41 protein-coding genes and 2 pseudogenes (1 of these 43 running past the window's edge) are annotated in these 57,671 nt (G+C 71.6%); 15 read left to right on the forward strand and 28 right to left on the reverse strand.

Annotation, left to right across the window (positions count from 1 at the left end; all coding sequences use genetic code 11):
- The 4 genes from HHX33_RS29395 to HHX33_RS29410 form a co-directional block, all read right to left on the reverse strand.
- A partial coding sequence (locus HHX33_RS29395) for a hypothetical protein (RefSeq protein ID WP_220502346.1) occupies positions 1 to 191 on the reverse strand: 191 nt, incomplete at its 3' end.
- Positions 192 to 234: 43 nt separating this feature from the next.
- Positions 235 to 2,625 carry a family 43 glycosylhydrolase gene (locus HHX33_RS29400; RefSeq protein ID WP_182877441.1) on the reverse strand — a complete coding sequence of 797 codons (2,391 nt, stop codon included), beginning with the start codon at positions 2,623 to 2,625 and terminating at the stop codon, positions 235 to 237.
- A 42-nt stretch (positions 2,626 to 2,667) separates the two neighbouring features.
- Complete coding sequence (locus tag HHX33_RS29405) at positions 2,668 to 5,589, reverse strand: family 43 glycosylhydrolase (protein ID WP_182877442.1); 2,922 nt, start codon at positions 5,587 to 5,589, stop codon at positions 2,668 to 2,670.
- 113 nt (positions 5,590 to 5,702) lie between these two features.
- Positions 5,703 to 6,629, reverse strand: a complete 927-nt coding sequence (locus HHX33_RS29410; protein ID WP_182877443.1) for a MerR family transcriptional regulator — start codon at positions 6,627 to 6,629, stop codon at positions 5,703 to 5,705.
- 96 nt (positions 6,630 to 6,725) lie between these two features.
- On the opposite strand from HHX33_RS29410, the gene HHX33_RS29415 reads away from it, so the two are divergent.
- The 4 genes from HHX33_RS29415 to HHX33_RS29430 all read left to right on the forward strand — a co-directional run bounded on the left by HHX33_RS29415 (position 6,726) and on the right by HHX33_RS29430 (position 9,335).
- The gene (locus HHX33_RS29415; RefSeq protein WP_182877444.1) at positions 6,726 to 7,547 is read left to right on the forward strand and encodes an SAM-dependent methyltransferase; all 822 of its coding nucleotides are present in this window, start codon (positions 6,726 to 6,728) and stop codon (positions 7,545 to 7,547) included.
- Between the two features lie 3 nt (positions 7,548 to 7,550).
- Positions 7,551 to 8,447 (forward strand): LysR family transcriptional regulator, encoded by an 897-nt coding sequence (locus tag HHX33_RS29420; protein WP_182877445.1) that lies wholly within the window; start codon positions 7,551 to 7,553, stop codon positions 8,445 to 8,447.
- A 232-nt stretch (positions 8,448 to 8,679) separates the two neighbouring features.
- The gene (locus HHX33_RS29425) at positions 8,680 to 8,844 is read left to right on the forward strand and encodes a hypothetical protein (RefSeq protein WP_182877446.1); all 165 of its coding nucleotides are present in this window, start codon (positions 8,680 to 8,682) and stop codon (positions 8,842 to 8,844) included.
- A gap of 47 nt (positions 8,845 to 8,891) precedes the next feature.
- Positions 8,892 to 9,335, forward strand: coding sequence for a DoxX family protein (locus HHX33_RS29430; RefSeq protein WP_182877447.1), 444 nt, complete (start codon positions 8,892 to 8,894; stop codon positions 9,333 to 9,335).
- A 46-nt stretch (positions 9,336 to 9,381) separates the two neighbouring features.
- Here the strand turns inward: HHX33_RS29430 and atzF are convergent, their stop codons facing one another.
- From atzF to HHX33_RS29470, 8 genes are read right to left on the reverse strand one after another with little or no spacing between them, the layout of a single operon-like run.
- Positions 9,382 to 11,079: an allophanate hydrolase gene (gene atzF / locus HHX33_RS29435; RefSeq protein ID WP_182877448.1), complete on the reverse strand. Its 1,698-nt coding sequence runs from the start codon at positions 11,077 to 11,079 to the stop codon at positions 9,382 to 9,384.
- Positions 11,076 to 11,780, reverse strand: a complete 705-nt coding sequence (locus HHX33_RS36685; protein WP_259402995.1) for a cysteine hydrolase family protein — start codon at positions 11,778 to 11,780, stop codon at positions 11,076 to 11,078. The genes atzF and HHX33_RS36685 overlap by 4 nt, the downstream gene beginning before the upstream one ends.
- Positions 11,777 to 12,310 carry a cysteine hydrolase family protein gene (locus tag HHX33_RS29445; RefSeq protein WP_182877449.1) on the reverse strand — a complete coding sequence of 178 codons (534 nt, stop codon included), beginning with the start codon at positions 12,308 to 12,310 and terminating at the stop codon, positions 11,777 to 11,779. The genes HHX33_RS36685 and HHX33_RS29445 overlap by 4 nt, the downstream gene beginning before the upstream one ends.
- A gap of 11 nt (positions 12,311 to 12,321) precedes the next feature.
- Positions 12,322 to 13,476, reverse strand: coding sequence for a BMP family ABC transporter substrate-binding protein (locus HHX33_RS29450; RefSeq protein WP_182877450.1), 1,155 nt, complete (start codon positions 13,474 to 13,476; stop codon positions 12,322 to 12,324).
- A 12-nt stretch (positions 13,477 to 13,488) separates the two neighbouring features.
- Positions 13,489 to 14,391 (reverse strand): ABC transporter permease, encoded by a 903-nt coding sequence (locus tag HHX33_RS29455; protein ID WP_111699843.1) that lies wholly within the window; start codon positions 14,389 to 14,391, stop codon positions 13,489 to 13,491.
- Positions 14,378 to 15,427: an ABC transporter permease gene (locus tag HHX33_RS29460; protein WP_182877451.1), complete on the reverse strand. Its 1,050-nt coding sequence runs from the start codon at positions 15,425 to 15,427 to the stop codon at positions 14,378 to 14,380. The genes HHX33_RS29455 and HHX33_RS29460 overlap by 14 nt, the downstream gene beginning before the upstream one ends.
- Positions 15,424 to 16,944: an ABC transporter ATP-binding protein gene (locus HHX33_RS29465; protein ID WP_182877452.1), complete on the reverse strand. Its 1,521-nt coding sequence runs from the start codon at positions 16,942 to 16,944 to the stop codon at positions 15,424 to 15,426. Before HHX33_RS29465 ends, HHX33_RS29460 begins: the two co-directional genes overlap by 4 nt.
- Complete coding sequence (locus HHX33_RS29470) at positions 16,919 to 17,671, reverse strand: GntR family transcriptional regulator (protein ID WP_244302247.1); 753 nt, start codon at positions 17,669 to 17,671, stop codon at positions 16,919 to 16,921. The genes HHX33_RS29465 and HHX33_RS29470 overlap by 26 nt, the downstream gene beginning before the upstream one ends.
- A gap of 248 nt (positions 17,672 to 17,919) precedes the next feature.
- Between HHX33_RS29470 and HHX33_RS29475 the strand changes: the two are divergent.
- Positions 17,920 to 19,710 (forward strand): annotated as a pseudogene (locus HHX33_RS29475) (glycoside hydrolase family 9 protein); the annotation flags it as partial.
- 2 nt (positions 19,711 to 19,712) lie between these two features.
- On the opposite strand, the gene HHX33_RS37775 reads toward HHX33_RS29475, so the two are convergent.
- Positions 19,713 to 20,120, reverse strand: coding sequence for a hypothetical protein (locus HHX33_RS37775; RefSeq protein ID WP_396785979.1), 408 nt, complete (start codon positions 20,118 to 20,120; stop codon positions 19,713 to 19,715).
- Between HHX33_RS37775 and HHX33_RS37780 the strand changes: the two are divergent.
- The 4 genes and pseudogenes from HHX33_RS37780 to HHX33_RS29490 form a co-directional block, all read left to right on the forward strand.
- Positions 20,071 to 20,367: pseudogene (locus HHX33_RS37780) on the forward strand (cellulose binding domain-containing protein); the annotation flags it as partial. The gene HHX33_RS37775 and the pseudogene HHX33_RS37780 sit on opposite strands and share 50 nt — an antisense overlap.
- Before the next feature lie 12 nt (positions 20,368 to 20,379).
- The gene (locus HHX33_RS29480) at positions 20,380 to 23,121 is read left to right on the forward strand and encodes a glycoside hydrolase family 9 protein (protein WP_182877454.1); all 2,742 of its coding nucleotides are present in this window, start codon (positions 20,380 to 20,382) and stop codon (positions 23,119 to 23,121) included.
- A 64-nt stretch (positions 23,122 to 23,185) separates the two neighbouring features.
- The gene (locus HHX33_RS29485; RefSeq protein WP_182877455.1) at positions 23,186 to 24,646 is read left to right on the forward strand and encodes a cellulose binding domain-containing protein; all 1,461 of its coding nucleotides are present in this window, start codon (positions 23,186 to 23,188) and stop codon (positions 24,644 to 24,646) included.
- A gap of 232 nt (positions 24,647 to 24,878) precedes the next feature.
- Positions 24,879 to 25,646 carry a ribonuclease HII gene (locus HHX33_RS29490; protein WP_182877456.1) on the forward strand — a complete coding sequence of 256 codons (768 nt, stop codon included), beginning with the start codon at positions 24,879 to 24,881 and terminating at the stop codon, positions 25,644 to 25,646.
- 5 nt (positions 25,647 to 25,651) lie between these two features.
- Here HHX33_RS29490 and HHX33_RS29495 read toward each other — a convergent pair whose 3' ends face one another.
- The 11 genes from HHX33_RS29495 to betA all read right to left on the reverse strand — a co-directional run bounded on the left by HHX33_RS29495 (position 25,652) and on the right by betA (position 41,596).
- On the reverse strand, positions 25,652 to 27,550 hold the full coding sequence (locus HHX33_RS29495) for an HNH endonuclease signature motif containing protein (RefSeq protein WP_182877457.1): 1,899 nt from the start codon (positions 27,548 to 27,550) through the stop codon (positions 25,652 to 25,654).
- 926 nt (positions 27,551 to 28,476) lie between these two features.
- Complete coding sequence (locus HHX33_RS29500; RefSeq protein ID WP_182877458.1) at positions 28,477 to 29,718, reverse strand: hypothetical protein; 1,242 nt, start codon at positions 29,716 to 29,718, stop codon at positions 28,477 to 28,479.
- A gap of 41 nt (positions 29,719 to 29,759) precedes the next feature.
- Positions 29,760 to 30,341, reverse strand: a complete 582-nt coding sequence (locus tag HHX33_RS29505; RefSeq protein WP_310741577.1) for an RNA polymerase sigma factor — start codon at positions 30,339 to 30,341, stop codon at positions 29,760 to 29,762.
- A gap of 82 nt (positions 30,342 to 30,423) precedes the next feature.
- Positions 30,424 to 30,855 carry an aspartate 1-decarboxylase gene (panD, locus tag HHX33_RS29510; protein ID WP_111699833.1) on the reverse strand — a complete coding sequence of 144 codons (432 nt, stop codon included), beginning with the start codon at positions 30,853 to 30,855 and terminating at the stop codon, positions 30,424 to 30,426.
- 74 nt (positions 30,856 to 30,929) lie between these two features.
- Positions 30,930 to 31,529, reverse strand: coding sequence for a sarcosine oxidase subunit gamma (locus HHX33_RS29515; protein WP_182877459.1), 600 nt, complete (start codon positions 31,527 to 31,529; stop codon positions 30,930 to 30,932).
- A 16-nt stretch (positions 31,530 to 31,545) separates the two neighbouring features.
- Positions 31,546 to 34,383, reverse strand: a complete 2,838-nt coding sequence (locus HHX33_RS29520) for a 2Fe-2S iron-sulfur cluster-binding protein (RefSeq protein WP_220502347.1) — start codon at positions 34,381 to 34,383, stop codon at positions 31,546 to 31,548.
- Positions 34,380 to 34,658, reverse strand: a complete 279-nt coding sequence (locus HHX33_RS35290; protein WP_208759153.1) for a sarcosine oxidase subunit delta — start codon at positions 34,656 to 34,658, stop codon at positions 34,380 to 34,382. The genes HHX33_RS29520 and HHX33_RS35290 overlap by 4 nt, the downstream gene beginning before the upstream one ends.
- Before the next feature lie 14 nt (positions 34,659 to 34,672).
- Positions 34,673 to 35,899, reverse strand: coding sequence for a sarcosine oxidase subunit beta family protein (locus HHX33_RS29525; protein ID WP_111699831.1), 1,227 nt, complete (start codon positions 35,897 to 35,899; stop codon positions 34,673 to 34,675).
- Complete coding sequence (locus HHX33_RS29530; protein WP_182877460.1) at positions 35,896 to 38,364, reverse strand: GcvT family protein; 2,469 nt, start codon at positions 38,362 to 38,364, stop codon at positions 35,896 to 35,898. The genes HHX33_RS29525 and HHX33_RS29530 overlap by 4 nt, the downstream gene beginning before the upstream one ends.
- 2 nt (positions 38,365 to 38,366) lie before the next feature.
- Complete coding sequence (locus HHX33_RS29535) at positions 38,367 to 39,857, reverse strand: aldehyde dehydrogenase family protein (RefSeq protein WP_182877461.1); 1,491 nt, start codon at positions 39,855 to 39,857, stop codon at positions 38,367 to 38,369.
- Positions 39,858 to 39,943: 86 nt separating this feature from the next.
- Positions 39,944 to 41,596 carry a choline dehydrogenase gene (gene betA / locus HHX33_RS29540; protein ID WP_182877462.1) on the reverse strand — a complete coding sequence of 551 codons (1,653 nt, stop codon included), beginning with the start codon at positions 41,594 to 41,596 and terminating at the stop codon, positions 39,944 to 39,946.
- A 113-nt stretch (positions 41,597 to 41,709) separates the two neighbouring features.
- Between betA and HHX33_RS29545 the strand changes: the two genes are divergently transcribed.
- Entirely contained in the window at positions 41,710 to 42,498 is a 789-nt protein-coding gene (locus tag HHX33_RS29545) for an IclR family transcriptional regulator (RefSeq protein WP_310741578.1), read from the forward strand.
- Here the strand turns inward: HHX33_RS29545 and HHX33_RS29550 are convergent.
- Genes HHX33_RS29550 through HHX33_RS29560 form a run of 3 tightly spaced genes read right to left on the reverse strand, consistent with a single transcriptional unit; the run spans position 42,476 to position 46,301 of the window.
- The gene (locus HHX33_RS29550; protein WP_182877463.1) at positions 42,476 to 44,836 is read right to left on the reverse strand and encodes an FdhF/YdeP family oxidoreductase; all 2,361 of its coding nucleotides are present in this window, start codon (positions 44,834 to 44,836) and stop codon (positions 42,476 to 42,478) included. The genes HHX33_RS29545 and HHX33_RS29550 overlap by 23 nt on opposite strands.
- Positions 44,833 to 45,987, reverse strand: a complete 1,155-nt coding sequence (locus HHX33_RS29555) for an aromatic ring-hydroxylating dioxygenase subunit alpha (protein ID WP_310741579.1) — start codon at positions 45,985 to 45,987, stop codon at positions 44,833 to 44,835. Before HHX33_RS29555 ends, HHX33_RS29550 begins: the two co-directional genes overlap by 4 nt.
- Positions 45,984 to 46,301 carry a bifunctional 3-phenylpropionate/cinnamic acid dioxygenase ferredoxin subunit gene (locus HHX33_RS29560; RefSeq protein ID WP_111699825.1) on the reverse strand — a complete coding sequence of 106 codons (318 nt, stop codon included), beginning with the start codon at positions 46,299 to 46,301 and terminating at the stop codon, positions 45,984 to 45,986. The genes HHX33_RS29555 and HHX33_RS29560 overlap by 4 nt, the downstream gene beginning before the upstream one ends.
- A gap of 160 nt (positions 46,302 to 46,461) precedes the next feature.
- Between HHX33_RS29560 and pdhA the strand changes: the two genes are divergently transcribed.
- Both pdhA and HHX33_RS29570 read left to right on the forward strand, forming a co-directional pair.
- Entirely contained in the window at positions 46,462 to 47,592 is a 1,131-nt protein-coding gene (gene pdhA, locus HHX33_RS29565) for a pyruvate dehydrogenase (acetyl-transferring) E1 component subunit alpha (RefSeq protein ID WP_182877464.1), read from the forward strand.
- Between the two features lie 122 nt (positions 47,593 to 47,714).
- Positions 47,715 to 48,629 carry an SGNH/GDSL hydrolase family protein gene (locus HHX33_RS29570; protein WP_182877465.1) on the forward strand — a complete coding sequence of 305 codons (915 nt, stop codon included), beginning with the start codon at positions 47,715 to 47,717 and terminating at the stop codon, positions 48,627 to 48,629.
- Positions 48,630 to 48,642: 13 nt separating this feature from the next.
- Here the strand turns inward: HHX33_RS29570 and HHX33_RS29575 are convergent, their stop codons facing one another.
- Positions 48,643 to 49,371 carry a YqjF family protein gene (locus HHX33_RS29575; RefSeq protein ID WP_182877466.1) on the reverse strand — a complete coding sequence of 243 codons (729 nt, stop codon included), beginning with the start codon at positions 49,369 to 49,371 and terminating at the stop codon, positions 48,643 to 48,645.
- A 237-nt stretch (positions 49,372 to 49,608) separates the two neighbouring features.
- Here HHX33_RS29575 and HHX33_RS37495 point away from each other — a divergent pair, with 237 nt between their 5' ends.
- The 3 genes from HHX33_RS37495 to HHX33_RS29590 all read left to right on the forward strand — a co-directional run.
- A complete protein-coding gene (locus HHX33_RS37495; protein ID WP_182877467.1) occupies positions 49,609 to 54,348 on the forward strand; it encodes a ThuA domain-containing protein in 4,740 nt (1,579 codons plus the stop codon).
- A gap of 195 nt (positions 54,349 to 54,543) precedes the next feature.
- A complete protein-coding gene (locus HHX33_RS37500) occupies positions 54,544 to 56,307 on the forward strand; it encodes a discoidin domain-containing protein (protein WP_182877468.1) in 1,764 nt (587 codons plus the stop codon).
- A 17-nt stretch (positions 56,308 to 56,324) separates the two neighbouring features.
- Positions 56,325 to 57,671: the beginning of a discoidin domain-containing protein gene (locus HHX33_RS29590; protein ID WP_182877469.1), read on the forward strand. Its footprint extends 2,130 nt past the window's final position; the window shows 1,347 of its 3,477 coding nt (coding positions 1-1,347); the start codon lies at positions 56,325 to 56,327; its stop codon lies off the right edge, out of view.

Raw genomic sequence — 57,671 nt, forward strand, 5'->3', positions numbered from 1 at the left:
TGGAGGGAGACGCCGTTGTTGTCGGCGACGGTCATGGAGATCTGGCCGGGGGTGGTGGTGGGGGTGATGGTGACCGAGACGTCGATGCCGGCGCCGGGGTCGTCGGCGAGGGCGGGGGAGACGCCGATGCCGGTGAGGGTGAGGCCGAGCACGGAGGCGGCGAGTATCTGGGTGGTGCGGGTCATTCGCATGGGGTGATCACTCCGAATTTATGAGGGGGCGGGGCCGGTGCGGTCAGCGGCAGTCGGCCGCGGTGTAGGCGGCATCGTAGGACGTGGTGACCTGCTTGCCGCCAATCGTCGCGGTCCCGGCCACGGTCACCTTGCCCGCGCCGATCTGCCCGGCCCGGGTGTTGAAGGACTGGTAGGCCTGCTTGCCCGGGGCCACGCCGGTCACGGTCTTGGAACCGTACGGGGTGGTCAGCGTCACCGTCGCCGGCGCGTCGCCGTCGTTGACGGCTGTGACCGCGAGGTACACCGAGGAGCCGATGCAACGGGAGGAGGCGGTGACGGTCAGCTTGACCTCCGGCGAGGACTGCTCCGCGGCGAAGGCCCAGGAGTCGATCTCGAAGAGGTCCGCGCCCTCGGGCCCGGCGTAGGTGAAGTACACGTCGTGCACGCCCTTGACACCGTCGAGCTTGGCGGAGAGCCTCGTCCACTCGCCGAGCGGAGCGTCGACGGGGATGGTCGCCACCACGGGCGAGTTGCGGCCGTCGAGACGGACCTCGATCCTGCCGCCCGCGGCGAGCGGCCGCACCTTCGCGGTGACGCCGGTGGCGCCGGCCGTGCCGAAGTCGACCTTGGCGAGCGACGTCCAGTCGCCGTTGTCGACGTCGTACACCGCGAGGTTCGGCGCCTGCGCGCCGAACTCCTCCGACCCGCCGTCGATCTTCTTGGTCGCGATGCCCTGCTGCCACGCGATCGTCTCGGCCTCGACGACCCGGTACGGATCGAGGTTGCGGATCTGCTCGACGCCCTTGTAGTCGCCCCTCACCTCCTTGATCGTGCCGTCGGCGTTGAAGTCGAGCTTGGCGAGGTGCGGGCTGCGGAAGCCCTGGGTGGCGCCGCCCGTGATGCGGCTGTTGAGCGTCTGGGCGTGGTAGGTGAAGTAGTACTGGCCGTTGAGCTGGAACACCGACTGGTGGTTGTTGCCACCGGCGCCGAAGTAGGTGCCGGGGTTCTTGAAGATGATCCCCTTGTACGTCTCGGGGGTCCAGGGGCCCATCGGGCTGTCGGCCATGAGATAGGCGATGGCCCCGGTCGGCGGGCCGTTGGGGTCGACCGTGCCGCCGAACCCGAAGTTCGACGAGTACGAGTAGTAGTACTTGCCGTCGCGCTTGAACAGGTGGCCGGCCTCGAACACGAGCGGCGCGTCGATGACCTCCGCGGAGCCCTTCGTGCTGATCATGTCGTCGCCGAGCTTGATCACACGCGTGGACTTCGGGTGGTTGGTGTTCTCGGCGCTGCGCGTCCCGTCGTCGCCGCCACCGCCGAAGACGAGGTAGCCCTGGCCGTCGTCGTCGATGAAGACGCCGGGGTCGAACAGCCAGTTGATGCCGTTGGACGCGCCCGGCGTCGCGCTCGTGATGAGCAGGTTGCCACGCTCGTCGTGCCAGGGACCCACCGGCGAGTCGCCGACGATGACGCCGGAGCCGCCGCCGTTGTTGGCGAAGTAGAGGAAGAACTTCTCCTTGCCGCCGACGACCTTGCTCTCCATGGCCGGGGCCCACGAGTTGTTCGCGTAGCGGGCGACCCCGTTCGGGCCGGCGACGGGGATCTCGCCGTGGTCGACCCAGTTCATGAGGTCGTCGGACGAGATGACCGTGATCGTGTTGATGCTGGCGTAGGTGTTCGTCGAAGAGACCCCGGTGGGGCCGGGCTTGTACTCCTGCGTGTCGTTGGTCATGTAGATGTACACGCGGCCGTCGTGGACGAAGGCGTTGCCGTCCGCCCCGAACTTGTGCGAGATGAGCGGGTTGCCCTCGCCCGGGTTCTTGCCGAGCGCCTCGATGGTCGTCGAGGGGGTGAACTCCGAGACCGACACGTCGTCGACCTTGAAGTCCATGAGGTGCGTGTCCGGAGCGGACGAGGGATTCGACGTCCAGGGCGTCTCGAGGAAGAGCCGCGCGGTCGTGACGCTCTGCCCCGCCGGGATCGTGAACGTACCCTGGATGAGCCCCCACTGCCCGCGGGCCACGGTCACCGTGCCGACGTTCGTGTACGTCGAGCCGCCGTAGTGCATGGTGGCGAAGAACTGCTTGGTCGCCGGGCTGTTGGGGTTCTCGTACTTCACCCGGGCCGTGATCGCGTACGTCTTCCCGGCCTGCACCTTGCCGGACAGGTCCTGCATCGGGCCGGACCCGGTCGTCTTCCGGTTCGTGACGAGCACGGCGCTCGAACCGGCGTAGGCGTCCGTCGTGGGCGACAGCGTGGCGCCGTCCGTCGAGTTCCCGTTGTTGACGAACCAGCTGCTGAGGCCGTCCTCGAACCCGCCGTTCACGATGATGTTCTGGCCTGCGGCCTGCACCGGCCCTGTCGTCGCGGCGACCGCCGTCGCCAGCAGGGCGCCGGTCACGGCCGCGGCGGCGACCCGTCGCAGGGCCGACTTTCTGACGCGCTTCAACACGAATATTCTCCTTGACCTCGGACTTTGCGGGGAGATGTGGGGTCAGCGGCAGTCGGCCGCGGGGTAGGCGGCGTCGTAGGACGTGGTGACCTGCCTGCCGCCGATCGTCGCGGTCCCGGCCACGGTCGCCTTGCCGGCGCCGATCTGCCCGGCCCGGGTGTTGAAGGACTGGTAGGCCTGCTTGCCCGGGGCCACGCCGGTCACGGTCTTGGAGCCGTACGGGGTGGTCAGCGTCACCGTCGCCGGCACATCGGAGTCGTTGACGGCCGTGACCGCCAGGTACACCGAGGAGCCGATGCAGCGGGAGGCGGCGGTGACGGTCAGCTTGACCTCCGGCGAGGCGGCCTTGAGCGTGCCGAGCCGGGCGAGCTGGTAGCTGAGCGCCCGCTCGGGCGCGTCGATCTGGTTCTGGGTGCCGAACTGCCCGGCCCGCGCCGCCTTGGCGTCGGCGAGCGCGGCCTGCGTCGCGGACCAGGCGTCCGCGGGGTAGTCGCGCTTGTCGAGCGTCTCCGCGTACGCGACGGCCGCGTCGAGGGCGCTCGTGTCGAGCGGCTTGTTCTGCGCGGTCAGCGTGTCGCTGAGCTTGTAGTAGTCGAAGTCGACGTGGCCGCCGGTCTCCTTCGTCGCGTAGTCGAACAGGCCGACCCGGTGCCCCATGAAGTGCGAGAGGCTGCCGTCCAGCGCCTGCGGGCCGACGCGGCCGCCCAGCTGGGTCCACTTCAGCCCGTCCAGGCTGTAGTAGAACGTCGTCCACAGCTGTCCGGCCGGTGAGGCGAAGTCGAGGTCCGCCTTCACGTACACCTGGCTCGCGTCTCCGAGCGGAACCGTCGTGCCCGGCACGAAGTTCTCGATCGCCGCCTGGTCGATGTCGACCGCGAACGGCTGCCCCCGGTTGACGACGCCGAGCGTGTTCTGGCCGTCGGCGCGCTTGACCGCGATGTAGGAGAACCCGCGGTTGTAGGCGGCCAGGCCCGCGACGTCGCCGTTCTTCATGGCGGAGACGTCCATCCTGGTCTCGACGGACTGCCGGGGCCCGAACGTCCGCTGCGAGAGCGTGTTCCGCGCCTCCTCGAACCAGGTCAGCTCGTCCCGGTTGGAGAGCTTGGTGTAGACGTACTTGCCGGTGACCACCTTGCCGGTCGTCAGCCGCAGCCATCCGTCGCGATCGGTGAGCGACCAGTACCGGTTGTCGGGGGCGTGGTTCCACTCCCACACCGGGGCCAGGCGCGACCCGTTGGGGGTGATCTCCTCCTTGGCGGGGTACTCGGTCGTCACCGGCTGCCCGACGACGGAGACGTCGTCGATCAGGTACTCCACGCTCGACGACGCCGGCTGCGGGTTGCCCCACGGCGTCTCCACCGCGAACTTGAAGTTGTCCACGTTCGCCGTCGTGGGAACGGTGTACTGGCCCGTCACCGTCGTCCACTGGCCCATCGGAACGTTCCCGGACGCCATCGTCTGGACGCCGGCGCCCCAGTCGGCCACCAGGTTGAACCGGATGCTGCTCGGCCCCGACGTGTACCTGACCTTCGCCGACACGGTGTAGGTCACACCGCGCTGCACCTTCCCGTTCAGGTACTGGTTCGGACCGGAACCGTTGAGCGTGCGGTTGCTCACCTTCAGCGCCGCCGAGCCCGCCGCCGGGCCGGTCGTGTCGCGGCTGATCGTCGCGCCGTACTGCGTGCCCCACGGCGAGACCGCGTCGGACTCGAACCCGGGGTTCTGCAGCAGCTCGACGCCGATGAGCGAGGGGTCGTACGCCGGCGGCTGCGGGATCGTCCAGTCCTCGTCCATGTACGCCTTGTGCGGGGCGTCGTTGGCGAAGTCGTCGGAGGCGACGATGCTCTTCTGCTGCTCCAGCCGCTCCTCCTCCGGGCTCAGCGCGATCGGCTTGGCGAACGCGCCGCCCACCGGCACGACCCCGTTGTTCCCGAAGACCGGCCAGCCGTCCTGCCACGTCGCGGGGATGAGCGCCGGGGTGCGCCCGATCGGGAAGTTGTCGCGGAAGAACATGCCGTACCAGTCGGTGCCGCCTCCGTCACGCGAGATCGGCACGAGGCTGCCCTGGGCGAAGCCGTTGGAGTTGAGCACCCCGCGGGCCTCGTAGGTGTTCGTGCCGTCCGCCGAGGTGTAGCGCCCGAGCAGGTCCTTGGAGCGGAACATGACGACCTGGCGTCCCTGGCCGGACGGCCAGGTGATGATCACCACGTAGTAGTAGCCGTTGATGTGGAAGACCTGGGCACCCTCGAACAGGCCGCCGATGAACGGCTTGCCGGCGTAGTCGCTCGCCGCGAAGATGCTCGGGAAGTCCTTGTCAATGCCCGACATGTCGGACTTGAGGCGCACGGCACTCGTGCTGCCGGAGCCGTAGAAGATGTACGCCGTGCCGTCGTCGTCGAAGAACAGCGAGGGGTCGTGCAGCCCGCGGCCGAGGGGCGTGCGCTTCCACTTCCCGTTCTCGACGTCGTCGGTGCTGTAGAGGTAGGCGCCGCCGAGGTTGTTGGTGTTGAAGACGGCGTAGAACCTGCCGTCGTGGTAGCGGAGGGACGACGCCCACTGGCCCTGGCCGTACGAGTTCTGCCCGTTGCGCAGCGAGAACGCGTCGCCGATGTCGGCCCGGTCGAACACGTAGTTGACGATCTCCCAGTTCACCAGATCGTACGACTTCATGATCGGCGCACCCGGGCTCAGGTGCATCGTGGTGCTGATCATGTAGTAGACGTCCCGGTGCTCCTTGTTCTCGGCGGCCGGGACGCGCTCCACGCTGATGTCCGGCACGTCGGCGTTGGTGATCGGCACGGTGTAGGTGCCGTCGCCCTTGTCGGTCGAGGTGTACGACGGCTTGGGCGACCACGCGTTGTCGGCGGCGGCCACGCCACCCGTGGACACGAGACCGGCGCAGAGGAGCGCGCCGGCCGTCGCGATCGCGGTCCTGCGCGGTGAAGAGCGGGGGGATACGGACATGGGGGGTCTCCAGTCATGGATATGACGCGCCCGTTAATATTGTTTGCGCTAACATGTCCTGTCAAGGCTCCCCGACGTCCACTTTGTCGGTAATGTTCGCGCTCACATCATGGTCAGGCCCCCGGGTGCGCGCGGAGTGCGTCCAGAAGCCACGCGAAGTCGTCCGCGTGGGACGGCTTGGGCTCCCGGCCGTTGATCACCGCCATCAGGCGCCGGTACCGATCGGCCTCGGCGTACAGGCCGGCCTCGATCCGCTCCCGTACGGCCGCCCGGCCGGCGGCGTCCATGTCGCCGAGCAGGCGGGTGACGACCTCGGCGGCCTCCGGTGAATCGGGGCTCACGCCGTCCTCCCGGGCCTGCCCCGCGAGCCAGACGACCTTCTTGGCGAACCAGGCGAAGGCCCCCGGCTCCTGTCCGGCCCGCCCTCGGCTGTTGTGTTCCACCATGTCGCGCATGCGCCGCCGGAAGTCCGGGTCGCGTACGAGCCCGGCCAGTTCCGCCCAGGCGTCCACCTGTTCGGGCGTGGGGTCGTCGGGGAGGTCGACCCGGGTGTGCCCCATCCGGTTCCTGAGCTCCGGATCGGCGTCCAGGCCACCGAAGACCTCGTCCACGAAGTCCTCGACGATTCGCCGCCGCTCCTCCGCGGACAGCCGTGCCATGTCGTTCAACAGTTTCATCTCCTCCGTGTTCGTCTCTTCCGTGCCGGACCGTCGTCTCGCGACGGTGCTGAGCACCGCGCGCCGGATCCGCAGGGTGCGGATCTGCGCGTCCAGTGCGTCCACATGGACGGCGGCGACATCCGCCAGGGTGACCTTCCGCTCCAGCACCCGCCGAATGTCGTCGAGGCCGAGGCCGAGGTCCCGCAGGGTCCGGACGAGCTCCAGCCGTGCCACGGCGCCGGCGTCGTAGAGCCGGTAGCCTCCCTCGCTCCGTCCCGCCGGTGGCAGCACTCCCACGTCCGACCAGTAGCGGATCGTCCGCGCCGGCATCCCGGTGCGGCGGGAGAGCCGTCCGACGGTGAACAGTCCCTCATCGTCCATGGCGACGAGTGTCACCCTGACAGCGGCTGGAAACTCAAGCCGTCCGTCTCTCGGGTTCGCCGTGGACCGGCACTAGGGTTGTGCACGGGAGGTCGGATGAGCGCAGGCTTGGTGGACGGTCCCGGCGACGAGGGCCGTCCCAGGCTCGACACGAGCGTGCCGCACGCGGCACGCGTCTGGAACTACTTCCTCGGGGGCAAGGACCACTTCCCGGCGGACCGGGAACTCGGCGACCAGCTCATGCAGGCGTATCCCGGCATCGTGGACATCGCCCGGCAGTCGCGGAGCTTCCTCGGCCGGGCCGTGCGGTATCTCGCGGGCGAGGTGGGCGTCCGGCAGTTCCTCGACATCGGCACCGGCCTGCCGACCGCCGCCAACACCCACGAGGTCGCCCAGCGGGTGGCGCCGGAGTCGCGGATCGTGTACGTCGACAACGACCCGCTGGTGCTGGTGCACGCCCACGCCCTGCTGACCAGCACTCCGCCCGGGATGACCGCCTACATCGAGGCCGACGTGCGCGACCCCGGCACGATCCTGGAGGCGGCGGCGAAGACGCTCGACCTGGCCGAGCCGGTGGGGCTCATGCTGCTCGGGGTCATGGGTCAGGTCCTCGACGACGAGGAGGCGTACGGGCTCGTGCGCTATCTGATGGACGCCCTCCCGTCCGGCAGCCACCTCGTGTTCGAGGACGGCACGAAGGTCGTCGCGCCCGAGGCGGCGGACGAGGCCGAGCGCATCCGCGCCGAGGCGGGCGACCCCTATCGTCTGCGCACGCCCGAGCAGATCACCCGTTTCTTCGACGGTCTCACGCTGCTGGAGCCGGGGGTGGTGTCGGTGTCCCGATGGCGGCCCGGGCCCAGCCAGTTCGGCGAGGCGCCGGAGGTCGACGCGATGTGCGGGGTCGGCCGCAAGCCCTGACCCGTGGACCCCGGCCCGCCACTGCGTGACATCGGCTGCTTCGCCCTCGTCGCCCGGCATCTCAGCTTCTCCCGCGCCGCCGCCGAGATGGGCGTCTCCCAGCCCGCCGCGAGTCAGGCCGTCGGGCGGCTTGAGCGTGTGCTCGGGGTCCGCCTGTTCGAGCGGACCAGCCGCGAGGTGCGGCTGACCCCCGCCGGGAAGACGCTGCTGCCGTACGCCGAGACGCTGCTGGAGTCCGCGGCGGCCTTCTCGGCCGAGGCGCGGCGGCTGGCCGCACCGGCGGGCGCCGGCGTCCGGCTGGCCTATCCCCCGCTGGTGGGTGGTCTCGCGGCGCGGGTGGCCCTCCGGATGGCCCGCCGCGATCCCCCGGCCGAGGTGGAACTGCGTCCCGCCGGGCGCGCCGCCTCCCTCGCGGCCGTAACCGCCGGGGAGGTGACCGCCGCGATCCTGGCGAGCCCCTTCCCCCGAGACCTGACCACGGCCGCCCGGTTCCACGTGCCCGTGAGCCACCTGGCCGTGCCCGCCGGGGACCCGCTCGCGGCCCTGCCCCGGCTGCAGCCCGAACGGCTCGCCCGGCACCGGGTGCTCGTGCCGCGTGAACGCCCTCCCGGCGGCATGTGGGCACGGCTCGCCGCTCGCGTCGGACCCCACCGGCAGCACGTGGTGGCCGGCGAGATCGACGACTTCGCCGCCGCGCTCGACCTGGTCGCGGCGGGCGTCGGCCTGCTGCCGACTCCCTCTCTGCTCGTCGCGTCCGTCCGCAGGGACGACGTCGCCTTCGTGCCGCTCGACGCCGGCGACCTACGGCTGACGTACGCCCTCGCGTGGCAGGGCGAACGAGTGTCGGCGGGCCTGATGGCACTGGTGCAGACCGTGCAGGAGTGTCTCTGGACGCGATAGCGCGCGGTCCTTTCGGAAAGTTTCAGGCGGCCTGAATAGCCCTTGCGGCGAAAGACTCGGGGTCGGCCGGAGCACTACCAGGCATTATCCGTCGCGGCGCCGCGGCGACCCCCCCTAAGAATTACTTGAACACTTGACTAAAGACTGGCTTGAGAGCAATCTGAGACCAGCGCGACCCGCTGTCCGTTCGGCGCCGAACAGCGACATCGGGCGCGTCGCGGTCCATGGACGCATGAGCGACACCACCAGCGACGCTGCTGGTATTTCAGGGTTGACCTGCTATTTCGGGGTTTTACCCCTACCCGCGCGCGGCTTCCCACAGCCGGGCGTTGAATCCGCCGACAATGCGAAGCTCGGGACGCCGGAGATTCTGCACGGTTTACACAGTCCTGACTGAAAACATTCGGCGGCCGGTTCTCCTCATTCCTCCAAGAAGGTGATCACGTGAAAATCGGTCAGATCAGCGGGCCGGTGCTCTCGCTCTTCCGGGTCGTGACAGGTTTGCTGTTCGTCTGCCACGGCGCGTCTTCGATCTTCGGGGTCCTGGGCGGCAGCCGGGGAACCGGCCAGGTCCTGCCGTTCGGCTCGTGGCCGGGCTGGTGGGCGGCGGCCATCCAGCTGGTTTTCGGCTCACTCGTCCTCATCGGGCTGTTCACGCGCGTCAGCGCGCTGCTCTGCTCCGGCTCGATGGCGTACGCCTACTTCGTCGTCCACGCGCCGCAGAACCTGTTCCCGATCCGCAACGGCGGCGAGGCCGCGGCCATGTTCTGCTGGTCGTTCTTCCTCATCGCCGTCTTCGGCCCCGGCTCCTGGGCGCTGGACACGCTGATCCAGAAGGTGCGGCACAACGAGGTCGAGGGCTACACCCCTGCCACAGTCCAGGCATGACAGTTCTGGTGTGACAGTCCAGGCATGACCGCCTCGCGGCCGGGCGCTACGCGCGTCCGGCCGCGAGGTAGGCGGGCCAGCTGCCCAGCCCGGTGATGTCCCTGGCCGACCCCACCGCGTACGACTCGCACAGGAAGCCCTGGACCCGGCGGCCGTCGGAGAGCTCCACCGTGCCGAGGCCCAGCGGACTGGGGACGGTCACGAGCAGCTCCCCCAGTGCGGCCGGTGTGATCTCGTGCAACTCGACCTCGACGGAGGAGCCGCCCTCCTCCCTGACCAGGCCGGGCCTGTCGCCGAGGTCGTAGAGCCGGTAGCAGGGGGCCGTCCGGGCGACGGCGGCGAACCTCGCGCCGAGCGCCACCAGGTGCGGGTGCAGCGGCTGGCCCACCCGGTGGGCTCCGACCACCGCCAGCGGGACGGTCCGGGGCGCCGGGTCCGCCTCGTCCTTCTCGGCCTTCTCGTCCTTCTCGGCCTTCTCGGCCTTCTCACCCAGGAAGCCCGCGCCCAGGGCGGCCAGGAAGTCGTCGGACCCCGCCGGAGCCAGGAAGGTCACGCCGTGTGGCCGGCCCGCCGGGGTGAGCCCGGCGGGCACGGCGACCGCGGCGAGGTCCAGCAGGTTCGCGAACGTGGTGTAGTGGCCGAGGATCGTGTTGCGGCCGATGGGGTCTTCGGCCATCTCCGCCAGCGTGAACGTCGTGGGTACGGTCGGCACGGCCAGCGCGTCGATCCGGGTCCACACGGGCGCCGTGACGGACCGCAGCTCCCGCAGGCGGTGCAGCCCTCCGAACACCTCGGCCCCGCTGATCGCGCCGCCGCTCTCCAGCACCCGCCGGGTCACCGGGTGCAGGTCGCGCGCGTGCCGGGCGGCGAAGTCGCCCACGCCCGCGAGCCGCTCGGCCACCCACGGCCCTTCGTAGAGCAGTCTCCCCGCCGCGAGGAACGGCGTCAGGTCGACCGGCACGATCTCGTGGCCCAGGCCCGCCAGCCGCTCGGTCACCGCCGTGAACGCCTCCGCCGCGGCGCCGTCCCCGAAGAACTCCGGCGTACGCGGAACGCCGATCCGGGCGGACGGGCCGCCGCCGGGCTTCCGGGGTGACGGCGTGCGCGACCACGGGTCGCCGGGGTGCGGCCCGGCGATCACCCGCAGGACCGCCGTCGCGTCCGCGACCGTGCGCGCGAACACGCTGGGGCAGTCGAGCGACCTGCAGGCGGGCACGACGCCGAGGGTGGGCACCAGGCCGCGGGACGGCTTGAGCCCCACCGTCCCGGTGAGCGCGGCCGGCACGCGGCCCGACCCCGCCGTGTCGGTGCCGATCGCGAACGGCACGAGCCCCGCCGCCACCGCCACGGCCGACCCGGACGACGAGCCGCCCGAGATGAGCCCCGGCACCAGCGGCGACTCGCACGCGCCGTAGGGCGTGCGCGTCCCGGACAGGCCGGTGGCGAACTGGTCGAGGTTCGTCTTGCCGACGAGCAGCGCCCCCGCCGCCACCAGGCGGTCCACGAGCGGGGCGCTGCGCGCGGGCCGGTAGGCGAAGGCCGGGCAGGCCGCCGTCGTCGGCAACCCGGCCACGTCGACGTTGTCCTTGACGGCGAACGGCACGCCGTACAGCGGGAGCGCGGGGTCGAGCCCGTCCAGGTCGCGCAGCACGTCGGCCTCCCGGCGGAGGCTGATCCAGACGCCGTCGTCCCCGCGTTCGCGGATCCTCCGGTACGTGCCCGCGACGACCTCGGCGGGGGTCACAGAGCCGCCGTCGGCGAAACGAGGAGCGCGGCGAGGAGCGCGGCGGACGGGGCGACCGCGCCGAAGACGCCGCCCTGCATGGTGACCATCTTCAGGGCCGCCTCGTAGTTGCCCTTGTCGGTCGCGCCCGTGCAGTCGGAGAGGAGCAGGCACTCGTATCCCCGGTCGTTGGCCTCGCGCATGGTCGTGTGCACGCAGACGTCGGTGGTGATCCCGGTCAGCACGAGATGGGTGATCCCGCGCGTCCGCAGCAGCAGGTCGAGGTCGGTGGCGTAGAACGCGCCCTTCCCCGGCTTGTCCACCACGAGTTCGCCCTCGACGGGCGCGACCTCGGGGACGATCTCCCAGCCGGGCTCGCCGCGCACGAGGATCCGCCCGCAGGGTCCCGCCGTACCGATCCCCGCGCCGATCCGCCGCGACCGCCACAGCTTGTTGGGCGGGCAGTCGGCGAGGTCGGGCCGGTGTCCCTCGCGGGTGTGCACGACCAGGAGGCCGCGTTCGCGGCAGGCGGCGAGCACCCGCGCGGTGGGCTCCAGGCCGGCCCGGGTGAGCGACAGGTCGTAGCCCATCATGTCCACGTAGCCGCCCGGCCCGCAGAAGTCGACCTGCCAGTCGACGCAGATCAGGGCGGTGGTCGCGGGATCGAGCCCACCGTCGTACGGCCAGGCGTACGGCTCCGCCTCGACAACCGGAAAAATCATGACAGCTCCCTGATGAGGGCGGCGCTCGATCCGACCGCGCCGAAGATCCCGCCGGACATTTCGATCATGGAGAGGGCGGCCCCGGCCAGCGTGGGGTCGGCGGCGGCGCAGGCGTCCGCCACCAGCAGGCACTCGTACCCCCGGTCGTTTGCCGACCGCATCGTCGAGTGGACGCCGAGTTCCAGGCAGCAGCCGGTGAGCGCCAGCAGGTCGCGCCCGGCGGCCCTGAGCAGGTCGTCGAGGCCGCTGCCGTGGAACCCGTCCCACCCCGCCGCCGTGACGTCGCAGTCCGGAGCCTTACCCGGAGCCCTACTCGACGGTGCCACCGGAGGCCCGGCGGGGCGCAGCGGCGGACGGACCCCGACCCGGACCACCAGGCCGCCCGCACCGCGCACCGTTTCCTCCAGGCCGGCTGTCCCCCCAGCCATCCCCCCTCTGGCACTGCGATCCGGGCAGGCCACGGCGAGCAGGGCGAGCCGGGACGGGTCCAGACGCCCGTGCCAGGGCCAGGGATACGGAGTGGTGGTCATGACTGAGGACCTCACGACTTCGGCAGGCTTCCGACGACGCCCTCGACGAAGTAGTCGATCTTCTCGATGGTCTCGTAGTCGGGCACGGTGCCCTCCGGGACGCGGACCTTGCCCTCCTGGTCACGCACCGGCCCGGCGAAGGGCGAGGAGTTCCTGAGCCTCTCCTTCGCGGCGTCGACCAGCTTCTTCGTCTCCTCGTCCACGCCCGGCCCGTACGGCGACTGCACGAAGGGGTTGTCGCCGGTCCTGTAGCCGACCCGGAAGTTCGCGTTGTACTTCGAGCCGGTGAACGTGCCGGCCAGGGCCGTGCGGACGATGTCGGAGTAGAGCGGTCCCCAGTTCCACTGTGACCCGGTCAGCCAGCCCTTCGGGGCGATGCCGGAGGCGTCGGCGTGGTAGCCGACGGTCATCGCGCCGGCCGCCTCCGTCGCCTTGATGACGGTCGCGGTGCAGTCCTGGTGCTGGGTGATCACATCGACGCCCTGCTTGAGGAGGTTCGCCGCCGCCTCGGCCTGCTTCGCCGGGTCGCACCAGCTCGACGTGCTCACCGCGTACGTCTTCACGGTGGGGTTCACCGAGCGGGCGCCTAGTTCGAAGGCGTCGATGTTGTCGATGGTCTGGCTGATCGGGAACGCGTAGACGTATCCGAGTTTGCCGGTCTTCGTCGCCTTGCCCGCCGCGATGCCCGCGAGGTACACGGGCTCGTACACGGTGCCGAAGAACGTGCCCGCGTTCGGCGGGGTGGTCCCGGTGATGAGGTTGCCCTGCTGGACGACCACGACGTCGGGGTGCTCGGCGGCGACCTTGAGCGCGGCGTCCAGGTGTCCGTACGACGTGGCGAAGATGATCCGGGCGCCCTTGGCGATCATGCTGTTCATGACGCGGGCGGCGTTGTCGTCCTCGGGCACGTTCTCCGCGGTGATCACCTTCAGCTGCGGGAACACCTTGGCCACCTCCTGACTGCCCTGGTAGGCGGCCTGGTTGTAGCCGTAGTCGTCCTTCGGGCCGACGAAGACGAACCCGACGGCGGGCGAGTCCTTGCCGGGCGCGGCGCCGCCCGGGGCGGCGGGCGCGGCGGTCCCTGCGGTGTTGGCGGAGCAGGCGGTCGTGAGGGTGGAGAGGACGGCGAGGGCGGTGAGGGCCGCCCCGGCGATGATCGTGCGCATGGGGTCTCCCGGCTAGCGAGCGAAGACGCGGCGGAGTTCCTCGGGGGCGGCGCGCAGCGTGCGCCTGCCGAGGATCGCGAGGATGACGAGGGTGATGACGAAGGGCAGGGCGTCGAGGGCGAACTGGTTGAGCGCCTGCCCGCGGGCCTGCAGCGCCGGTGCCACGGCGAGCGCGGCGCCGAACAGGTACGACCCGGCCATCACCCACAGGGGACGCCAGGCGGCGAAGATGACGAGCGCGACCGCGATGAAGCCCCGGCCCGCCGTCATGCCCTCGAACCAGGCGTGGGCGTACGCCGTGGAGAGCTGGGCCCCGCCGAGCCCGGCCAGCCCGGCGCCGGCCACCACGGCGGCGGCGCGGACCAGGGCGGGCGAGTGCCCGTGCGCGTGCAGCACGTCGGCGCGCTCCCCGGCCGTGCGGACCAGCAGGCCGGTCCTGGTGCGGCCGAGGAGGAACCACAGCAGGGGCGCGACGGCGAACGACAGGTAGGTCACCGGGTCGTGCCGGAACAGGATCTCCCCCACAATCGGGAGATCGCCGAGCACCGGCACCGGCACCGGGTCGAACCCGGGGGCGGGGCTGCCGACGTACGCCGCGCCGAACAGCGAGGTGAGGCCGAGCCCGAGGAACATGAGCGTGAGGCCGGTGGCGAACTGGTCCGCGCCCCGCCACAGGACGGCGGCGGCGTGCACCAGCCCGAGCAGCGCGCCCGCGAGCGCCCCTGCCAGCAGGCCGAGCCAGGGGCTCCCGGTCTCCGCCGCGACGGCGTAGCCGCCGAGCGCGCCGACCAGCATGCAGCCCTCGGTGCCGAGGTTGACCACCCCGGCCCGCTCGGCCAGCGTCTCGCCGAGCGCGGCGAACATGATCGCGGTCCCGCCCCTGACCCCTCCGGCGAGCACGTCAACGACGAGCATGGCGACTCCATCCGAGTACGGCGAGCAGGACGAGGCCCATCAGGACGTTCACGGTCGCGGCCGGCAGCCCGCTGTCGAGCTGGAGGCTGTCGCCGGCCACCGTGACCGCGGCGAGCAGCAGCGCCGCCCCCACGGCCGGCAGCGGCCGGTGCCGGGCGAGCCAGGCGGCGAGGAAGGCGATGTAGCCGATGTTCGTGGTGAGCCCCGGCCTGAGCTTGAACTCGACCCCGGCCAGGTGGACGGCTCCGGCCAGCCCCGCGAACGCCCCGCCGAGCAGCATCGCCGCGAGGATCAGCCGCGCCACCGGCAGCCCGGCGCGGCGGGCCGCCTCGGGGTTGCCGCCGACGACCGACAGGTGGAAGCCGAACGACGTGCCGCGCAGCACCAGCCACACGGCGACGGCGACGAGCAGGGCGACGACGATCCCCATGTGGACGGCGGTGCCGCTGACCAGCGGCATCCGCTGGACGATCTCCAGCGGGCGGGTGGCCGGCTGCCCGGAGCCGTGCGGGTCCTTCCACGGCTCGTAGATGAGGTAGAGCATGACGTCGAGCGCCACGTAGTTGAGCAGCAGCGTGGTGACGGCCTCATTGACCCCCACCACCAGCCGCATCGCCGCCGCCACGCCCGCCCACAGGGCGCCGCCGGCCGCCCCGGCGAGCAGCATGAGCGGCAGCGCGGCCGGCCCGGGGACGGACAGGCCCACGCCCGCGCCCGCGACGGCCCCGATGAGGATCTGCCCCTCGCCGCCGACGTTGGTGAGTCCGGCCCGGGCGGGCAGCACGACCGCCATCGCGCCGAGGACCAGCGGGGTCGCCTTGATGACGATCTGCTCCAGGCTCGGCCCGGTGAACGCCTGCGCGACCATGCCGGTCAGCGCCGCGACCGGGTCGACCCCCTTGGCCAGCAGGAGGACGGCGAACAGCGCCACGGCCCCGGCGAGCGCCCCGGTCCACCGCGCCGCCGTCCTCAGTGCCGTCCTGACCGGGGAGGCGGTCCGGTCGGCTACCGCGGGCCGCGTGAGCGTGGCCGTCACGCCGCACCACCGATCGCACCGCCGAGCATGAGGCGTCCGATCTCCTGCCGGTCGGCACCGCGCGCCGCCACGACGCCCGCCAGGCGGCCGTCGTGCAGGACGGCGATGCGGTCGCTGATCGCGATGAGCTCGTCGAGGTCCTCGGAGACGACGAGCACGCCCGCGCCCGCCGCCGCCCGCTCCAGGAGCAGTTCCTGCGTACGCCGGGTGGTCGCGATGTCGAGGCCCCGGCTGGGGTAGGCGGCGACGACCAGCGCGGCGTCGTCACGGGCGAGGGCCCGGGTGAGCATGACCCGCTGGACGTTGCCGCCGGACAGCTCGGCGACCCTGCGGCGGGCCGCGGCCATGCCGAGCCCGGCGCGGCCCTCCAGGTCGCGGGAGATCTCGGCCACCCGCCGCCAGTCGACGTTCAGCCGCCGCCGCGGCCTGCGCGGCAGGCCGAGCGCGACGTGCTCGACGACCGTGAGCCCGGGGACGACGGCGTCGGCCAGCGGGTCCTCCGGCACCTCGGCGACCCGCCCGGACGGGCCGGTGAGCGCCTCGCCCGCGACCGCGACCACACCCGTCGCGGCCGGGCGCAGGCCGCAGGCGACCTCGCACAGCTCCCGCTGGCCGCTGCCCGCCACGCCCGCGACCCCGACGACCTCGCCGGGGAACACGTCGAGCGTGACGTCGCGCAGCCGGAGCACCCCGTTGTCGCCGTACGCGCCGACTCCCGTGAGGGAGAGCGCGGCCGTACGGCCGGGCGGCGGCGCGGGGCGGTCGGCGGGCAGCGGCGGCACCGCCCGGCCCACCATCGCCTCCACCAGCTCGGCGTCGTCGTACGCCGCGGGGTCCGCCCCGCCGGTGATCACCCGGCCGCCGCGCAGCACGGTGACCCGGTCGGCGACGGCCCTGACCTCACCCAGCTTGTGGGTGACGATGACGACGCCGTACCCGAGGCCGCGCAGCCGCCGGACGACCTGGAAGAGGGCGGAGACCTCCTGGGGGGCCAGCACGCTGGTCGGCTCGTCCAGGATGATCACCCGGCTGCCCGTGAGGAGGACCTTCAGGATCTCGGCGCGCTGGCGCTCGCCGATCGAAAGATGGGCGACCTTCGCGTGCGGATCCACGGCGAGGCCGTACTCCTCGGCGGCGGCCGCGATGCGCCGCGCGAGCGCGGCGGGCCTGAGCCTGCCGGGCATCGCGAGCGCGACGTTCTCCGTCACGGTCAGCGCGGGGACCAGCCGCAGGTCCTGGAAGACCATGCCGATCCCGAGGGACCGGGCGGCGGCCGGGCTGCCGACCCGCACGGGCGTGCCGTCCACCACCAGGTCGCCCGCGTCGGGCCGGTGCACGCCGTAGATGAGCTTGAGAAGGGTGCTCTTGCCCGCGCCGTTCTCCCCGACGAGGGCGTGCACCTCGCCGGGCCGTACGTCGAAGTCGACCCCGTCGTTGGCGACGACGTCGCCGAACGCCCGGGTCAGGCCGCGAGCCGCGAGCAGGGGATGGTCAGTGGGAGCCTCGGTCAACGTCATGGCGCCTGCCTCGGTTGAGGGCCATCTGGGTGATCGCGCGAGCGGCCCTGCGCTCGACGACGTCCATCGACTCCCCGACGTGCCGGCGCATCGCGGTCAGGGCGTCCTCGAGACGCCCGGCGAGGACCTCCTCGACGATCTCCAGGTGCTGCAGGATCGTGAGGGTGATGCGGTCGGCGGTCAGGAAGTCGTACATGCGCACCGCTCTGATCCGCGCGTTGACGGACGCGAGGGTGCTCGTGAGCGCCGCGTTCCCCGAGGCGCGGCTCATCGTGACGTGGAAGTCCTCGTCCATCACCACGAACTGCGGGTCGGGCTCCGGCTGGTCGTCCCGCAGCGCGCGCCACTGGTCGCGCAGGGGTTCCAGCACCGCCGGGTCGTGCCCGCGTACGGCCGGCTCCAGCGCGCGGCTGATCCCGCGCAGTTCCAGAGTCACCCGCAGCTCGTAGAGGTCTCTGAGGTCGTGCAGGTCGGGCTGGGCGACGTAGTAACCGCCGTCCTGGCCCCGCTCCACCAGGCCGTCGGCGAGGAGGCGGACCAGCGCCTCGCGTACCGGGGTCCTGGAGACCTCCAGCAGCGCGGCGATCCGCTCCTCCACCAGCCGGGACCGGATCGCGAACTCGCCGAGCATCAGCCGCCGGCGCAACTCGCCGTAGACCTGCTCCCGCCGGAGTTTCGTCCTCCCGGCCGGGCCCGTGTCCGGTGTTGTATACAGCCCTGCATCCACGACTCGGACGCTAGGTACGCGGCGTTTCTCGAAATGTCCGGCATGGTTAATTCGCGGTCGCCATGCCCTCACAGCGGCCGGGCCCGTGCTGAAAGTTTCACTCCCCCAGCTGGCTGTGACGCCCCTGACCTGTACGGACGGCGCTGCGTCCGGGGCCGCGCTTGGAGCGCGCCAGGTCCCGTACGCACGATCCGGGCGGGATCCCTTTCCGGTCGTCCCGCCCGTACGTCATCCCTGGGGGGATTTCCATGCGACTACCGCGACGGCTGCTGAGCGCGAGCACCGCGGCGGCACTGGCCGTGACAGTGTCGACCGGCGCCGTGTTGTCCGGCACCTCCGGCGGGGCTCCCGCCTCCGCCGCCACGTTCGCCTACGGCGAGGCGCTGCAGAAGTCGTTCCTGTTCTACGAGGCGCAGGAGTCGGGCCACCTGCCGTCCACGAACCGGGTGACCTGGCGGGCCGACTCGACCGTGAACGACGGGAAGTCCGCCGGAGTCGACCTGTCGGGCGGCTTCTACGACGCCGGCGACCACGTGAAGTTCGGCTTCCCGATGGCCTCCATGACCACCACCCTGGCCTGGGGCGGCGTCGACTACCGGTCGGCCTACGAGAGGTCGGGCCAGCTGCCGTACCTGCTGAACACGCTGCGGCAGTCGGGCGACTACTTCATCAACGCCCATCCCGAGCCGAACGTCCTCTACGTCCAGGTCGGCGACGGCGGCGAGGACCACTCCTACTGGGGTGCGCCCGAGACCGTCGAGGCCAAGGGCCACAAGCGGCCGGTCTACAAGATCACCGCGTCGTGCCCCGGCACCGACGTGGCGGCCGAGACCGCCGCCGCGATGGCCGCGTCGTCGATCGTCTTCCGGCCGACCGACCCGTCGTACGCCGACACGCTGCTGACGCACGCCAGGCAGCTGTTCACGTTCGCCGACACGACCAAGGGGACGAACGGCCGCGACACGGCGTACGTGAACTGCGTCAGCGCCGCGCAGGGCTTCTACAACTCCACCGGCGAGGGCGGCCAGGTCGAGGGCGCCACGAAGATGTACTGGGACGAGCTGGCCTGGGCGTCCGTCTGGCTCTACCGGGCCACGGGCACCGCGAGCTACCTCGACCGGGCCCGCGAGTTCTATCCCAAGATGGGCACCCAGGAAGACCCCGGGAGCAACGGCGTCCAGGTGCCCGTCTTCAACTTCGGCTTCGGCTGGAACGACAAGCAGTACGCCGTCTACGAGCAGATGGCCGAGCTGACCGGCGAGCAGAAGTACAAGGACGACGTCCAGCGCTACCTCGACTACTGGACCGTGGGCTACAAGGGCAAGAAGGGCACGATCACCCCCGGCGGCCTCGCGTACATCTTCTACTGGGCCTCGCTGCGCATGGCGGCCAACACCGCGTTCGTCGCCCTGAGGTACGCGGACTATCTCGGCTCGTCCAGCTCGCTCCGCGCCCGCTACCACGACTTCGGCAAGCGCCAGATCGACTACGCGCTCGGCGACAACCCGCGCCACTCCAGCTACATGATCGGGTTCGGGACCAACCCGCCGCGCAACCCTCACCACCGCGGCGCGCACGGCTCCTGGACCAACGCCGGTCCCGACGGCGAACCCACCGTGAGCAGGCACGTCCTGTACGGCGCGCTGGTCGGCGGCCCGGACGGCGCCGACGCCTACACCGACAGCCGGGGCGACTACGTCAAGAACGAGGTCGCGCTCGACTTCAACTCCGGCATCACCAGCTCGCTCGCCGTCCTCTACGGCGCGTACGGCGGGTCGCCCCTCGCGACGCTGCCGCGCGAGACGCCCGACGGCCCGGAGTTCTCCCTGGAGCCGACGATCACCCACACGACCCGGGAGACGGCGGCCAAGACCTTCGTCATCAACAAGTCGGCCTGGCCCGCGACCGTGCTGGACAAGGCGAAGTTCCGCTACTACTTCACGCTCGACGGCTCGACGACGGCGAGCCAGGTCACCGTGAGCACGTCCTACACCCAGTGCAAGCAGCCCACCGGGCCGCACCTGCTGGAGGGCCGGACGTACTACGCCGAGGTCGACTGCACCGGCACGCTCATCTTCCCGGGCGGCCAGTCGGAGTTCCGCCGCGAGGTGCAGCTCAGGATCGGCGTGGCCGACGGCGCGACCTGGGACCCGTCCAACGACTGGTCGGCGAAGGGCGCCGACCGCATGACGCTGTACGGCAACGACGGCAGGCTGCTCTGGGGCACCCCGCCGGGAACCGGACCCTCCCCGTCGGTCTCCCCGTCGGCGTCGCCCTCGGCGTCCCCGTCGGCATCGCCCTCTGCGTCGCCCTCTGCATCGCCTTCTGCGTCGCCTTCTGCGTCCCCTTCTGCGTCCCCCTCTGTGTCGCCTTCGTCCGGGGGCACGTGCAAGGTCGCGTACGCGACCAACGACTGGGGAGGCGGGTTCACCGCGACCGTCACGATCACCAACGCCGGTGCCGCGACGATCAACGGCTGGACTCTGAAGTTCGCCTTCCCCGGCAACCAGAAGATCTCCCCGCCCGGCTGGTCGGCCACCTGGACGCAGACCGGGACCGCCGTCACCGCGGCGAACCTCGACTGGAACAAGACCATCGGTGCCGGCCAGTCCGTCCAGATCGGCTTCCAGGGCACCTACACCGGCGCCAACGCCAAACCCACCGCCTTCACCCTCAACGGCACCACCTGCTCCTGAGACGAGGCATCGATGAGACTCCTGTCGCTGGGCCGGCCGGCCACTGCGCTGGCCACTGGGCTGGTCACCGCGCTGGCTGCCGTGCTGGCCGCCCCGCTCGTCCCCGGGCCGACGCGGGCCCAGGCCGCGGCGTCGTACAACTACACCGAGGCCCTGCAGAAGTCGATCTACTTCTACGAGGCGCAGCAGTCGGGTAGGAAGCCCGCCTGGAGCCGGGTGGAGTGGCGCGGCGACCGCACGCTGAACGACGGCAAGCCGGCCGGGGTGGACCTGTCCGGCGGCTGGTACGACGCGGGCGACCACGTCAAGTTCGGCTTCCCGATGGCGTTCACCACCACGATGCTGGCCTGGGGGCTGGTCGAGAACCGGTCCGGCTACGGGACCCAGCTCACGCCGATGCTGAACAACCTCAAATGGGCCACCGACTACCTGATCGCCGCCCACCCCGAGCCGGAGACGTTGTACGTCCAGGTGGGCGACGGCAGCGTGGACCACGCGTACTGGGGTCCGCCCGAGGTGATCGACATCAAGGGCATGTCGCGGCCGGTCTACAAGATCACCCCGACGTGCAAGGGCACCGACGTCGTCGCCGAGACGGCCGCGGCCATGGCGGCCTCCTCGATGGCCTTCCGCCAGAGCGACCCGTCGTACGCCGACACGCTGCTGACGCACGCCAGGCAGCTGTTCACGTTCGCCGACACGACCAAGGGGACGAACGGCCAGGACACCGCGTACACGAGCTGCGTGCCGGGCATCTCCGGCTACTACAACTCGACCTGGGAGGGCGGCTCCGACCACCCCGGCGCGACCAAGATGTACTGGGACGAGCTGGCCTGGGCGGCCGTGTGGCTCTACCGGGCCACGGGCACGGGGAGCTACCTGGACAAGGCCCGCGAGTTCTACCCGAAGATGGGCAGCGAGCCCGACGCGGGCCAGGGCGCGGGCGGGACCACGGTGCCCGCCTACACCTTCGGCCTGGGGTGGAACGACAAGGAATACGGCGTCTACGCGCTGATGGCCACGCTGACCGGCGAGCAGAAGTACATCGACGACGTCCAGCGCTACCTCGACTACTGGACCACCGGATACAAGGGCAAGAAGGGCACGATCACCCCAGGCGGCCTGGCGTACGTCTTCAACTGGGCCTCCCTGCGCATGGCGCTGAACACCGCGTGGGTGGCCCTCGTCTACGCCGACCACCTCGGCACCGGCGACCCGCTCTACGCCCGCTACCACGACTTCGCCAAGCGGCAGGTCGACTACGCACTCGGCGACAATCCCCGCCACTCCAGCTACATGGTCGGCTTCGGGACCAACCCGCCGACGCACGTCCACCATCGGGCGGCCAGCGGCCAGTACCTCGGATACATGAGCGACACCACCGGCCCGAACCTGCACGTCCTGTACGGCGCGCTCGCCGGAGGACCGGACGCCGCCGACGCCTACACCGACAGCCGTACGGACTATGTCCGCAACGAGGTGGCGATCGACTACAACTCCGGCATCACCAACGTGCTCGCGCGGTTCGCCAAGGAGTACGGCGGCACGCCGCTGGCGGACTTCCCCGCGCCGGAGAGGAAGTACGACGAGATCACCGCGGGTGTCGACAACGTCTACACCGGTGTGGACGGCACTTCGCTGGCCGTCACCATCACCAACACGTCGAACTGGCCTCCGCGCGTCCTCCAGTCGGGGAAGGCGCGTTACTACTTCACGCTCGACGGCTCCACCTCGGCCTCGCAGGTGAAGGTGACCGGCGGCGACAGCAGCGGCTGCGCCGTGACCGGGCCCGTCCTCGCCAGGGACCGCACCTACTACGCGGAGGTGGACTGCACCGGCAAGCCGATCTACCCCGGCGACGCCCAGCTCTACCGGCGCAGCACCCAGCTGCGCATCTCCGTGCCGAACGGCGCGACCTGGGACCCGGCCAACGACTGGTCGGCCTCGGCCGCCTCCCACGTGCCGGTGTACGACGGGAACACGCTGGTGTGGGGCACCCCGCCGGAGGGCACGGTGAGCCCGTCGCCGTCCCCCAGCCCCTCGCTGTCCGTCTCTCCGTCCGCCTCGCCGCCTCCGGTGGACACCACGCCGCCGAGCGCGCCCACCGGGCTGCGGGTCTGCGGCGCGGACTTCACCAACGCGGTGCCGATGTGCTGGACGGCCTCGACCGACGACACCGGGGTCACGGGCTACGACGTGTACATGAGGCAGGGCACCGGCTTCAGCAAGATCGGCTCATCGACCACCCCCCTCTACGTCGCGGAGAGGCTGGTCGCCGGCACGAGCTACACCTTCTACGTCGTGGCGCGGGACGCCGCGGGCAACTCCAGCCAGCCCTCGGCCACGCTCACCGCGACCGCGCAGCACGGCCTGTCCAGCCCCTCGCCGTCGCCCAGCCCTTCGCCGTCCCCCTCGCCCAGCCCGTCGCCGTCGCCGGGTGGCGGATGCCGGGTGACGTACGGCACGAGCGACTGGGGCGGCGGGTTCACCGCGACCGTCACGATCGCCAACACCGGCACGACCGCGGTCGACGGCTGGACGCTGAGGTTCGCCTTCCCCGGCACCCAGAAGATCAGCCCACCCGGCTGGTCGGCCACCTGGACCCAGAACGGCGCGAACGTGGCGGCCGTCAACCTCGACTGGAACAAGACCATCGCCCCCGGACAGTCCGTCCAGGTCGGCTTCAACGGCACCTACAGCGGTTCCAACCCCAAACCCACCGCCTTCACTCTCAACGGCACCACCTGCTCATGACTTCGACCCGTGGCCCGGCCGTCCCCGCCTGACGTGCCGGGCCGCCCGAACTAGAGGTGAACAGTTGCCCGTCAAAGGTCTGCACACCGCCGCTGTTCTCATGGGCGCCGGACTCATGGGCGCCGGACTCGTGGGCGCCGCCGGTCTCCCGGCCTCCGCGGCGGCCGGAGACACCACCCCGCCCAGCGCTCCGGGAGCCCTGTGGCACTGTCCGTTGCCCGCGGATCCCGGATCGGGTCTCGGCATCGGCGTGTCGCTGTGCTGGGGCGCCGCGACCGACGACGTCGGCGTCACCGCCTACGACGTCCAGGTCAAGCAGGACGGCGTCTTCACCGCCATCCGCACCACGACCGGCCCGGGGTCCATCGTCAGCGGCCTCACCCTGGGACAGTCGTACACGTTCCGGGTCGTCGCGAAGGACGCGGCGGGGAACGCGGGCCCGCCGTCCAACGAACTGACGGCCAGCGCCGGCTACCTCAGCGGCATGCCTCCCTCCAGTCCGCCGCCCAGCCCCAGCCCGATCGACCGGACCCCGCCCACCCGTCCCGAGGGCCCGGAGCCGTACGCCGCGTACGTCAACGGCGCGGCCGGCCTGACCTGGACGAAGTCCACGGACGACGTCGCGGTCACCGGCTACACCGTCTACGCCTGGATCGACGGCGCCTTCACCCCCGTGACCGCCCAGCTCTCCTCGTCCGGCGACAGGGTCGTCGGGGTCGTGTACAACCTCACTCCCGGGCGCGACTACCTGTTCTACGTCGTCGCCAAGGACGCCGCAGGCAATATCAGCGCGCCCTCCGACCTGGTCCGCCAGCGGGCCATGGTCGAGCCGCCCGTCGCCAGTCCGAGCCCGGGGACGGACACCACACCTCCCGGCACGCCGACCGGAATGGCCACCGTGACCGGGATGGACATACCCGGAGGGGTCTTCCTCGCCTGGTACACCGTCAGCGACGACAGTGGCATCCCGCCCCGCTACGACCTGTTCCGGCGGACCGACCACGGCTACGCGTACGAGGGCGAGAACGGTACTCCCCGCGACATCGTCACCGGGCTCGAAGGCGGCAAGCCGTACACCTTCCAGGTCGTGGCCCGCGACGCCGCCGGCAACCTGAGCAACCCATCGGCGCCGTACACGGCCATCGCGCAGCCTGGGGGAACGTCCTCGCCCAGCGCGTCGGCGTCTCCCAGTGCGTCGGCGTCGCCCGGTTCCGGATGCAGGGTGACATACGCCGCCACCACCTGGGACGGCGGGTTCACCACCACCGTCACGATCACCAACACCGGCACCGCCATCGTCGACGGGTGGAAGCTGGCCTTCTCCTTCCCGCTCGCCTCCCAGCGGGTCACCAACGGATGGTCGGCCGTCTGGACCCAGGCCGGCACCGCCGTCACGGCCGAGAACTACGCGTGGAACAAGACGCTCAAGCCGGGCCAGTCGCTGTACCTCGGCTTCAACGGCACCTACACCGGCGAGAACCCCAAACCGGCCTCCTTCACCCTCAACGGCACCACCTGTTCCTGACCCTCCCCGGCCCGGCGCACCCGGATGCGCCGGGCCGCCGCGGCCCTCCCGCGCCCACCCGCCCCGAGGATGTGCGGCCGTACACCGCGTACGTCAACGGCGCGGCCGACCTGACCTGGACGAAGTCCAGCGGGCGACGTGGGAGTCTCCGGCTACGACGTGTACGCCTGGATCGACGGCGGCGCGTAACGAGTGCGCTCCTGGAACCGGTGGTGCGTGCGATGATGCCGGGATGACCGATGCGCTGCCCGGCCTGGAGCCCGAACCGAGCCGGGGGTCCCCGCCTGCCGCCCCGCGCCGACGCGTCGCCGGATACGAGATCGAGGACGAGTTGCGGGCGGCCGGGGCGGTCCATGTCGCCGGGGTGGACGAGGTCGGCCGCGGCGCCTGGGCCGGGCCGGTCGTGGTCTGTGCGGCCGTCACCGCTTTCGGCCCGCCGCCCGAGTTGCCGGGGCGCGGGGAGCGCACGGTCCGGCTGACCGACTCCAAGCTGCTCGGCCAGGCGCAGCGGGAGGCGTTCGCGGAGGTCCTGCCGGGCTGGCTCACCTGTCACGCGTACGGCGAGGCCAGTGCGGAGGAGATCGACGAGGTCGGCATGACGGAGGCGCTGCGCCGGGCCGTGTGCCGGGCCCTGGAGGTCCTGCCGATGCGGCCCGACGTAGTGCTCCTCGACGGCGCGCACGACTTCCTCGGACGCCCGTGGCGGGTGCGGTGCGAGGTGAAAGCCGATCAGCGCTCGGTCTCCGTGGCCGCCGCGTCGGTGCTGGCCAAGGTCCACCGCGACCGGCTGATGGCCGAGATCGGCGAGGAGCATCCGGCCTACTGCTTCGCCGCGAACGCGGGCTATCCGTCGCCGGTCCACCAACGCGCTCTCGCCGAAAGCGGCCCGACCCCGCACCACCGGCTGTCGTGGTCCTACCTCGACGACCTGCCGCGCTGGAGGCACCTGCGCAAGCACCGTGACCCCCTCGCCGGCTCCGGTCAGACGACCCTTCTCTGACTCCCTCATGTCCTCACCCTCCGGGTGGTGCGGGGGTTGCGGTAGGTGAAGGCCCAGCGGTCGTCGCCGATCTTGCGGCGGGTGTAGCGGGCGGGATGGCGGTAGCGGTCGCGGTTGTGGAACTGGCACGCCGGCCCCAGCAGTTTGAGGTCGGTCGGCCCGCCGCTGCACCAGTCCTCGGCGTGGTCGATCTGGCACATCGTGGCCGGCAGCGGACAGCCGTCCACCCAGCAGGTCGCATACCGGGCGAAGACGGCCCGGCGCTGGGCCGGGGTGGCCAGGCGGACCTTGCGGCCCATGTCCAGCACCTGCCCACCGGCGTCCATCACGATCCGCACCAAAGTGCTGGTACGGGCCAGCCGGTGCACGCTGGAGACGGGCAGCAGATGCCCGGTCGCCAGGATCAGCCCCGGCAACCCCCGCAACCACACCCCCGGCGGCGGACTGTTCACACCCACCCCCGACCCCGCCCAGGCACCACCTCCCCGCCGGGCGCTACCTCCCGGCCACACCCGGCCTCCCGACCACGCCTCGCGTCCCACCCGGGCGTCTCCTCTCGGCCAGGCGTTGCCTCCCAGCCGGGCGCTGCCTTCCGCCAACGGCGGGGCATCGGCCCCCGCCTCCGGCGCGCCGTTGCAAGCCGCCCTCGGCATTCCACGCTTCGCCTCGCCGGTTCCGGAGGCATGCCGGTAGCCCTCCGCCGGGCAGTCACGGGCCGGGTAATCACTCCACTGCTCGTCGAGGTCGGCGGCGGAGCGCTCGCTGTCGGCGTCCATTGCGTCGGCGTCGGTGGCGTCGGCGTCGGTGGCGTCGGCGTCGGTGGCGGTGGCGTCGGTGGCGGTGGCGTCGGTAGCGGTGGCGTCGGCGCAGGTCGCGCAGGCGTCGATGCCGAAGTCCTCAGCAGTCCAGGCGTCAGGCCCGGGGCCAGGGTCATCGCTCGGGGCTGGGTCTGAGAGGTCTGAGTCTGAGGGGCCGGTGCCCGAAGGGGCGGGACCAGGGTCGGGACCAGGGCCTCGGTCGGTGTCTACCGAGTCGGTGGTGGGTTGTCCAGCTGAGGGGTCGGTACCTGAGGGACCGTCGGCAGTGGGGTCGTCTGAGGGGCCGGCTGTGGGATCGCCTGAGGGGGTGGCGCCTGCGGGGTTGTCGGCTCCGGGGTCGGTGGCTGGGGGGTCGTCGGGGAGGGATTCGGCGGTGACCAGCACCAGAAGCTCGGTCGCGATCTTGTTCTCCAGGAACGCGACGAACGCATCGGCGTTCCGCACGCTCAGCGTGCGGTCGTCGCCCTCGGCCTTGGGCCTGGCGTAGACGTCCAGCAGGTGCTGCAACCGCGCGGCCGCCTCGACCGGGAGGTAGAACTCTCCCTCCAGCCCGCCGTTCCTGCGCCGCCGCACCCGGAAGAACCGGCGGTCGAAATCGGCCTGCTCATCGCTTTCGTGGCCGTCGGGGTCCAGCACCGCCCGCAGATACCGCCCCGCCTTGGCCACCTCCGCCGCACCCGCCGAACCTGCCAACTCCAGCAGAATCCCCTCAGCAGTGGTCGCCTGCTCGTCGGTCAGCCCCGCGGTGGCGGTGCAGATCGCCTCCACGATCCCCTCTGCCAGGCTGCCCTCGGCGAACCGCTCACGCGCCCGCGACAGACGACCCAGCTCCATGCCCATCGTCACCAACCGACCGGCTCCGGGGATGGTCATCCCGCCGGTGGATCGCAGCCACAACCGGGTGGAGGCATGCCCATGGTTCCTCGCCTCCCCAGCCTGGTGGACCCGCCCCACCCGGGCGGCCAACGCCGAGGTGATCCGATCGCGGGCCGCCAGCAACTCCTCCGCCTCGGCCAGGCACACCTCCGCCGATTCGGGCACCGGCACCAGCGCCACCACCCGTGCCGCCTCACCAACCGCCGCCACCGCCACCCACGACGACGACCCACCAGCACCAGAAGTATCCCGGTCCGAGCCCGCATCGCTCCGGCCGGCGCCCTCGGCACCGCCAGACGCGCCACCGGACTCACCACCAGAAGCACCAGCGGAAGCACCACTGGAAGCGCCCCCGGCGCCATCCGGACAAGCCGAATCGGGAGAAGCACAACCAGGAGGATCGCCGTCAGGAAAAGCACCGTCGGCGGCACCGCCATCGGTGCGCGCGCCATCGGTGCGCGCGCCATCGGCGTCCGGGGCAGCGGCGCGCGCGGCAGCGGCACCGGCAGGGCCGGGGGCGCCGCTGTCGGCATCTCCTGCGTGATGGGCAGGGGCGGCGGAACCGACTCCAGGGCCGGGCATGTCGGCATGGTCAGGAGCGCCATCAGAGGCGGGGCCATTCGCGGTTTCGTCAGCAATGGAGTCGTCAGTGCTGGAGTCGTCAGTGCTGGAGTCGTCAACGGCAATACCGGAACAAGTCGTAAATGCCCGAATGAAGGGAAAAGTTGACGGGATACCGTGCCGGCTCGCGTGCTCTGGCGCATCAGGATCGGCGATCGGCACGTATTCACGGGCAAGTGCGCCCTCGGACGACCAAAGGGGCGAGCCGGCGATGAGCTGATCCCACCAGTCGCCATCACCATTATCGTTCGAGTGAGGGAGGGGCACAGGATCGCCATCGAACAGATCCATCACACCCCTCCCCTCAAATTCGAATGCCTGTATTAATTCTTCCACACCAACCCGACGCAGGCACGCCCGCGCGAGCCATTTGTTGGAGTTACAGGTGCGCTTTCCATTTGAGGCGATAACCGATATTTCCCTCGTGCGCATCGCGACGTGAGAGACGGAAACGGCCGGGGCTTACGACCCATTCGATCAGAACGGATCTGGCCCCGGCCGCCCTTATATGCCGTTCAGGGACGTTCGCGGAGATCGTCCACCCAGCCGGCCTCCTCCAGGCTGACCCGGAGGTTCGGCGCGGATTCGCCGTCGCCGACCACCTCGTACTGCAGGAGCCTGGCCGAGTCGGGATCGATGATGATCCGGTACTCGATCGATCCGCCGTCGTCGCCGGGGCCCTTCGCCGCCAGGGCCGCCCCCGTACGCCCCAGCGCGTCGGCGCGATCGCCGAGGGCGGTCAGCCCTCGCTCACCGGCCAGCACCCGGAACAGCGCCGCGCGGGTGCCCGGCGTGATCGGGGCGTTCAGCAGGTCGACGGCCGTCTGCCACAGGTAGACGGAGAAGTCCTCCTCGTTCGCGCCGCCGCCGGGGCGTGCCCGGTACAGCTCGTGCAGCCGCCGCTCCAGCACCTTCTCGTCCGTCGGCAGCCGGTCGACGTTGCGGATGGTGATGCCGGGGTTGTCGATCGAGAGGACCCGGTCGAGCCGGTCCTCGTAACTCCTCTCGCCGCCCTTGACGAGCCGGGGCGCACCGGACGCGCGCCACTTCCGCTCGTCCTCGGGCGACCCGAACGTCAGCCTGCCGTCCGACCTGCTGACGTTGCGGTTGGCGTCCCCCTTCCGGCGGGCCCGCCAGGTCTCGTCCGTGCTCCCCGAGAAGACGACGTACGGCAGAGGCGCGGGGTTCTTCTTGAGCTCGGTCACCTTTTCCTCGAACCACCGGTCGGCGGCCTGCCGGGAGCCCGACGCCGCCCTCTTGTCCCGCTCGGCGACGAGGGCCTTCAGTCTCGTGGCGTACGCGTCGTCGTCGACGACGTGGCGGCTGAAGGTGCGGTCACGTGTGTACCAGTAGTGCCCGGTGCCGGCCTCGACTCTGGACGCGCTCTCGGCGGCGGCCAGCAGCACGGTACGCGCGTCAAGGACCTCGGTGGTGGGGGCGCCGGTGGTGGGTGCGTCCGTACCGGGCGCGGCGGCGACGTCGTGCGCGTTCCCCCCGGGCCGCCCCACGGCGCCGGTGACGGCCGGGCCCGAATCGGGGGTCACCCCGGGCACGACGATCACGGCGGCGGCCAGCCCCGCCGCCAGCACACCCCCCAGGAACCACGGGCGGCGTCCGAGCGAAGGGACGCGCCGCGGCGGCGCGGCCGGGGTCCGGAAGGCCCGGGCGAGATCGTCCGTACGGCGGCGGCGATGGGCCACCTCGGTCAGCTCGTCCAGCCGCTCAGGCTTGAGCTGGGCGAACACGCGCTCGGTCATGTGCTCCTCCTGGGGAGTGTTACGAGATTGCCCGGTGTCCATCACGCCTCCTCCGCGAACCGCTGTCCGTGTTCGACCGCTCGCGGGCGCCGGGCACTCCCGGCCTGACCGCCAGCCGGACCGCCGGCCGGTTCGGCGCGCAGCGCCCGGCTCAACCGTTTGCGGGCACGGTGCAGCCGCACGTTGTAGGTGCGGGTGGAGCAGCCCATCACGGTGGCGGCCTGCTCGGGCGGCAGTCCGTGCCAGCTCGCCAGCGCCATCGCCTCCACGTCCTGCTCCGGCAGGGTCGCGAGCGCGGCCAGCGCGGCCGTCCGGTCCACGACGTGGTCGGCCACGTCCCAGGCCACGGCGTCGCGTTCGGTGCTCAGCGCGGCGATGCGGTCGACCAGCGCCTGCCGCCGGCCGCGTGAGTCACGCTGCTTGGCCAGCAGGTTGCGGGCCACGCCCAGCAACCACGGCAGCACGGGCTCGGGCAGCTCGTCGAGGCGCCGCCAGGCGACCAGGAACGTCTCGCTGCACACGTCCTCGGCGACGCCGTGCTCGGCCCGCAGCAACGCGTAGCCCAGCACGGCCCGGTAGTGCCGGTCGTAGAGGGCGGTGAATCGTTCTTCGGGATCGTCCACACCCAGTAGTCCCTCCGGAGACCCCAGGATTACCGATGAGCCGGAAAAGCCCACCGCCGGAGGGAGATCACCGCCCGGGGGTCTACGCGCCGGCCGGGATGTCGGCCGGGACGTCGCCCGGGATGAGGCCGCTGCCCTCCGGCGCGGCGGCGGGGTCGGAGCCCACGTGGACCGGCTTGTTGTCCCGGTCGACGAAGACGACGCGCGGCCTGAGCGCCTTGACCTCCTCCTCGGCGACCAGCGCGTACGCGATGATGATCACGAGGTCGCCGACCGAGATGAGCCGGGCGGCGGCGCCGTTGATGCCGATCGTCCCGGAGCCAGCCGGGCCCTCGATGACGTACGTCGACAGGCGGTTGCCGTTGTCGATGTCGACGATGTCGACCTTCTCGCCCTCGACGAGGTTCGCCTCGGCCATGAGGTCCGCGCTGATCGTCACCGAGCCGACGTAGTGCAGATCGGCCTGCGTGACGGTGGCGCGGTGGATCTTCGACTTCATCAGCGTGCGGAACATGGTCTCCCACCGGGGTTCGAAAGCGGCCTCCTCACGAGCGCCCTCGATGGTACGTCACGCCGCGAAGCCGCCTTTCATCCCCTGTACTCGGCGGCCACGTACTCGACGGACGCGTCGAGCAGCCACTCCGCCGCGTACGCCGCGAAGGAGGAGCGGACGAGCACGTGAAAGCCGTCCTCCACGGCGACCAGGACGACCCCGGTCCTGGCCAGCGGGGTCTGCGCGCACCGGCCGGGGCCGAACTCCCGGGGGTGCAGGTCGAGCGCGCAGCCGTGCGCCAGCACGTCCCGCGCCCGCTCCCCGGCGACGACCAGGGTCGTGCGCTGCGCCGACACGTCCACGACCGAGACGTGCTCGCCGGTCGCCGCGTCCCGGATCCGCTCGGTCAGTTCCCGCGCGGCGCCGTCGGGGCCGACGACCAGCCACTCGTCCGGCCCGAGCCAGAGCACGCTCAGGCCGCCACCCTCCGTCACCGTACCGGGCTCCACCGGCAGCGGCACGCCCAGAGCCACCCCGATCCGCTCCGCCTCCGGGCTCGCGGGGTCGGCCCGCACGTTCAGGTGCGTGAGGAAGGGGATCTCCGCCAGGCGGATCGCGCCGCCCGCGCTCGCCGCCGCGAACCTGGCGGCGTACGCCGCCGCCGGGCTCCTGCGCCCGATCGCGGATTCAGCCACAGACCCAGCCACAGACTCAGCCGTCACGGCGGGCTCCTTCCGGGTCGTACAGGACGTGGGAGGTCACGGTCACGGGCACCAGGTCGTCCCCGACCGGCGCGTACAACCGCTCGCCGACGCGCCCGCGCCCCCCGCTGACCAGCGCGAGGGCGAACGTCCGGCCGAGCGCGGCGCTGCGGTAGCTGGAGGTGACGAAGCCCAGCGCCCGCACCGGCGGCGCGGGCAGAGCCGGGGACGACACGAGGTGCGCGCCCTCGGGCAGCAGCACGCCGGGGTCCTCCGGCAGCAGGCCCACCAGGTGCCTGCGGTCGGGCCGGGACGCGTCCGCCCGCGCGTACGACCGCCTGCCGACGAAGTCGGCCTTCTTCTTCGAGACGATCCACTCCATGCCGAGGTCCTGCGGGGTGACCGTGCCGTCGGTGTCCTGGCCGACGATGGGATATCCCTTCTCCGCCCGCAGCACGTGCATGGTCTCGGTGCCGTACGGCGTGACCTCGCCGGACGCCATGACCGCCTCCCACAGGGCGAGCCCGTACCAGGACGAGACGTTGATCTCGTAGGCCAGTTCGCCGGAGAAGCTGATCCGGCAGACCCGCGCCTCGATCCCGGCGACCTCGGCGTCCCGCCAGGTCATGAAGGGGAAGTCGGCGTTGCCGACGGCGAGGCCGGGGGCGAGGGCCGCGAGCACCTCGCGGGAGCGCGGCCCGGCGAGCGCCACCGTCGCCCACTGCTCGGTGACCGAGGTGCAGCGGACCCGCAGATCCGGCCACTCGGTCTGCAGCCACTCCTCCATCCAGTCGAGCACCGCCGCCGCGTTGCCGGTGGTCGTGGTGACGAGGTAGCGGTCGTCCGCCAGGCGGATGGCGGTGCCGTCGTCGAAGACCATGCCGTCGGGACGGCACATGACGCCGTAGCGGATGGAGCCGGCCTTGAGGGTGCTCATCATGTTCGTGTAGAGCCGGTCCAGGAACACCCCCGCGTCGGGGCCGACCACGTCGATCTTCCCGAGTGTGGAGGCGTCCATCGCGCCCACGCCCTCCCGTACGGCGGCGCACTCGCGCAGCACCGCGGCGCCCATGTCCTCACCGGGCCGGGGGTAGTACCAGGGCCGCTTCCACTGCCCGACGTTCTCGAACAGCGCGCCGCGCGCCACGTGCCACTCGTGCATGGCGGTGACGCGCACCGGGTCGTGCAGGGGCCCTCGGTCGCGGCCCGCCAGCGCGGCGAACGAGACCGGCGTGTACGGCGCGCGGAACGTCGTGGTCCCGAGCCCGGCGACGTCGACGCCGAGAGCGTGCGCGACGACGCCGCCGGTCAGCAGGCCGGAGGTCTTGCCCTGGTCGTGGGCCGTGCCCGCGGTGGTGTAGCGCTTGACGTGCTCGACCGAGGTGAGGCCCGCGCCGGTCGCGCGCAGCACCTCCGCCACCGTCACGTCACGCTGCAGGTCCACGAAGTGGGTGCCGTAGTCGCCCGACTCCACCAGCCACAGGTGCTCGGCGGGCGCGTTGGCGGGCTCCTCCTCCACCACCGGCACGGTAACCCCAGGCGTACCGGACCCGAGGGCGGCCAGCGCGCGGCGGCCCGCCTCGGCGCCGTCCGCAAGGCAGTCGCGGAGCGTCGTCACGCCGGCGGCGAACCCGGCGGCCTCGGCCGCCTGACGGGTCTCGCCGGGGACGAACGCGCCCAGCCCCTCGTCGTACCGCAGGGTGCCCCCGGCCTGGCTGAACAGGTGTGCCACCGGCGTCCAGCCGCCGGACACGAGCAGCAGGTCGGCGGCGACCTCCCTGGTCCCGCGACCGGAGCGGGGGGCGATCTCGGCCCCGGTGACCTCGCCCTCTCCCTGCGCCGCCGTCACCACGTGCCCGGTGAGGACCTCGATGCCGCGTTCCGCGCACCGGTCCGCCCACACCCAGTCCGCCCCCATACCGCCCGGTTCCCGCCGTACGTCGGCCACGGCGGCGATCTCGATCCCGGCGTCGGCGAGGTCGAGCGCCGCCGCGTAGGCGGTGTCGTTGGTGGTGAACACGACCGCCCGGCGGCCGGGCAGCACGCCGTACTGGTTCACGTAGGTGCGGGCGGCGCCGGCCAGCATGACGCCGGGCAGGTCGTTCCCGGCGAAGGCGACGAACCGCTCGTGCCCGCCGGTGGCCAGCACCACGCGCTTCGCGCGGATCCGCCAGACGCGTTCGCGCGCCATGCCGGGCGGGGCCGCCGCGCCGAGGTGGTTGGTCCGCCGCTCGACCGCGACGACGTAGTTGTCGTCGTAGTGGCCGATGACGGTGGTGCGGCGCAGCACGCGCGTGTCCGGCAGGGCGGCCAGCGCGGCGATCTCGGCGGACGCCCAGGCGCGGCCCGGCCGGCCGTCCACCGTCTCGGTCGTGCCGAGGAGGCTGCCGCCCGGCTCGGGCCGCTCGTCGGCGAGAACGACCCGCGCACCGGCCCGCGCGGCCACGCCCGCGGCGGCGATGCCGGCCGGTCCCGCGCCGACCACGAGCACGTCGCAGTGCGTGTGGACGGCGTCGTACCGCGCCGGGTCGGGCCGGTCGGCCAGCCTTCCGCGCCCCGGGAGCCCGGTGGCGACCAGGCCGTCGTACAACTCGACGGTCGTGGCCGTGAGCATCGGCTCGGGGAACGGCTCCTCGATCTGGACGACCGCGTTGGGCTCCTCGCAGCCCGCGGCGTAGACGCCGCGCGGGCGGCCGAGCCTGACGCTGCTCGCGACCGTGCGCACGCCGTTGGCCAGCAGCGCCGAAGCCAGCGTGTCGCCCGCCAGGCCTTCGAGGTCGCGGCCGTCGAACCGGAAGCGCAGGACCCGCCCGGTCACACCCTCGCGGCGGTACGGCCGGCCGCTCATGTGATCACCGGCCGCGGCTCGCCGGCCCGGTAGACGGCGTGGATCTCGTTGGTGGCGGTGTCCCGTACGGCGTTGAACCAGCGGCGGCACCCGGCCGCGTGGCTCCACCGCTCCGCGAACAGGCCCTTGGGGTTGTCGCGGAAGAACAGGTAGCGGGCCCACTCCTCGTCGGAGAGGGCGGCCGGGTCCTCCGGATGGGCGACGTGCGCCTGCCCTCCGTAGTGGAACTCGGCCTCGTCCCGCGGCCCGCACCACGGGCAGGCGATCAGCAGCATCTGCGCTCCGAGAACTAGTGGGCGACGGCGGCGGCGCCGTGCTCGTCGACGAGCCTGCCGGTGGTGAACCGGTCGAGCGAGAAGGGGGCGTTGAGCGGGTGGGGCTCGCCGGTCGCCACGGTGTGCGCGTAGCACCAGCCGACGCCCGGGGTGGCCTTGAACCCGCCGGTGCCCCAGCCGCAGTTCACGTAGAGGTCCTCGACCGGGGTGAGCCCGACGACGGGTGAGGCGTCGGGGGTGACGTCCACGACGCCGCCCCAGGTGCGCAGCACGTGCGCGCGGGCGAAGACCGGGAACAGCTCCAGCGCGGCCGCCATCTGCCGCTCGATGATGTGGAACGCCCCGCGCTGCCGGTAGGAGTTGGCCGTGTCGATTCCGGCGCCCATGACCAGTTCGCCCTTGTGCGCCTGGCTTACGTACACGTGGACGGCGTTCGACATGACCACGGTGGGGTGCACCGGTTCGAGCAGTTCCGACACCAGCGCCTGCAACGGGTGGCTCTGCAGCGGCAGCGGCACGCCCGCGAACCCGGCGACCACCGAGGAGTGCCCGGCGGCGGCCAGCGCGACCTTCTTCGCGGCGATCGGGCCGCGGGTGGTCCGCACCCCGGTCACCCGGCCGTCGCGCACGTCGAGGCCGGTCACCTCGCAGTGCTCGATCAGGTCGACCCCGAGGTCCGCCGCCGCCCTGGCGAAGCCCCAGGCGACGTAGTCGTGCTTGGCGATCCCGGCCCTCGGCTGGAAGGTGGCGCCGAGCACCGGGTAGCGCACGTCGGGCGAGATCTCGACGATCGGGCAGACCTCCTTGACCTGCTCCGGCGTCAGCCACTCGGCGTCGACGCCGTTGAGCCGGTTGGCGTTGACCCGGCGCACGCTCTCGCGGACGTCCTGCAGGCTGTGCGCGAGGTTGAGCACGCCGCGCTGGCTGAACAGCAGCGGATAGCCGAGGTCCTCCTCCAAACCCTCCCACAGCTTCAGCGCGTGCTCGTAGATGCCCGCGCTCTCGTCCCACAGGTAGTTCGACCGGATGATGGTGGTGTTGCGGGCCATGTTGCCGCCCGCGAGCCAACCGCGCTCCAGCACCGCGACGTCGGTGATCCCGTGGTTCTTGGCGAGGTAGTACGCCGTGGCGAGGCCGTGACCGCCGCCGCCGACGATCACCACGTCGTACGACCGCTTGGGCTCGGCGGAGCGCCACAGCCGGTCGGGGTGGTCAGGCAGGGAATCGGGCAGGGGGTTCATCGGGCCTCCCCGGTCCCGCGCAGTCGTTCCATCGCGGGGTCGAACAGGGGCTCCTCGGCGACCACGGCGGTCACCCGGCGGTCGAAGTAGCCGATCTCCAGCGTCCGGCCGGGCGTGGCCAGCGCGGCGGGCAGCCAGGCGTAGGCGATGCCCTTGCCGATCGTGTAACCGAAGGCCGCGCTGGTGACGTAGCCGACGCCCGTGTCGCCGTCGTACACCGGCTCCCTGCCCATGACCACCTGGGCGGGGTCGTCGATGGTCAGGCAGGTGAGGCGGCGGCGCACGTTCTCCCTGCGCCGCTCCAGAGCCGCGCGGCCGACGAAGTCGCCCTTGTCCATCCTGACGGCGAACCCGAGCCCGGCCTCGTACGGGTCGTGCTCGAAGGTCATGTCGGTGCCGAAGGACCGGTAGCCCTTCTCCAGCCGGAGGCCGGCGAACGCGCCGCGCCCGCCGGCGATGATCCCGTGCTCCCGTCCGGCCTCCCACAGGGTGTCCCACAGCTTCGCGCCGAGGTCGGCCGTCGTGTAGAGCTCCCAGCCCAGCTCGCCGATGTACGACAGCCGCAGCGCGGTGACCGGCACGGCGCCGACGTACGCCTTCTTCGCCCGGAAGTAGCGGAAGCCCTGGTTGGAGAAGTCGGCGCCGGTCAGCGGCTGCACGAGGTCGCGGGCGCGCGGTCCCCAGACGCCGAGGCAGCAGGTGCCGGCGGTGATGTCGCGGACCACGACCGACCCGTCCTCCGGCAGGTGGCGGTGGAGCCAGTCCAGGTCGAGGTTGCCGTTCGCGCCGACCTGGAACGTGTCGCGGCCCAGCCGGGCGACGGTCACGTCGCTGCGAATGCCGCCGTCCACGTCGAGCAGCAGGCAGTACGTCACCGAGCCGACCGACTTGTCCATCTGGCCGGTCGTCAGCCGCTGGAGGAAGGCGAGGGCGCCGGGGCCGGCGACCTCCAGGCGTTTCAGCGCGGTCATGTCGTACAACGCGACGGTCTCGCGGGACGCCCGGGCCTCCGCCCCGACGATCGGCGACCAGTAGCGGGCGGCCCAGTCGCCGGGCGCCGGGATGTCCCCGCCCTCCAGCAGGCGGGCGTTGGCGCCGTACCACTGCGGCCGTTCCCAGCCGGACGCCTCGAGGAAGTACGCGTCCAGCTCGCGCTGCCGGGCGTGGAAGGGGCTGAGGCGCAGCGGCCGCGGCTCCTCCATCGGCTGGAGCGGGTGGATGATGTCGTAGACCTCGACGAAGTTCCGGCAGCCGCGGGCCAGCACGTAGTCGGGCGCTAGCTGGTGCGGCTCGAACCGGTTGACGTCGCACTCGTGCAGGTCGAAGGACGAGCAGTGGCCGTCGACCAGCCACTCGGCCATCGCCCTGGCGACCCCGGCGGAGTGGGTCACCCAGACCGCCTCGGCGACCCAGAAGCCCTTCACGTCGGGCGACTCGCCCAGCAGCGGCATGTGGTCCTGGGTGAAGGAGAACACCCCGTTGATGCCCTCGTCGATCTCCGCCGCGCGGGTGCCGGGCAGCAGCCGCCGGGTCTCGGTCCAGGCGTCCTCGAAGTCCTCGGGAGTGAAGGCGATCACCGACGGCATCACCTCGGCCTCGTCCACCGGCAGCAGGTCCTCGGGCCGGACCGGCATCGGCCGGTGGCCGTAGTAGCCGACGCCGACGCCGCCGGAGCGCTGTCGGTAGTAGAGGTCGGCGTCCTGGTGCCGCAGGATCGGCAGCGTCGCCTCCTCGGTGTGTCCTTCCAGCCCGGGCACCGGCCCGGTCCAGGCGAGCTGGTGCGCGAGGGGGGTGAGCGGCAGCGGCATGCCCGCCATCGCGGCGACCTTCGGCCCCCAGATGCCGGCGCAGCACACCACGACGTCCGCGGCGATCTCGCCCTGGCCGGTCACGACCGCGGCCACCCGGCCGTCCTCGGTGCGGATGTCCAGCACCTCGCGCCGCTCCAGCACCCGTACGCCGCGCGACCTGGCCCGGCGCAGCTGCGCCTCGACCGCGCGTACGGCCTTGGCGATCCCGTCGGTGGGGATGTGGAGACCGCCGAGCACGACGCCGGGGTCGAGCAGGGGAAAGAGCTCCGCGCATTCGGCGGGGGTGAGCAGGCGCGATTCGACGCCCCAGGAAGTGGCCCAGCCGTGCCGCCGGTGCAGCTCGGCGAGCCGCTCGGGGGTGGTGGCCACCTCCAGGCCGCCGACCTGGAGGAAGCAGGGCTCGCCGTCGAGGTCGAGCGAGCTGAGCTTCTCGACGGTGTAGCGCGCCATCCGGGTCATGGTCTTCGACCCGTTGATCTGGAAGACCAGGCCGGGCGCGTGCGAGGAGGAGCCGCCGGTCGCGGGCACCGGGCCTTGGTCGACCACCGTGACGTCCGTCCAGCCGCGGGCCGACAGTTCGTCGGCGAGCGCCGCGCCGACGACGCCGGCCCCGATGACGACGACGCGCGGGCCCGTCGTGGTCACGTGTTCCATGTTCACGCTCCTCGGCCGGCGTCGCGCGGCCTGAACCAGTGCTGGGGACGGGGATCGGTGTTCTGCCACACGTGCTTGATCTCGCGGTACTCGTCCAGGCCCGTGGGGCCGAGCTCGCGGCCCACCCCGGACTGCTTGAAGCCGCCCCACTCCGCCTGCGGCACGTACGGGTGGTAGTCGTTGATCCACACCGTCCCGTGCCGCAGCCGGGCGGCCACCCGCTGCGCCTTGCCCGCGTCCCGCGTCCAGACGGCGCCCGCGAGGCCGTAGTCGGTGTCGTTGCCCAGGGCGACCGCCTCGTCCTCGCCGGAGAAGCGTTCCACGGTCAGGACCGGCCCGAACGACTCCTCCCTGACCACGCGCATCTCCCGGTGGCATCCGTCGAGCACGGTGGGGCGGTAGTAGAACCCGCCGGCCAGCTCCGGCTCGTCCGGCCGCCGCCCGCCGCAGCGGAGCTTCGCGCCCTCGGCGAGACCGGCCTCGACGTACGCCTCCACCTTGGCCAGGTGCGCGGCGGAGATCAGCGGACCGGTCTCCGCCCCGGGGTCGAACGGCCCGCCCAGCCGGATGTCCTCGGCCCGGCGGGCGACCTCGGCCACGAAGGCGTCGTGGATCGGGTCCTCCACCAGCAGGCGGGCGCCGGCCGAGCAGACCTGGCCCGAATGCAGGAAGACCGCGGTCAGCGCGAAGTCGACCGCGGTCTCGAAATCGGCGTCAGCGAAGACGATGTTGGGGTTCTTGCCGCCGAGTTCCAGCGCGACCCGTTTCACGGTCGCCGCCGCCGAGGCCATCACCCGCCGCCCGGTCGCGAGGCCGCCGGTGAACGACACCATGTCGACGTCCGGGTGCTCGGCGAGCGGCGCCCCGGCCTCCGGGCCCGCGCCGAGCACGAGGTTGGCCACGCCCGGGGGCAGGCCCGCCTCCTCCAGCAGCCGCATCAGCAGGACGGCCGTACTGGGGGTGAGCTCGCTCGGCTTCAGCACGAAGGTGTCGCCCGCGGCGAGCGCGGGCGCGACCTTCCAGGACGTCTGCAGCAGGGGGTAGTTCCAGGGGGTGATGAGCCCGCACACGCCGAGCGGCTCGTGGACCACCCGGCTGACCGCGTCGGCCCTGCCGGTGTCGATCACCCGGCCCGCGTCGGTGCCGGCGATTCCGCCGAAGTAGCGGAAGCACCGGACGACGTCGTCCACGTCGTACTCGCTCTCGGCGATCCGCTTGCCCGTGTCCAGCGACTCGGCCCGCGCGATCGACGCCCTGTCGCGCTCGATCAGATCGGCCGTCCGCAGGAGCAGCCGTCCCCGTTCACCCGCGGGCGTACGCGGCCAGGGGCCCGCGTCGAACGCGTGCCGCGCCGCCGCGATCGCGGCCTCGGTGTCGGCGCGGCCGGCCTCCGCGACGGTCGCGACGACCGAGCCGTCGGCGGGACATCGGATCGTACGGCGTCCGCCTGCGACGGCGTCGGTCCAGGCGCCACCGATGAAGAGGTCCGCCACGGGCAGCGCCTTCCGATCACAGTCGTTGCGTAATACGCACCTGTTTGCTTATCGAGGAACAGAATCGATCCCAGACACGGGCTCCGTCAAGGCGTGATCCCTGGCGTGTGACGGTAGAAGCCGGCCTCGGCGGGCGGGAGGGGGGTGTTGCCGAGGATCAGGTCGGCCGCCTTCTCGGCGACCATCATCACCGGGGCGTAGATGTTGCCGTTCGTGACGTACGGCATGACCGAGGCGTCCACCACCCGCAGGCCCTCCAGGCCGTGCACGCGCATGCTGTCGGGGTCCACCACCGACATCTCGTCCACGCCCATCCTGGCGGTGCAGGACGGGTGGAGGGCCGTCTCGCCGTCCCTGGCGACCCAGTCGAGGATCTGCTCGTCCGTCGCGACCGACGGCCCGGGGGAGATCTCGCCGGCGCTGAACTCCTGGAGGGCCGGCTGGCCCAGGATCGCGCGGGTGACCCTGATGGCCTCGACCCACTCCCGCCGGTCCTGCTCGGTGGACAGGTAGTTGAACCGCAGGGCGGGCTTCACCCCCGGGTCGGCACTCTTGATCTTCACGCTGCCGCGGGCGTCGGAGTACATCGGCCCGACGTGCACCTGGTAGCCGTGCCCGCCGGCCGGGGAGCTGCCGTCGTAACGCACCGCGATGGGCAGGAAGTGGAACATCAGGTTCGGGTACGCCACGTCGTCGTTGCTCCGCACGAAGCCGCCCGCCTCGAAGTGGTTGGTCGCACCCGGCCCGGAGCGCAGGAACAGCCACTGCGCGCCGATCCACGGCCGGTGCCGCCACTTGAGGTACGGCTGCATGGACACCGGCCGCCTACAGGCGTGCTGGACGTAGACCTCCAGGTGGTCCTGGAGGTTCTCCCCCACGCCGGGCAGGTCGTGGACCACCTCCACGCCGAGGGCCCGCAGTTCGGCGGCGTTGCCCACGCCCGAGAGCTGGAGCAGCTGCGGGGTGTTGATCGCGCCGCCGCACAGGACGACCTCACCCGCCCGGATGACCTGCCCGTCGCACTCGACCCCGACCGCCCGCCTGCCCTCGAACACGATCCTCGTGACGTACGCCCTGGTCCTGATCTCCAGGTTCGGCCGCTTACGCACCGGGTGGAGGTAGGCGCGGGCGGCCGACAGGCGGCGGCCGCGCCGGATGTTGCGGTCGAAGCGGGCGAAGCCCTCCTGGCGGTAGCCGTTCACGTCGTCGGTGAGCGGGTAGCCCGCCTGCTGCACGGCCTCGAAGAAGGCCGGGAAGAGCGGGCTCGCCGCCGGGCCGCGCTCCAGCACGAGCGGCCCGTCGTGCCCGCGCCGGGGATCGTCCGGGTCCGCCGCCAGGCAGTTCTCCATCCGCCTGAAGTACGGCAGGCAGTGCGCGTAGTCCCAGTTCTTCATCCCGGGATCGGCGCCCCAGCGCTCGTAGTCCATCGGGTTGCCCCGCTGGAAGATCATCCCGTTGATGCTGCTCGACCCGCCGAGCACCTTCCCCCTGGCGTGGTAGATCCGGCGGCCGTGCATGAACGGCTCGGGCTCCGACTCGTACTTCCAGTCGTAGAAGCGGCTGCCGATCGGGAAGGTCAGCGCGGCCGGCATGTGGATGAACACGTCCCACAGGTAGTCGGGACGGCCCGCCTCCAGGACCAGCACCCGGGTGGACGGGTCGGCCGACAGCCGGTTCGCCAGCGCGCTGCCCGCGGAACCGCCACCGACGATGACGAAGTCGTACTGCTGAGCGGTCAATCTGCCCTCGTCTCACTCGCGTCCGTACGGGGACCGCCTAAAAGGGGAGGTTTAGTGCAAATCGTATCGTCATGATCGCTGGCCGTTCCGGGTGAAGCGCTACAGTCTCGGCTGTGAGCAACGACGCTTCCGCCGCCAGGTCCGAGGCCTCCGGTGGCGGCGTGCAGTCCGTGGACCGGGCGGTCAGCATCATGGAGATCCTCGCCAGGCGCGGGGAGGCCGGGGTCACCGAACTCGCGGCCGAGATCGAGGTGCACAAGTCGACCGCGTTCCGGCTGCTGGGCGCGCTGGAGGCACGCGGGCTGGTCGAGCAGGCCGAGGACCGCGGCAAGTACCGCCTCGGCTTCGGCCTCGTCCGCCTCGCCGGGAGCGTCTCCATGCGGATGGACGTGACGCAGCGGAGCAGGCCCGTCTGCCGGCGGCTCGCCGAGGAGATCGGCGAGACGGTGAACATCGCCGTCCTGCGGTCGCACTACGCGGTCAACCTCGACCAGGTGCGCGGGCCCGCCGCCGTCACCGCGCACAACTGGGTGGGCCAGCTCACGCCCCTGCACGCGACGTCGAGCGGGAAGGTCCTGCTGGCCCATCTCGACCGGCGGCACCGCGAGGACCTGCTGCGCGCGGCCGGCCTGGAGCGATACACGCCCGGCACGGTGACCTCCGTGGAGGCCCTCGAACGCGAGCTGGCCGGGGTGCGCGAGCACGGCTACGCCCTTTCGCTGGAGGAGCTGGAGGTGGGCCTGAACGCGATCGCCGCCCCGGTGCGCTCGTTCCGGGGCGAGGTCGTGGCGGCGGTCAGCGCGTCCGGGCCCGCCTACCGCTTCAGCGACGAGCGCATGCGTGAGACGGCCCCCGTCCTGCTGCGGGGCGCCGAGGAGATCAGCCACCGCCTCGGCGGATAGCCGTCTCCCCCGCCGGGCCTCCCGCCGTGTCTTCCGCCGCACGGCGCAGCCGGACGACGACGCTCTTGGAGGTGGGCGTGTTCGACGTCTCCGCCACCGAGTCCAGGGGCACCAGCACGTTCGTCTCCGGGAAGTACGCCGCGCAGCAGCCCCGCGCCGTCGGATAGGCGACCGCGCGGAACCCCTCGGCCACCCGCTCGCCGTCCGCCCACTCGCTGATGATGTCCAGCATGTCGCCGTCCGCGAGCCCGCGCTCGGCGAGGTCGTCGGCGTGGACGAAGACCACCCGCCGCCCGTTCCTGATGCCGCGGTAGCGGTCGTCCAGGCCGTAGATCGTGGTGTTGTACTGGTCGTGGCTGCGGATCGTCTGCAGCAGGAGGCGGCCCGGCGGCACCCGCAGCACCTCCAGCGCGTTCACCGTGAAGTTCGCCTTTCCCGTGGCCGTGGGGAAGCGGCGCTCGTCGCGCGGCGCGTTCGGCAACGCGAAGCCGCCCGGCCCGCGCACCCTCGCGTTGAAGTCGTCGAACCCGGGCACGACCCGCTCGATGCGCTCCCTGATCGCGTCGTAGCCGGCCTCGAACTCGGCCCACGGCACGTGCGGGTCGTCGCCGAACAGCTCGCGGGCCAGCCGGCACACGATCGCCACCTCCGACAGCAGCACGTCCGACGCGGGGCGGAGCCGGCCGCGCGAGGCGTGCACCATGCCCATCGAGTCCTCGACCGTGACGAACTGCTCGCCACCGGCCTGGACGTCCCGCTCGGTACGGCCGAGCGTGGGCAGGATCAGCGCCTGCTCGCCGCACACGGCGTGCGACCGGTTCAGCTTGGTCGACACCTGCACGGTGAGCCGGCAGCGGCGCAGGGCCGCCTCGGTCGCGGCGGTGTCCGGCGTCGCCGAGACGAAGTTGCCGCCCATGGCGAAGAACACCCGGGCGTCCCCGTCCCGCATGGCCCGGATGGCCTCCACGGTGTCGTGGCCGTGCTCGCGCGGCGGCGGGAAGCCGAACTCCGCCTCCAACGCGTCGAGGAACTCCGGCTTGGGCTTCTCGTAGATGCCCATCGTCCGGTCGCCCTGCACGTTGGAGTGCCCGCGTACGGGACACACGCCCGCGCCGGGACGCCCGACGTTGCCGCGCAGCAGCAGGAAGTTGACGACCTCCCTGATCGTCGGGACCGATTTGCGGTGCTGGGTGAGGCCCATCGCCCAGCAGACCACGACCGAGCGGGCGGCGAGCACGTCGCGGGCCGTCTCCTCGATCTCGGCGCGGGTCAGCCCGGTCGCCTCGATCACCTCGGCCCAGTCCGGACCGGCACCGTCGCGCCCGCGCAGGTGCTTCTCCCAGTCCTCGAAGCCGTGCGTGTGCGCCTCGACGAACTCGCGGTCCACCACCGTGCCGGGCGCGGCGTCCTCGGCCTCCAGCAGGAGCAGCGACAGCGCCTGGAACAGCGCCAGATCGCCTCCGAGGCGGATCTGCAGGAACCGGTCGGACAACGCCGTCCCGGTCCCGGCGAGGCCGGAGGCCTTCTGCGGGTTCCTGAACCGCAGCAGCCCGGCCTCCGGCAGCGGGTTGACCGACACGATCCGCGCGCCGCCCCGCTTCGCCCGTTCCAGCGCGGTGAGCATGCGCGGATGGTTGGTGCCGGGGTTCTGCCCCACCACGAAGATCAGGTCGGCCCGGTGCAGGTCGTCGAGCAGCACCGTGCCCTTGCCGATGCCGAGCGTCTCGGTCAGCGCCGAGCCGCTCGACTCGTGGCACATGTTGGAGCAGTCGGGCAGGTTGTTGGTGCCGAACCGGCGGACGAGGAGCTGGTAGGCGAAGGCGGCCTCGTTGGACGTGCGGCCGGAGGTGTAGAAGACGGCCTGATCGGGGTGGTCGAGCGCGCGCAGCTCACGCGCGACGACGCCGAAGGCGTCCTGCCACGAGATGGGCTCGTAACGGTCCGAACCGGCCGGCTTGTACATCGGCTCGGTGAGCCGGCCCTGCTGGCCCAGCCAGTAGTCGCTGCGCCGGGCCAGCTCGTCCACCGGATGCTCGGCGAAGAAGTCCCGGGTGACCCGGCGGACCGTCGCCTCCTCGGCCACCGCCTTGGCGCCGTTCTCGCAGAACTCGGCGGGGCTGCGGTGTCCGTCGCCCTCCGGCCAGGCGCACCCCGGGCAGTCGAAGCCGGTCTTCTGGTTGACCCGGAGCAGAGTCAGCAGCGTCCGCCCCGCGCCCATCTGGCGGTACGCCGTGCCCAGCGCGTGGCCGACCGCCGGGACCCCGCCCGCCCATGTCTTGGGCGAGCCGATCTCCAGCCGCTCGTCTCCGACGTCCTCCCGAGGCGCCTTACGCGTCACCCTGCATCTCCTCCGACCTCACTCAGCCTGCCGCGTACCCAATCATGGAACAGGCCGATGTGGTGCTCGCTCGGCACCAGCACCCCGCCCCGGGCGTACGTGCGGGAGCTCATCGACGGTTGCGTGCGCTCGCAGGCCTCGAAGTCCTGCTCGTTGACCCGGTGGAACAGCTCCACCGACCGGCTGACGTCCTTGCCTGCCGCCACGACCTCCGGCAGGTACAGCCAGTCGCACTCCACGACCGTCCGGTCCGCCGCGAGCGGGAACATCCGGTGCACGATCACGTGGTCGGGCACCATGTTGACGAAGACCTGCGGCTTGATGGTGATCGCGTAGTAGCGCCGGTCCTGGTCCTCCCGGATGCCCGGGATCCGGTCGAGCCCTTCGGAGCCGTCCACCGTGAACCCCCGGATCTCCTCGCCGAACGACGCGCCGTGGCCCACGTAGTACTGCGCGGCGTAGCCGCCGGCGAACTCCGGCAGCACCTCGGTCAGCTCCGGGTGGATGGTCGCGCAGTGGTAGCACTCCATGAAGTTCTCGACGATGAGCTTCCAGTTCGCCGCGACGTCGTACCGGATCCTGCGGCCGAGCGCCAGGTTGGCGACGTCGTAGTTGTCGAGGGAGGCCACGTCGCCGAGCCGGGTGCGCACCTCGCCGAGCACGTCCTCCTCGAACGAGGGCGGCTCGTCGGCCAGGCAGACCCACACATAGCCCAGCCACTCCCGCACCGCCACGTTCACCAGGCCGTACTCGACCCGGTCGAGGTCGGGCATCTTGGTGAGGTTGGGCGCCGCGATCAGCCTGCCGTCGAAGTCGTACGTCCACGCGTGGTACGGGCACTGGAAGGCCCGCCTGGCCTCGCCGGACTCCTCCGTGCGCAGCCGCGCGCCACGGTGACGGCAGACGTTGTAGAAGGCGCGGATCGAGCCGTCCCGCGCCCGGGTGACCAGGATGCTCTCGGCGCCGACCTGCACGGTCCGGAACGCCCCGGGCTTCGGCAGGTCGGAGGCCCGTACGGCGCAGAACCACATCGCCTCGAAGACGCGCTCGCACTCCCGCGCGAAGACTTCCGGGTCGGTGTAGGAGGCGCCCGGCAGCGTGGCGATCAGACTGGGCGGCAGACTGGGGGGCGGGCTGGGCGGCAGGCTCACGGCTGCGGCTCCCGCGACGGGATCACGTAGATCGTGTCGTCCTCCACGACCACCGTGTGCGTCCGCACCGGCAGCTTGGCGGGAGGGCTGTCCACCTTGCCCGTCCGCAGGTCGAAGCGCGAGGCGTGCAGGGGGCACTCGACCTCGCACCCCTCCAGCCAGCCGTCCGCCAGTGAGGCGTCCTGATGCGTGCAGGTGTCGTCGACGGCGTAGATCTCCCCGTCCTCCGTGTGGAAGACCGCGATCGGCGGCTCGGCGTCCAGGCGGAACGCCTCGCCCCGCGGCAGGGACCGGAGGGGACACACAGGAATCATCGGCGTCCTTGGTTGTAGGTCGGCACAGTTGTGTAAGCCGAAACTCCTAGCGCTATGCGCAACACACTGAGGTCACCCGCGTCCGGTGTCAATAGGGGGGCCAATAGGTGGAAAGCGGACGTCGGCCATGTCGGGTGAGCCGAGAGGCCCGGCACCCGCGATGATTGTCCTTCGCGTTCTTCACCGTTCTCAGAGAGGAGACGACGTGCGGCGCCAGGACGAGGCCGAAGATCTGGTCCAGTTGCTCACGCCGGAAGGCGAACGTGTCGTGCACCCCGGGTACGACCTGGACCTGTCGAAGAGCCAGTACCGAGGGCTGTACCGCGACATGACGCTGGTACGGCGGCTTGACCGGGAGGCCTTCGCCCTCCAGCGCCTGGGTGAGCTGGGCATGTGGATCCCCTGCCTGGGGCAGGAGGCCGCGCAGATCGGCTCGGGCCGCGCGCTTGAGCCGGACGACCACGTGTTCCCCTCCTACCGGGAGCACGGCGTCGCCTGGTGCCGGGACATCCCTCCGCTCACGCTCATGGGGATGCTGCGCGGCACGACGAACGGCGGCTGGGACCCCCGCCACACCGGCTTCCACCTCTACACGATCGTCCTCGGCGCGCAGACCCTGCACGCCGTGGGTTACGCGATGGGGATGCGCAGGGACGGCGACTCCTCGGCCGTCGTGGCGTACTTCGGCGACGGCGCCGCGAGCGAGGGGGACGTGAGCGAGGCGTTCAACTTCGCCGCCGTCTACGACGCGCCGGTCGTCTTCTTCTGCCAGAACAACCAGTGGGCCATCTCCCACCCCGTGGACCGGCAGAGCCGGACGCCGATCCACCGCCGGGCGCAGGGCTACGGCTTCCCCGGCGTGCGCGTGGACGGCAACGACGTGCTGGCCTGCCTCGCCGTGACGAGGGCCGCCCTGGAGCACGTACGCCGGGGCGACGGGCCGTTCCTCATCGAGGCCCACACCTACCGGATGGGCCCGCACACCACCTCCGACGACCCGGGGCGGTACCGCCCGGCCGAGGAGGTGGAGGAGTGGCGGAAGAAGGACCCGATCGCGCGGATGCGGGCGTTCCTCCTGCGCGAGGGCCTGGCCGACGACGCGTTCTTCCGGGAGGTCGACGAGGAGGGCGACCGGCTCGCCATGGAACTGCGCGAGGGCGTCATCGCCATGCCGGATCCGCCGGTGGACGCCTTGTTCGACCACGTCTACACCGGCCGCCACGCGCAGCTGGAGGAGGAACGCGCCTGGTACACCGCCTATCTCGACCGGTTCGAGGAGCCGCGCGCCTGACCGCAGCCGGAACCACAGCCCGGCCGCGCGCGGTGTCGCGGTGACGGCCGAGGCGAACCCGGGGCTCCAGCTGGGCGTCCAACAGCGACCCCACAACCGGCAACCGACCATGGAGCTCCCCAGTGGCCCTCGGTATCACCCCACGCTCCGTCCGGCGTACCGCGGCGACGGCCGCGCTGCTCGCCGCCTCGGTCTCCCCACTCCTGCCCGCCACCGCCACCGTCGCCGCCACCTCCACCGCTTCCACGGCCGGCACCGCCGTCACCACGCGCTACGTCGCCCTCGGCGACTCGTACGCGTCCGGGGCGGGGCTGCCGGACCCCACGGACCCGCAGTGCGCGCGCTCCGGCCTCAACTATCCGTCGGTGCTCGCCCGGTCGTACGGCTCCCGCACCTTCCGGGACGTCACCTGCGGCGGCGCGACCACCCGCGACCTGTGGCACCGGCAGGGCGGCGCCAAGGCTCCGCAGTTACGCGCCCTGTCGAGGAACACGACCCTGGTCACGGTGACCATCGGCGGCAACGACATCGGCTTCTCCGGCATCATCGGCACCTGTGTCTCCGCCGCGCGGTCCGACCCCGCCGGCAGCCCGTGCCGGGCGGAGTACGCGAAGAGCGGACACGACGAACTCGCCCGCCGCATCAGGGCCCTGTCGCCCCGGATCACCGCGATGCTGGCCGACGTCAGGCGGCGCAGCCCCCGGGCGACGATCATGCTGGTCGGCTACCCCGCCCTGCTTCCCGAGAGCGGGGCCGCGTGCCCCTCGGTCGTCCCGTTCGCCAGGGGCGACTTCCCCTACCTGCGGGACACGGTGAAACGGCTCAACGGGATGCTCCGGCAGCAGGCCCGGCGGGGCGGCGCGGTCTACGTCGACACCTACACGCCGACGATCGGGCACGACATGTGCGCCGGCGACGCGCGTTTCGTCGAACCGCTCGTCGTGGCCGCCGGGGTCGCGCCCGCGCACCCCAACCAGCAGGGACAACGTGTCATGGCGTCCCTCGTCGCGGAGCGGATCGACCGGCTCCGCCGCTGACGGCGCCCGCGGGTCAGGCCGCCGGCACGGGCCGCCACATGCCGATCCGTACGGACACGCCGGGCGACGCGTGGACGATCGGGTCGTGCCCCGGGTCGGGCAGGCCGGCCGCCCGCAGCAGCCCCTGCTCCAGCCCGGCCGTCCGGGCGTGGTGCAGGGGCCAGCGCGGGTGCTCGACCTCGGCGGTGGCCAGACGTCCGGCGACGACCGTGAAGAGCCGGTACCGCTCGACCAGGAAGTCGGCGAGCCCGCTCCGCCCGGCCTCCGTCACCGGCGCGCCGAGGTCGACGTCCGCGTCGCACCGCACGCCCGCGTGACCCGGCCAGAGGCGCCGGCAGCGGTAGCCGCGCCGCGCCCCCGCGCCGCTCACGGACATGCGGGACCAGTAGTACGGCAGCCCGTAACCGGCCCGGGCGCCCAGCACGGCGGGGAGCCTCCCGGCGTCCAGCGACAGGAACCACAGGCCGCCGCGCCCCCGCGCGTCCCGCGCGTACGTCCGCACGTTGGTCTCGGGGAACCGCGACAGCCACGGCAGCGGCGGCAGGCCGGGCACCCGCACGTCCCGCATGAGGAACGGCGTGATCCCGACGTACGCGGACCCCTCGAAGGTGTCCACGGTGAGCCCGTCCGGCAGGAACCCCTGCACGACCTCGGGCGGATACCGCCAGTGGATGAAGGTGATGTCGGCCCAGCGGTGGTGCATCACCGGCTGCTCGACCCGTCCCGACGGCATGAAGACCATGCCCCGGCATCTACCCAGGACGCTACCGGTCGGTCGTGATGACCTTGTCTACCATCCACCGAACTTTCGTCACAAGATAACGAAAGATCAGCAGTTTCGCCAAAACTATCTTCACAATTCCCCAAAAGAGGCTTACCTTCGGGGCGAATCACCGCTACGCGGCCGGTTTGTGAAGCGAACGCGTGCCCACGACCGTGCAGCCGGCCCGTACCGCACCAAGGGAAAGGGAGGTCCGCCATGCCCCCCAGGTGGCCGACCGATCGCGCCAGAAAACGGATCGCGCAGACCTGCGCCCTACTCCTGGCCTTCACGGGCCTGACCGTGCTCGCCCCGGCCGCGCAGGCGGCGCCCGTCGACGCCGCCGACTACCAGCGCGTGGAGATGGCCAGGGGCGTCGCCGAGATGGGCGAGCCGATGACGATGACCGTGCTGCCCGACCTGTCGGTGCTGCACACCGCTCGCGAGGGCGTGCTGCGGCGCACCGACGCCCGCGGCGACACCACCGTGGTCGGCACGCTGAACGTCTACTCCCACGACGAGGAGGGGCTCCAGGGAGTCGCCGCCGACCCGGGCTTCGCGACGAACCGGTTCATCTACCTCTACTACGCTCCCCGTCTCGACACCCCCGACGGCGACGCCCCGGCCGCCGCGTCCGACTTCTCGGCCTGGAAGGGCGTGAACCGGCTGTCGAGGTTCACCGTCAAGCCCGACTGGACGCTGGACAAGGCCAGCGAGGTCAAGATCCTCGACGTGCCGGCCGACCGCGGCATCTGCTGCCACGTGGGCGGCGACATGGACTTCGACGCCGCCGGCAACCTCTACCTGTCGACCGGCGACGACAGCAACCCCTTCGACTCGTCGGGCTACGCCCCGATCGACGAGCGGCCCGACCGCAACCCGGCGTACGACGCCCAGCGCAGCGCGGGCAACACCGACGACCTGCGCGGCAAGATCCTTCGCATCAAGGTCAAGCCGGACGGCACCTACGACATCCCCGAGGGCAACCTGTTCCCCGCGGGCACCCCGAACACCCGGCCCGAGATCTACGCGATGGGCTTCCGCAACCCGTTCCGGCTGAGCGTCGACAAGGCCACCGGCGTCGTCTACGTCGGCGACTACGGCCCCGACGCCGGCACCACCGACCCCAACCGCGGGCCGGGCGGCCAGGTCGAGTTCAACCGGGTCACCCGTCCCGGCAACTACGGCTGGCCCTACTGCACGGGCACCAACACGCCGGTCGAGACCTACAACGCGTTCGCCTTCCCCTCCGGCCCCTCCGGGGCGAAGTACGACTGTGCCGGCGGCCCGGTCAACGCCTCTCCACGCAACACCGGCCGGCGCACACTGCCGCCCGCCCAGCCCGCGTGGATCAGGTACGGCGGCGACGCCGGCTCCCCGCCCGAGTTCGGCGGCGGCTCCGAGTCCCCCATGGGCGGGCCGGTCTACCACTACGACGCCGCGCTCAACTCCGCGGTCAAGTTCCCGCAGGACCTGGACGGCCACCTGTTCGCCGGCGAGTTCGGCCGCAGGTGGATCAAGGCGATCGACGTGCAGGCCGACGGGACGCGCGGCGACATCACCGACTTCCCGTGGACCGGCACGCAGGTGATGGACCTGGCGTTCGGCCCGGACGGCGCGCTGTACGTGCTCGACTACGGCACCGGCTACTTCAACGGCGACGCCAACTCGGCGTTGTATCGCTTCGAGTACGTCAAGGGCCGTGACCGTTCCCCGATCGCGGTGGCCAAGGCCGACAAGACCTCGGGCAGGACGCCGCTCACAGTCACGTTCTCCTCGGCCGGCTCCGCCGACCCCGAGGGCGCGACGCTCACGTACTCCTGGGACTTCGGCGACGGCACCACCTCCACCGAGGCGAATCCGGTCAAGACGTACGACAAGGACGGCACGTACACCGCGACGCTCACGGTGCGCGACCCCGCGGGCAACAGCGGCAGCGCCAGCGTGGTCGTCACGGCGGGCAACACCGCGCCGACCGTGACCATCGAGACGCCCACGGCGGGCAGCCTGTTCCAGTGGGGCGACTCGGTCCCCTTCACGATCAAGGTCACCGATCCTGAGGACGGCGACGTCGACTGCACGAAGGTCAAGATGACCTACGTGCTGGGCCACGACAGCCACGGCCACCAGATCAGCTCGAAGAACGGCTGCTCCGGCGAGCTGACCATCCCGGTCGACGGCGAGCACGACGACGCGGCGAACATCTTCGCGGTGTTCGACGCCGAGTACACCGACAAGGGCGGGCTGACCACCCACACCCAGCACATCCTGCAGCCGCGGCACCGCCAGGCCGAGCACTACGCGGCCTCCTCGGGCGTCAACCCGATCAGCAAGTCGCAGGCGCACGGCGGCAGGACCGTCGGCGACGTCAACAACGGCGACTGGATCTCTTTCAAGCCCTACGAGCTGAGCAAGGCCAAGGGAATCGCCGCCCGCGTCTCGTCCGGCGGGAAGGGCGGCACCATCGAGGTCCGCACGGGATCGCCGACCGGCACCCTGCTGGGCAAGGTGAGCGTGCCCGTCACGGGAGGCTGGGAGACGTTCACCGACGTCTCCGCGCCGCTGTCGAACGCCCCGGCGGGGACGACCGAGCTCTTCCTGCTCTTCAAGGGCAACGACGGCGCGCTGTTCGACGTGGACGACTTCACGCTGACGGCCGAGCCGCCCGCGGGCGGAAGCCCGGGACCGATCGTCAACGCCGGCGGCCTGTGCCTCGACGTCGCGAACGCCGACCCGGCCAACGGCACCAACGTGCAGCTCTACCAGTGCAACGGCACCGGAGCCCAGGTCTGGAGCGTCGACGGCTCCACGCTCCGATCGCTCGGCAAGTGCCTCGACGTGTCCAACGGCGGCACCGCCGACGGCACGCGGGTGCAGATCTGGGACTGCGTCGCCAATGTCGGCGCGCAGGTCTGGACCATCGGGACGGACGGCACGATCAAGAACCCGCAGTCCGGCAAGTGCCTCGACGGCTCGACCACCGGGCAGATGGTCATCAAGACCTGTGATGGCGGCAACGCGCAGAAGTGGACGACCTCGACGACCACGGGCGGCGGCGCCGAGGGCGAGGTCCTGGTCTTCTCGCGTACGGCCGGCTTCCGGCACGACTCGATCCCGGCCGGCATCCAGGCCATCAAGGACCTGGGCTTCAAGGTCACCGCGACCGAGGACCCGGCCGTCTTCACGACGCAGAACCTGGCCAAGTACAAGGCCGTGGTGTTCCTCAGCACCACGGGCGACGTGCTGAACGACGCCCAGCAGGCGGCCTTCGAGTCGTACGTCAAGGCGGGCGGCGGCTACGTGGGCATCCACGCGGCGGCCGACACCGAGTATGACTGGCCGTTCTACGGCGGCCTGGTCGGGGCGTGGTTCGCCTCGCACCCCGCCGTCCAGCAGGCGACCGTGAAGGTGGAGGACCGGGCCCACCCGGCGACCGCCCACCTCGGCTCGCGGTGGACCCGCACCGACGAGTGGTACGACTACCGGACCAACGCCCGCAGCACCGCGCACGTGCTGGCGACGCTGGACGAGAAGTCCTACTCGGGCGGCAAGATGGGCGAGGACCACCCGATCGCCTGGTGCAAGGAGTATCAGGGCGGCCGGTCGTTCTACACGGGCGGCGGGCACACGGCGTCCTCGTTCTCCGAGCCGGAGTTCCGGCAGCACCTGCTCGGCGGCATCAGGTACGCCATGGGCGACCTCAAGGCCGACTGCCGTCCCGAGACCGGCTACACGACGCTCTACAACGGCGACACCACCGGCTGGCAGCAGGCCGGGCCCGGCGGATTCACGAACGCCGACGGCACCCTGACCTCGCACGGCGGCCTGGGGCTGTTCTGGTACAAGGCGAAGGAGTTCCACTCCTACTCGCTCAAGCTCGACTGGAAGATGCGCGGCGACGACAACGCGGGCGTCTTCGTCGGCTTCCCCGCCTCGGACGACCCGTGGTCGGCGGTCGACAACGGCTACGAGATCCAGATCGACGCCACGGACGCCCCGGAGAAGACGACCGGGTCGGTCTACGGCTTCCAGTCGGCGGACCTCAAGGCCCGTGACGCCGCGCTCAACCCGCCGGGGCAGTGGAACACCTACGAGCTCCGGGTGGAGGGCGAGCGTCTGCAGATCTTCCTCAACGGCGTGAAGATCAACGACTTCGTCAACACCGACCCGAAGCGGTCCCTCCAGCAGGGCTACGTGGGCATCCAGAACCACGGCGACGGCGACGAGGTGGCGTTCCGGAACATCCGCGTCAAGGAGCTCGACCCGGCGGAGGGCGACGTCACCGTCCAGGCCGAGAGCTGGACCGAGGCGAACGGCGTCGACACCTACCCCCACGCCCCCGCGCACGGCGGCACCGTGCTCGGGTACGTCAACCCCGGCGACTGGGCGGCGTACGACGGCGTGGACCTCACCGGCGTCACCCGGTTCACCGCCCGGGTGGCCTCGCCCACCCCGAGCGGCGGCTTCGAGATCCGGACCGGCTCTCCGACCGGCCCGGTGCTCGGCAGCGTCACCGTGCCGAACACCGGTGGCTGGGAATCGTACGCGGACGTCTCCACGGAGCTCACGAACGTGCCCTCCGGGAGCGTGAAGCTCTACCTGGTGTTCACCGGGGCCGACTTCGACGTGGACGACTTCACCCTCGTCCGCGGCAAGGACGGCTCTCCGAAGGTCGAGCTGACCGTGACGGCCGCGCCGCGCTGCATCGGCACCTCGGCGTACCTGGCGGTCACGGCCGTCAACAACGGTGATGTGCCGGCGACCGTGGAGCTGACCACGCCGTACGGTTCCAAGACCGTGGCCGACGTGGCCCCGGGCAAGCAGGCCTACCAGTCCTTCAACACCCGGGCCGCCCAGATCGACGCCGGCACGGTAACCGTCAAGGGCACCGCGACGATCGGCGGCAAGCAGGTCGCCACGTCCTACGACGCGGCCTACACCGCGGCCGGCTGCCGCTGAGCACAACCCGGGGCCGGCCGGCCGACCAGCCGGCCGGCCCCGGCCTCGTACGACCCGGTGGTTTACCCGCTGCTTTCCGCGGGAGTCAAGATCATTCCATCGTATACTAAATTCAAGTATTGACGTAAGTTTCGAAGGCGATCATTCTCTGGTCAGGGCTCTCCCCGTTCACCCCCCGAAGGAGAGATCGCCATCATGCGAAAGCGTTCGACGATCCATCCGACGCGCCGCGCTCTGACGGCCGTGCTCAGCGCGCTGGTCCTGGTCGTGGCCTGCGTCGTCGCGGCGACGGCCGGGTCCGGGCCGGCGCATGCCGCGCCCGTCTTGCTGTCGCAGGGCAAGGCCGCGACGGCCTCGTCCACCGAGAACACCGGCACACCGGCGTCGGCCGCCGTCGACGGGAACACCGGCACCCGGTGGTCCAGCGCGTTCGGCGACCCGCAGTGGCTCCAGGTGGACCTCGGGACCACCGCGACGCTGAGCCAGGTCACCCTGAACTGGGAGGCCGCCTACGCCAGGTCGTTCAAAATCCAGGTGTCGGCCGACGGTTCGGCCTGGACCGACGTCTACTCCACCACGAGCGGTACGGGCGGCACGCAGACCCTCACCGTGACCGGCTCGGGGCGGTACGTCCGCCTCTACGGCACCGCCCGCGCCACCGCGTACGGCTACTCCCTGTGGGAGTTCCAGGTCTACGGCACCACGTCGAGCAGCGGGTGCGGCACGGCCGACGCGGCCCAGGGCAGGCCCGCGACCGCCTCGTCCACCGAGAACGCGTCCACCCCCGCGTCGGCCGCCGTCGACGGGAACACCGGCACCCGGTGGTCCAGCGCGTTCGGCGACCCGCAGTGGCTCCAGGTGGACCTCGGCTCCGTCAAGACGATCTGCAAGGTCGTCCTGACGTGGGAGGCGGCCTACGCCACGGCCTTCAGGATCCAGGTGTCCGACAACGCCACCACCTGGACCGACGTCTACAGCACGACCACCGGCACCGGCGGCACGCAGACCCTCGACGTCACCGGCTCGGGCCGCTACGTCCGCGTGTACGGCACCGCCCGCGCCACCGCGTACGGCTACTCCCTGTGGAGCTTCACCGTGAACACCACGGGCGGCTCGACCGACCCGACGACACCGCCGCCCGACGCCTTCTGGGGCGACACCGCGAACATCCCGGCGGCCAGGAACGTCGTCATGGTCAAGATTCTCAACCGGACCAACGGCCAGTACCCCGACTCGCAGGTCTACTGGAGCTACAACGGCCAGGTCCACTCCATCGCCGAGCAGCCCTACTTCGACATGCCGGCCAACACGGCGGGCCGGATGTACTTCTACCTCGGCTCCCCCAACAGCCAGTACTACGACTTCATCGAGTTCACCGTCGGGCCGTCGGTGTTCAACGGCAACACCACCCGGGTGGACGCGTTCGGCCTGAAGCTCGCGATGCGCCTGCACGCCCGCGACGGCTACGACGTGGCGGTCGGCGAGGACTACGCCACCTTCGCCGAGTCCCGCGCGGCGACCTTCCAGCGGTTCATCGACGAGGTGCCCGCCGAGTTCAAGCAACTGGCCCAGGTGCAGGCGCCGTACCGCATCCCGGCCCCGGGCAGCGCGTCGGTCTTCCAGCCCGGCGGGGCGTACGCGAACTACTTCACCGGCTATGCCGCCCAGCAGGGCGTGACGGCGACGACCTCGCAGGTCACCGGGTGCGCCGGACCGCTCGCCGAGGCTCCGAAGATGTGCGCGGCGCTGAACCGGCACGTCGCCGGGCTGTCCGACGCCCAGCAGTCGGACGCGACGAACTACTACAAGGCCGCCCCGGCGAACTACTACGCGAAGTTCTGGCACGACCACGCCATCGGCAAGCTCGCCTACGGCTTCCCCTACGACGACTACGCGGGCCGATCCTCGTTCATCTCGCACGGCGACCCGCAGTGGCTGCTGGTCGCGGTCGGCTGGTAGCGCGGGCAGGAGACGCCATGAAGCACACCATTTCGCTCCGGCGCGGGCTCGCTCTCGTCCTGGCGGTGGCGCTGGCGCTGCTCGCGAGCGTCGTCGCCGGGCCCGCCCACGCCGCGCCCGTCCTGCTGTCGCAGGGCAGGACCGCGACGGCCTCGTCCACGGAGAACGCCGGCACTCCCGCCTCAGCGGCGGTGGACGGCGACACCGGCACCCGGTGGTCCAGCGCGTTCGGCGACCCGCAGTGGCTCCAGGTGGACCTCGGCACAACGGCGACGCTGAGCCAGGTCACCCTCAACTGGGAGGCCGCCTACGCCACCTCGTTCAAGATCCAGGTGTCGGCCGACGCCGCCACCTGGACCGACGTCTACTCCACGACCACCGGCGCCGGCGGCGTACAGAACCTCATCGTGACCGGCTCCGGCCGGTACGTCCGGATCTACGGCACCGCCCGCGCCACCGGCTACGGCTACTCGCTGTGGGAGTTCCAGGTCTACGGCACCACCGGCACGTCCTCGGGCTGCACCGGCCCCGACAGCGCGCTGAACCGGCCCGCGACCGCTTCGTCCACCGAGAACGCCGGGACGCCCGCGTCCGCGGCCGTGGACGGCGACCCCGGCACCCGCTGGTCCAGCGCCGCCGCCGACCCGCAGTGGCTCCAGGTGGACCTCGGCTCGGCCAGGACGATCTGCAAGGTCGTCCTGACGTGGGAGGCGGCCTACGCCACCTCCTTCAAGGTCCAGGTGTCCGACAACGCCACCACCTGGACCGACGTCTACGGCACGACCACCGGCACCGGCGGCACGCAGACCCTCGACGTCACCGGCTCGGGCCGCTACGTCCGCCTCTACGGCACCGCCCGCGCCACCGGCTACGGCTACTCCCTGTGGGAGTTCGCCGTCCACGCCAGCGGCGGCGGCACCACCGACCCGCCGCCGAGCGGGACGCCGATCTCGGCGTACAAGCAGGTGACGGCCTCGTCCTGGGAGGGCGGCAACGCTCCGGCGGCGGCGCTCGACGGGCGGACGACGACCCGCTGGTCGAGCCAGTACTCCGACGACCAGTGGCTGCGGGTCGACCTCGGCGGCGCCGGGCACGTCACCGGTGTCACGCTCAACTGGGAGTCGGCGTACGCCACGGGTTACCGGATCGAGGTGTCCGCCAACGGCACGTCGTGGACGCCGATCCACACCACGACCAGCGGCAGGGGCGGCGTCGAGAACCTGAACGTCACCGGCGACGGCCGCTACGTCCGCTTCGTCGGCACAGCCCGGGCGACAGGCTACGGATACTCGCTGTGGGAGTTCCAGGTCTTCGGCACCGTGGACACGGCGGCCACGACCGCTCCCCTGCTGTCCCCGCCCACC

The organism is Microbispora sp. H10670 (assembly GCF_014161385.1).
Lineage (GTDB): Bacteria > Actinomycetota > Actinomycetes > Streptosporangiales > Streptosporangiaceae > Microbispora > Microbispora triticiradicis.

Coding starts and splice junctions, on each gene's coding strand:
- HHX33_RS36685 (WP_259402995.1), bottom strand. CDS start 11,780: ATGATTTTTCCGGTTGTCGAGGCGGAGCCGTACGCCTGGCCGTACGAC.
- HHX33_RS29455 (WP_111699843.1), bottom strand. CDS start 14,391: ATGCTCGTCGTTGACGTGCTCGCCGGAGGGGTCAGGGGCGGGACCGCG.
- HHX33_RS29520 (WP_220502347.1), bottom strand. CDS start 34,383: ATGAGCGGCCGGCCGTACCGCCGCGAGGGTGTGACCGGGCGGGTCCTG.
- HHX33_RS37500 (WP_182877468.1), top strand. CDS start 54,544: ATGCGAAAGCGTTCGACGATCCATCCGACGCGCCGCGCTCTGACGGCC.
- HHX33_RS29490 (WP_182877456.1), top strand. CDS start 24,879: ATGACCGATGCGCTGCCCGGCCTGGAGCCCGAACCGAGCCGGGGGTCC.
- HHX33_RS37495 (WP_182877467.1), top strand. CDS start 49,609: ATGCCCCCCAGGTGGCCGACCGATCGCGCCAGAAAACGGATCGCGCAG.
- HHX33_RS29465 (WP_182877452.1), bottom strand. CDS start 16,944: ATGACGTTGACCGAGGCTCCCACTGACCATCCCCTGCTCGCGGCTCGC.
- HHX33_RS29530 (WP_182877460.1), bottom strand. CDS start 38,364: ATGGAACACGTGACCACGACGGGCCCGCGCGTCGTCGTCATCGGGGCC.
- HHX33_RS29560 (WP_111699825.1), bottom strand. CDS start 46,301: ATGATTCCTGTGTGTCCCCTCCGGTCCCTGCCGCGGGGCGAGGCGTTC.
- HHX33_RS29415 (WP_182877444.1), top strand. CDS start 6,726: ATGAGCGCAGGCTTGGTGGACGGTCCCGGCGACGAGGGCCGTCCCAGG.
- HHX33_RS29410 (WP_182877443.1), bottom strand. CDS start 6,629: ATGGACGATGAGGGACTGTTCACCGTCGGACGGCTCTCCCGCCGCACC.
- HHX33_RS29405 (WP_182877442.1), bottom strand. CDS start 5,589: ATGTCCGTATCCCCCCGCTCTTCACCGCGCAGGACCGCGATCGCGACG.
- pdhA (WP_182877464.1), top strand. CDS start 46,462: ATGATTGTCCTTCGCGTTCTTCACCGTTCTCAGAGAGGAGACGACGTG.
- HHX33_RS35290 (WP_208759153.1), bottom strand. CDS start 34,658: ATGCTGCTGATCGCCTGCCCGTGGTGCGGGCCGCGGGACGAGGCCGAG.
- HHX33_RS29500 (WP_182877458.1), bottom strand. CDS start 29,718: ATGACCGAGCGCGTGTTCGCCCAGCTCAAGCCTGAGCGGCTGGACGAG.
- HHX33_RS29575 (WP_182877466.1), bottom strand. CDS start 49,371: ATGGTCTTCATGCCGTCGGGACGGGTCGAGCAGCCGGTGATGCACCAC.
- HHX33_RS29525 (WP_111699831.1), bottom strand. CDS start 35,899: ATGAACCCCCTGCCCGATTCCCTGCCTGACCACCCCGACCGGCTGTGG.
- panD (WP_111699833.1), bottom strand. CDS start 30,855: ATGTTCCGCACGCTGATGAAGTCGAAGATCCACCGCGCCACCGTCACG.
- HHX33_RS29480 (WP_182877454.1), top strand. CDS start 20,380: ATGAGACTCCTGTCGCTGGGCCGGCCGGCCACTGCGCTGGCCACTGGG.
- HHX33_RS29425 (WP_182877446.1), top strand. CDS start 8,680: ATGAGCGACACCACCAGCGACGCTGCTGGTATTTCAGGGTTGACCTGC.
- HHX33_RS29450 (WP_182877450.1), bottom strand. CDS start 13,476: ATGCGCACGATCATCGCCGGGGCGGCCCTCACCGCCCTCGCCGTCCTC.
- HHX33_RS29445 (WP_182877449.1), bottom strand. CDS start 12,310: ATGACCACCACTCCGTATCCCTGGCCCTGGCACGGGCGTCTGGACCCG.